The sequence below is a fragment of the Streptomyces anulatus genome (assembly GCF_014650675.1).
In the GTDB taxonomy this organism is placed as follows: Bacteria; Actinomycetota; Actinomycetes; order Streptomycetales; family Streptomycetaceae; genus Streptomyces; species Streptomyces anulatus.
Genome location: NZ_BMVK01000014.1, coordinates 1 through 56,427 on the forward strand (window position 1 = coordinate 1; position 56,427 = coordinate 56,427).

46 protein-coding genes and 2 pseudogenes (1 of these 48 only partly in view) are annotated in these 56,427 nt (G+C 71.2%); 19 read left to right on the forward strand and 29 right to left on the reverse strand.

Going from position 1 to position 56,427, the window contains the following annotated elements:
• Positions 1-318 precede the first annotated feature (318 nt).
• On the reverse strand, positions 319-1,326 hold the full coding sequence (locus IE272_RS28230) for a stage II sporulation protein M (protein WP_050358663.1): 1,008 nt from the start codon (positions 1,324-1,326) through the stop codon (positions 319-321).
• Positions 1,327-1,445: 119 nt separating this feature from the next.
• Between IE272_RS28230 and IE272_RS28235 the strand changes: the two genes are divergently transcribed.
• A complete protein-coding gene (locus IE272_RS28235) occupies positions 1,446-2,555 on the forward strand; it encodes an RDD family protein (RefSeq protein WP_190008678.1) in 1,110 nt (369 codons plus the stop codon).
• Here IE272_RS28235 and IE272_RS28240 read toward each other — a convergent pair.
• The 8 genes from IE272_RS28240 to IE272_RS28275 form a co-directional block, all read right to left on the reverse strand.
• Positions 2,552-3,220: a hypothetical protein gene (locus IE272_RS28240; protein ID WP_050358665.1), complete on the reverse strand. Its 669-nt coding sequence runs from the start codon at positions 3,218-3,220 to the stop codon at positions 2,552-2,554. The genes IE272_RS28235 and IE272_RS28240 overlap by 4 nt on opposite strands.
• A 168-nt stretch (positions 3,221-3,388) precedes the next feature.
• Positions 3,389-4,846 carry an adenosylhomocysteinase gene (ahcY, locus tag IE272_RS28245; protein ID WP_050358666.1) on the reverse strand — a complete coding sequence of 486 codons (1,458 nt, stop codon included), beginning with the start codon at positions 4,844-4,846 and terminating at the stop codon, positions 3,389-3,391.
• Positions 4,847-5,233: 387 nt separating this feature from the next.
• Positions 5,234-6,226 carry a cation diffusion facilitator family transporter gene (locus IE272_RS28250; RefSeq protein WP_050358667.1) on the reverse strand — a complete coding sequence of 331 codons (993 nt, stop codon included), beginning with the start codon at positions 6,224-6,226 and terminating at the stop codon, positions 5,234-5,236.
• A gap of 87 nt (positions 6,227-6,313) precedes the next feature.
• The gene (gene manA / locus IE272_RS28255) at positions 6,314-7,489 is read right to left on the reverse strand and encodes a mannose-6-phosphate isomerase, class I (RefSeq protein WP_190008680.1); all 1,176 of its coding nucleotides are present in this window, start codon (positions 7,487-7,489) and stop codon (positions 6,314-6,316) included.
• Positions 7,490-7,788: 299 nt separating this feature from the next.
• Positions 7,789-8,925 (reverse strand): SIS domain-containing protein, encoded by a 1,137-nt coding sequence (locus tag IE272_RS28260; protein WP_056699072.1) that lies wholly within the window; start codon positions 8,923-8,925, stop codon positions 7,789-7,791.
• A 184-nt stretch (positions 8,926-9,109) separates the two neighbouring features.
• Complete coding sequence (locus IE272_RS28265; protein WP_190008682.1) at positions 9,110-9,292, reverse strand: Trm112 family protein; 183 nt, start codon at positions 9,290-9,292, stop codon at positions 9,110-9,112.
• Between the two features lie 807 nt (positions 9,293-10,099).
• The gene (locus IE272_RS28270; protein WP_190008683.1) at positions 10,100-11,470 is read right to left on the reverse strand and encodes a phosphomannomutase/phosphoglucomutase; all 1,371 of its coding nucleotides are present in this window, start codon (positions 11,468-11,470) and stop codon (positions 10,100-10,102) included.
• 122 nt (positions 11,471-11,592) lie between these two features.
• Positions 11,593-11,970: a DUF3499 domain-containing protein gene (locus tag IE272_RS28275; RefSeq protein ID WP_015608934.1), complete on the reverse strand. Its 378-nt coding sequence runs from the start codon at positions 11,968-11,970 to the stop codon at positions 11,593-11,595.
• A gap of 541 nt (positions 11,971-12,511) precedes the next feature.
• Between IE272_RS28275 and IE272_RS28280 the strand changes: the two genes are divergently transcribed.
• Positions 12,512-12,940: a metallopeptidase family protein gene (locus IE272_RS28280; protein ID WP_032792958.1), complete on the forward strand. Its 429-nt coding sequence runs from the start codon at positions 12,512-12,514 to the stop codon at positions 12,938-12,940.
• A 22-nt stretch (positions 12,941-12,962) separates the two neighbouring features.
• Here the strand turns inward: IE272_RS28280 and IE272_RS28285 are convergent, their stop codons facing one another.
• The 3 genes from IE272_RS28285 to IE272_RS28295 form a co-directional block, all read right to left on the reverse strand.
• Positions 12,963-14,501 (reverse strand): DUF5719 family protein, encoded by a 1,539-nt coding sequence (locus IE272_RS28285; RefSeq protein ID WP_190008685.1) that lies wholly within the window; start codon positions 14,499-14,501, stop codon positions 12,963-12,965.
• Positions 14,498-18,397, reverse strand: a complete 3,900-nt coding sequence (locus tag IE272_RS28290; RefSeq protein ID WP_190008805.1) for a glycosyltransferase — start codon at positions 18,395-18,397, stop codon at positions 14,498-14,500. The genes IE272_RS28285 and IE272_RS28290 overlap by 4 nt, the downstream gene beginning before the upstream one ends.
• 507 nt (positions 18,398-18,904) lie before the next feature.
• Positions 18,905-19,168: a WhiB family transcriptional regulator gene (locus tag IE272_RS28295; protein WP_003968728.1), complete on the reverse strand. Its 264-nt coding sequence runs from the start codon at positions 19,166-19,168 to the stop codon at positions 18,905-18,907.
• 708 nt (positions 19,169-19,876) lie between these two features.
• Between IE272_RS28295 and IE272_RS28300 the strand changes: the two genes are divergently transcribed.
• The 3 genes from IE272_RS28300 to IE272_RS28310 are packed head-to-tail and all read left to right on the forward strand — an operon-like array spanning position 19,877 to position 22,735.
• Entirely contained in the window at positions 19,877-20,377 is a 501-nt protein-coding gene (locus IE272_RS28300) for a cysteine dioxygenase (RefSeq protein WP_190008687.1), read from the forward strand.
• A gap of 13 nt (positions 20,378-20,390) precedes the next feature.
• Positions 20,391-21,347 carry a 2-phospho-L-lactate transferase gene (gene cofD, locus IE272_RS28305; protein WP_050358998.1) on the forward strand — a complete coding sequence of 319 codons (957 nt, stop codon included), beginning with the start codon at positions 20,391-20,393 and terminating at the stop codon, positions 21,345-21,347.
• Complete coding sequence (locus tag IE272_RS28310; protein ID WP_373304202.1) at positions 21,344-22,735, forward strand: coenzyme F420-0:L-glutamate ligase; 1,392 nt, start codon at positions 21,344-21,346, stop codon at positions 22,733-22,735. Before cofD ends, IE272_RS28310 begins: the two co-directional genes overlap by 4 nt.
• A 392-nt stretch (positions 22,736-23,127) precedes the next feature.
• On the opposite strand, the gene IE272_RS28315 is transcribed toward IE272_RS28310, so the two are convergent.
• The 3 genes from IE272_RS28315 to IE272_RS28325 all read right to left on the reverse strand — a co-directional run bounded on the left by IE272_RS28315 (position 23,128) and on the right by IE272_RS28325 (position 26,974).
• Complete coding sequence (locus IE272_RS28315) at positions 23,128-24,207, reverse strand: DNA-3-methyladenine glycosylase family protein (protein ID WP_190008689.1); 1,080 nt, start codon at positions 24,205-24,207, stop codon at positions 23,128-23,130.
• 66 nt (positions 24,208-24,273) lie between these two features.
• The gene (gene manB, locus IE272_RS28320; protein ID WP_050358996.1) at positions 24,274-25,365 is read right to left on the reverse strand and encodes a mannose-1-phosphate guanylyltransferase; all 1,092 of its coding nucleotides are present in this window, start codon (positions 25,363-25,365) and stop codon (positions 24,274-24,276) included.
• A 79-nt stretch (positions 25,366-25,444) separates the two neighbouring features.
• A complete protein-coding gene (locus IE272_RS28325; protein WP_190008690.1) occupies positions 25,445-26,974 on the reverse strand; it encodes a peptidoglycan recognition protein family protein in 1,530 nt (509 codons plus the stop codon).
• Positions 26,975-27,111: 137 nt separating this feature from the next.
• On the opposite strand from IE272_RS28325, the gene IE272_RS28330 reads away from it, so the two are divergent.
• The 4 genes from IE272_RS28330 to IE272_RS28345 all read left to right on the forward strand — a co-directional run bounded on the left by IE272_RS28330 (position 27,112) and on the right by IE272_RS28345 (position 33,447).
• Positions 27,112-27,864, forward strand: a complete 753-nt coding sequence (locus IE272_RS28330) for a TIGR03089 family protein (RefSeq protein ID WP_057663317.1) — start codon at positions 27,112-27,114, stop codon at positions 27,862-27,864.
• 177 nt (positions 27,865-28,041) lie between these two features.
• Positions 28,042-29,682, forward strand: coding sequence for an LCP family protein (locus tag IE272_RS28335; protein ID WP_190008692.1), 1,641 nt, complete (start codon positions 28,042-28,044; stop codon positions 29,680-29,682).
• 224 nt (positions 29,683-29,906) lie between these two features.
• Positions 29,907-31,694 carry an LCP family protein gene (locus tag IE272_RS28340; protein WP_373304203.1) on the forward strand — a complete coding sequence of 596 codons (1,788 nt, stop codon included), beginning with the start codon at positions 29,907-29,909 and terminating at the stop codon, positions 31,692-31,694.
• Positions 31,695-31,731: 37 nt separating this feature from the next.
• Positions 31,732-33,447, forward strand: coding sequence for an LCP family protein (locus tag IE272_RS28345; protein WP_229897776.1), 1,716 nt, complete (start codon positions 31,732-31,734; stop codon positions 33,445-33,447).
• Between the two features lie 75 nt (positions 33,448-33,522).
• On the opposite strand, the gene IE272_RS28350 is transcribed toward IE272_RS28345, so the two are convergent.
• Positions 33,523-34,551 carry a glycosyltransferase family 2 protein gene (locus IE272_RS28350; RefSeq protein WP_190008695.1) on the reverse strand — a complete coding sequence of 343 codons (1,029 nt, stop codon included), beginning with the start codon at positions 34,549-34,551 and terminating at the stop codon, positions 33,523-33,525.
• Positions 34,552-34,770: 219 nt separating this feature from the next.
• Here IE272_RS28350 and IE272_RS28355 point away from each other — a divergent pair, with 219 nt between their 5' ends.
• Positions 34,771-36,276: an LCP family protein gene (locus IE272_RS28355; RefSeq protein WP_229897778.1), complete on the forward strand. Its 1,506-nt coding sequence runs from the start codon at positions 34,771-34,773 to the stop codon at positions 36,274-36,276.
• A 98-nt stretch (positions 36,277-36,374) separates the two neighbouring features.
• Here the strand turns inward: IE272_RS28355 and IE272_RS28360 are convergent, their stop codons facing one another.
• A complete protein-coding gene (locus IE272_RS28360) occupies positions 36,375-36,923 on the reverse strand; it encodes an acyl-CoA thioesterase (protein WP_018961270.1) in 549 nt (182 codons plus the stop codon).
• Between the two features lie 117 nt (positions 36,924-37,040).
• Here IE272_RS28360 and IE272_RS28365 point away from each other — a divergent pair, with 117 nt between their 5' ends.
• Complete coding sequence (locus IE272_RS28365; RefSeq protein ID WP_078961259.1) at positions 37,041-38,366, forward strand: LCP family protein; 1,326 nt, start codon at positions 37,041-37,043, stop codon at positions 38,364-38,366.
• A gap of 67 nt (positions 38,367-38,433) precedes the next feature.
• Here the strand turns inward: IE272_RS28365 and IE272_RS28370 are convergent, their stop codons facing one another.
• The 3 genes from IE272_RS28370 to IE272_RS28380 all read right to left on the reverse strand — a co-directional run bounded on the left by IE272_RS28370 (position 38,434) and on the right by IE272_RS28380 (position 40,706).
• A complete protein-coding gene (locus IE272_RS28370) occupies positions 38,434-39,480 on the reverse strand; it encodes a DUF5954 family protein (RefSeq protein ID WP_190008697.1) in 1,047 nt (348 codons plus the stop codon).
• Positions 39,481-39,630: 150 nt separating this feature from the next.
• Positions 39,631-39,849: a DUF397 domain-containing protein gene (locus IE272_RS28375; RefSeq protein WP_190008700.1), complete on the reverse strand. Its 219-nt coding sequence runs from the start codon at positions 39,847-39,849 to the stop codon at positions 39,631-39,633.
• Complete coding sequence (locus IE272_RS28380; protein WP_098891926.1) at positions 39,846-40,706, reverse strand: helix-turn-helix domain-containing protein; 861 nt, start codon at positions 40,704-40,706, stop codon at positions 39,846-39,848. The genes IE272_RS28375 and IE272_RS28380 overlap by 4 nt, the downstream gene beginning before the upstream one ends.
• Positions 40,707-41,086: 380 nt before the next feature.
• On the opposite strand from IE272_RS28380, the gene IE272_RS28385 reads away from it, so the two are divergent.
• Positions 41,087-42,022 (forward strand): hypothetical protein, encoded by a 936-nt coding sequence (locus IE272_RS28385; protein ID WP_190008702.1) that lies wholly within the window; start codon positions 41,087-41,089, stop codon positions 42,020-42,022.
• A gap of 22 nt (positions 42,023-42,044) precedes the next feature.
• Here the strand turns inward: IE272_RS28385 and IE272_RS28390 are convergent, their stop codons facing one another.
• Entirely contained in the window at positions 42,045-42,503 is a 459-nt protein-coding gene (locus IE272_RS28390; protein ID WP_190008704.1) for a VOC family protein, read from the reverse strand.
• Positions 42,504-42,834: 331 nt separating this feature from the next.
• On the opposite strand from IE272_RS28390, the gene IE272_RS28395 reads away from it, so the two are divergent.
• From IE272_RS28395 to IE272_RS28405, 3 genes and pseudogenes are all read left to right on the forward strand, one after another.
• Entirely contained in the window at positions 42,835-43,779 is a 945-nt protein-coding gene (locus IE272_RS28395) for an erythromycin esterase family protein (protein WP_190008706.1), read from the forward strand.
• A gap of 46 nt (positions 43,780-43,825) precedes the next feature.
• Positions 43,826-44,119, forward strand: a pseudogene (locus tag IE272_RS28400) (transposase); the annotation flags it as partial.
• 378 nt (positions 44,120-44,497) lie between these two features.
• A pseudogene (locus tag IE272_RS28405) lies at positions 44,498-45,279 on the forward strand (serine/threonine-protein kinase); the annotation flags it as partial.
• Between the two features lie 77 nt (positions 45,280-45,356).
• Here the strand turns inward: IE272_RS28405 and IE272_RS28410 are convergent.
• Positions 45,357-45,926, reverse strand: coding sequence for a TetR/AcrR family transcriptional regulator (locus IE272_RS28410; RefSeq protein WP_190008708.1), 570 nt, complete (start codon positions 45,924-45,926; stop codon positions 45,357-45,359).
• Positions 45,927-46,029: 103 nt separating this feature from the next.
• Here IE272_RS28410 and IE272_RS28415 point away from each other — a divergent pair, with 103 nt between their 5' ends.
• Positions 46,030-46,971 (forward strand): alpha/beta hydrolase family protein, encoded by a 942-nt coding sequence (locus tag IE272_RS28415; protein ID WP_190008710.1) that lies wholly within the window; start codon positions 46,030-46,032, stop codon positions 46,969-46,971.
• 54 nt (positions 46,972-47,025) lie between these two features.
• On the opposite strand, the gene IE272_RS28420 is transcribed toward IE272_RS28415, so the two are convergent.
• The 4 genes from IE272_RS28420 to IE272_RS28435 all read right to left on the reverse strand — a co-directional run bounded on the left by IE272_RS28420 (position 47,026) and on the right by IE272_RS28435 (position 51,061).
• Positions 47,026-47,625, reverse strand: a complete 600-nt coding sequence (locus IE272_RS28420; protein ID WP_190008712.1) for a hypothetical protein — start codon at positions 47,623-47,625, stop codon at positions 47,026-47,028.
• A 92-nt stretch (positions 47,626-47,717) separates the two neighbouring features.
• Positions 47,718-49,961: a DUF6571 family protein gene (locus IE272_RS28425; protein ID WP_050358981.1), complete on the reverse strand. Its 2,244-nt coding sequence runs from the start codon at positions 49,959-49,961 to the stop codon at positions 47,718-47,720.
• Positions 49,962-49,973: 12 nt separating this feature from the next.
• Positions 49,974-50,432 carry a hypothetical protein gene (locus IE272_RS28430; RefSeq protein ID WP_056703857.1) on the reverse strand — a complete coding sequence of 153 codons (459 nt, stop codon included), beginning with the start codon at positions 50,430-50,432 and terminating at the stop codon, positions 49,974-49,976.
• 158 nt (positions 50,433-50,590) lie between these two features.
• Positions 50,591-51,061: a hypothetical protein gene (locus tag IE272_RS28435; RefSeq protein ID WP_050358980.1), complete on the reverse strand. Its 471-nt coding sequence runs from the start codon at positions 51,059-51,061 to the stop codon at positions 50,591-50,593.
• Positions 51,062-51,220: 159 nt separating this feature from the next.
• Between IE272_RS28435 and IE272_RS28440 the strand changes: the two genes are divergently transcribed.
• Positions 51,221-51,793 (forward strand): dihydrofolate reductase family protein, encoded by a 573-nt coding sequence (locus tag IE272_RS28440; protein ID WP_050358979.1) that lies wholly within the window; start codon positions 51,221-51,223, stop codon positions 51,791-51,793.
• Between the two features lie 28 nt (positions 51,794-51,821).
• Here IE272_RS28440 and IE272_RS28445 read toward each other — a convergent pair whose 3' ends face one another.
• On the reverse strand, positions 51,822-52,346 hold the full coding sequence (locus IE272_RS28445) for an AAA family ATPase (protein WP_190008715.1): 525 nt from the start codon (positions 52,344-52,346) through the stop codon (positions 51,822-51,824).
• Positions 52,347-52,457: 111 nt separating this feature from the next.
• On the opposite strand from IE272_RS28445, the gene IE272_RS28450 reads away from it, so the two are divergent.
• The gene (locus IE272_RS28450; protein WP_050358977.1) at positions 52,458-53,036 is read left to right on the forward strand and encodes a maltokinase N-terminal cap-like domain-containing protein; all 579 of its coding nucleotides are present in this window, start codon (positions 52,458-52,460) and stop codon (positions 53,034-53,036) included.
• A gap of 57 nt (positions 53,037-53,093) precedes the next feature.
• Here IE272_RS28450 and IE272_RS28455 read toward each other — a convergent pair whose 3' ends face one another.
• Positions 53,094-54,251, reverse strand: coding sequence for an acyl-CoA dehydrogenase (locus IE272_RS28455; RefSeq protein ID WP_032791447.1), 1,158 nt, complete (start codon positions 54,249-54,251; stop codon positions 53,094-53,096).
• A gap of 207 nt (positions 54,252-54,458) precedes the next feature.
• Here IE272_RS28455 and IE272_RS28460 point away from each other — a divergent pair, with 207 nt between their 5' ends.
• Positions 54,459-55,802: a UDP-glucose dehydrogenase family protein gene (locus IE272_RS28460; RefSeq protein ID WP_190008717.1), complete on the forward strand. Its 1,344-nt coding sequence runs from the start codon at positions 54,459-54,461 to the stop codon at positions 55,800-55,802.
• Between the two features lie 57 nt (positions 55,803-55,859).
• Here IE272_RS28460 and IE272_RS28465 read toward each other — a convergent pair whose 3' ends face one another.
• Positions 55,860-56,427: the 3' portion of a dipeptidase gene (locus IE272_RS28465; protein ID WP_007450125.1), read on the reverse strand. It continues 626 nt past the right edge of the window; the window shows 568 of its 1,194 coding nt (coding positions 627-1,194); its start codon lies off the right edge, out of view; the stop codon is at positions 55,860-55,862.

The window sequence follows — 56,427 nt, forward strand, 5'->3', positions numbered from 1 at the left end:
CTCTTTTCCGTTCCGTTTCCGGTCCGAATTTGATTTCCGGTGGCCTGTGGAGTGGCCTCGCCTTTCGGCGGATCCGACTTTATCAGAAACTCACGGAGCTAAACGAACGACCCGATGAGATTCGAGAAAGGAGAATCATTTGGCCCGGCGGAGTTAACAAGCACTCCCGCACGAGCGAGATAGATACTACGCGCTCAACTCGAACCTGTCTAGTCCGAGGCAACCGTTCAATTCTACCTCCCCACATCTGCCGTGTCAACGGTTTTTGTGGGCGAGGAGGACACTAGCAGGTCAGTAGGGGTGAAAGCACATCGGTGGTCAGGCTGCGGTGGGAAGTTCGGCGCTGCGTTCGACCGCTGTGAGGTCGCCTGTGTCGCCGGCGCGGGCCGCACGGCCTCCCAGGATGTAGACGTATGCGAGAAAGGCCAGCTCAGCGGCTATGCCGATGGCGATCCGGGCCCAGGTCGGAAGACCGGACGGGGTCACGAAGCCCTCGATGAGACCGGAGACGAACAGGACCAGCGCCAGACCGATCGCCATGCCCAGGGCGGCGCGGCCCTGCTGAGCCAGGGCGGTCCGGCGTGACAGAGGGCCGGGGTCGATCACGGTCCAGCCGAGGCGCAGCCCCGTGCCGGCGGCGACGAACACCGCGGTCAGTTCGAGCAGGCCGTGGGGAAGCACCAGGCCGAGGAAGACGTCGAGACGGCCCGCGGAGGACATGAGGCCTATGCCGACGCCCAGGTTGAGCATGTTGAGGAAGAGGATCCAGATCACCGGTATGCAGAGGAACGCCCCCAGGACCAGGCACAGAGCCGCGGCCTGCGCATTGTTCGTCCATACCTGCGCCGCGAACGACGCCGCCGGATGGCTGGAGTAGTAGGTCTCGTACTCCCCGCCCGGCCGGGTCATCGCACGGAGGTCTTCCGGCGCGGCTATCGCGGCCTGTACCTCGGGGTGGGTCCCGATCCACCAGCCCAGCAGTGCCGCCAGTGCTGTCGAGAGCACCGCTGTGGGAATCCACCAGTGGCGCGAGCGATAGATCGCGGCGGGGAATCCCGCGGTGAGGAACCGGGCCGCGTCCCGCCAGGAGGCCTTGCGGGTGCCGGTCACCGTCGACCGGGCGCGGGCCACGAGCTGGGTGAGACGTCCGGTGAGGAGTGGGTCGGGGCTGCTCGACTGGACGAGAGAGAGATGGGTCGCCGTGCGTTGGTAGAGGACGACGAGTTCGTCCGCTTCCGCGCCTGTGAGGCGGCGGCCCCGGCGCAGGAGGTGTTCGAGGCGGTCCCACTCCGTGCGGTGGGCGGTGACGAAGACGTCGAGGTCCATGGGCGGCTGTTGCTCCAGGCAAGGGTGCGTACGGGTCCGTACTACTGCGGCGCGCTGGCGGTCAGCTTGGCAGACTGTGCCCGGCTGGGGCAGAGAAGGTCGGCGAAGGGTGGGGCCCGATGAGTGAGCTGGTGACCGGGGACGCGGTCGTTCTGGGGTTGAGGCCCGCGCGGCTGCCTAGCCGGGCGCTGGCCTCGGCGATCGACCTGGCGGTGACGTTCGTCGTCTTCATCCTCGTGTCGGTCGTACTGGGCATCGCTTCCGTCTCGTTGGACGAGGCAGCGGTCGCGGCGATCGGGGTGGCCTCCTTCCTGCTGGTCCTGATCGGTGGGCCGGTCGCGGTGGAGACGCTGAGTCATGGCCGCTCGCTGGGAAAGCTGGCCTGCGGGCTGCGGGTGGTGCGGGACGACGGTGGGCCGATCCGGTTCCGGCACGCGCTCGTGCGCGGGGCGATGGGGCTCGTCGAGATCCTCATGACCTTCGGTGCCCTGGCCTCGATCGCGTCCCTGGTGTCGGCGCGGGGGCGCCGGATCGGTGACGTGTTCGCCGGGACGCTGGTGATCCGGGAACGGGTCGCGGCCACGGGCCGGTCCGTCTCCGTGCCGCCTCCCCCGCCCTGGCTGGTCGGCCGGTTCGCGCAGCTGGATCTGTCGGCCGTGCCCGACGAACTCTGGCTCGCGATACGGCAGTACCTGACCCGGATGCAGCAGCTGGATCCCGGCGTGGGGCGTTCGATCGCGGAGCGGCTGGCCGGTGAACTGGTCGCACGGACGGGAGCCGCCACGCCGCAGGGCGTTCCGGCGGCCGCGTTCCTGGCCGCGGTGGTTCATGAGCGGCAGTCGCGGGATGCGCGGCGCGTTTTCGCCGGGCCCCGGGCCGAGGGGCCCGTACCGTCCGGGGGCGCCGCGCCTGGCGGGTCGGGCGGGCCTGGCGGGTCGGGCGGGCCTGGCGGGTCGGGCGGGCCTGGCGGGTCGGGCGGGCCTGGCGGGCGCTTCGGGGGTTCGGTGCCTGTCGTGGCCGGGGGGTACGTCGGGGCTCCTGGGGGCCCCGGAGCCGCTGGGGCCCCTGAGGCTGGTGGGTTCGGTGGGGCCGTTGAGTCCGGTGGTGTGGGTGGCTCTGTCGGTGGCGGGTCTGGTGGGGCCGGTTCCGGGGCGGGAGGCGGTGCCGCCGGTGTTCATGAGCCGCGGCGCGGGGGTGCGCCCTCGGCCGGGTTCGCTCCGCCCGGCTAGGCGGTGTCCGGCCCGGATCCGGGCGACAGGTCCTGGTCGGCCGGGGTGCCGGAGGCGCGGGGAGACGGAGGCGTCTCCAGGTGTTCGAGCTCGATGCCCGGTGCCGCGAGAACCACGTCACCGGCGATGTGGATGGTGTGCTGTTCCCCGGTGTCCAGGGCGCTGACCTGGTATTCGTCCACCGTCAGAGGGCCGTTGTCAGTGGCGTGCGCTTCACTGTTCACCAGAGCCCAGGACTGGTCGACGGTCCTGGGTGCGAGGACCGGGTCCGTGAAGGTGACCACGCGGACGCGGGTCGTGGGGGAAGCGGGGGTGAGGCGCAGGAGACGGGTCATGGCGATGAGGAACGCGGGGGACGTGCCGGCGAAGGCGTGGGCGCGGACGTTGCCTTCGGTGGCGTGGCTGCCGGTCGGGTCGGTCCGGACCCAGGTGACCCCTTCCAGGGCTGCTCCTCGCACCTGCCAGCTCGCGGCATGGAGTTCAAGGCGGATGGGCCGGCCCAGCTCGTCCAGGGCGAGGTCGACGGAGCCGAGGTGGTCTCCGGCGGGGGATGTGGTCTGGGAGACGTAGCGCCAGCCGGAGGGGCCGGGGGCGCAGTGGAAGTGTTCTTCGCCGAGGGGGGTGTGATCGTGAAGGTCGTGGAGCGAATACCTGCCGCGGGGCATGGGGTCCTTCGGGTTCCTCGGGCTGTGCGGGGGCGGTAACGGGAGCAGGCCCCCGGCACGGGGGTGCGGGGGCCTGCACTCGGATCTGCTGCTGAGGGTTCTGACGCCGCTCGGTGTTCGGGAGGTCTGCCTCCCGAACACCGAGGTGGATCAGTGACCTCGGACGGGTCAGTAGCGGTAGTGGTCGGGCTTGTACGGGCCCTCTACCTCGACACCGATGTACGCCGCCTGCTCGGGGCGCAGCGTCGTGAGCCTGACGCCCAGGGCGTCGAGGTGGAGTCGGGCGACCTTCTCGTCCAGGTGCTTGGGCAGCACGTACACGTCGGTCGGGTACTCCTCGGGCTTCGTGAACAGCTCGATCTGCGCGAGGGTCTGGTCCGCGAAGCTGTTGGACATCACGAAGGACGGGTGCCCGGTCGCGTTGCCCAGGTTGAGGAGGCGGCCCTCGGACAGGACGATGAGGACCTTGCCGTCGGAGAACGTCCAGGTGTGGACCTGGGGCTTGACCTCGTCCTTGACGATGCCGTCGATCTTCGCGAGGCCGGCCATGTCGATCTCGTTGTCGAAGTGGCCGATGTTCCCGACGATCGCCTGGTGCTTCATCCGGGCCATGTCCTTGGCCATGATGATGTCCTTGTTGCCCGTCGTGGTGACGAAGATGTCCGCCTGCTCCACGACGTCGTCCAGCGTGGCCACCTGGTAGCCGTCCATCGCCGCCTGCAGCGCGCAGATCGGGTCGATCTCCGTGATGATCACCCGGGCGCCCTGGCCGCGCAGGGACTCCGCGCAACCCTTGCCCACGTCGCCGTAGCCGAAGACGACGGCGGTCTTGCCGCCGATCAGGACGTCGGTGGCGCGGTTGATGCCGTCGATGAGGGAGTGGCGGCAGCCGTACTTGTTGTCGAACTTCGACTTGGTCACCGCGTCGTTCACGTTGATCGCGGGGAACAGGAGGGAACCGTCACGGTGCATCTCGTACAGGCGGTGCACACCCGTCGTCGTCTCCTCGGTGACACCGCGGATCTCGGACGCGAGCTGGGTCCACTTCTGCGGGGCCTCGCCGAGGGTGCGGTTCAGCAGGGTGAGGATGTGGGCGTACTCCTCGCTGTCCGCGGTCGACGGGTCCGGGGCGGCGCCGGCCTTCTCGAACTCGACGCCCTTGTGGACGAGGAGGGTGGCGTCGCCGCCGTCGTCCAGGATCATGTTCGGGCCGCCGGTGGGGGTGTTCGGCCAGGTCAGCGCCTGCTCCGTGCACCACCAGTACTCCTCCAGCGTCTCGCCCTTCCAGGCGAAGACCGGGACGCCCGCGGGGGCTTCCGGAGTGCCGTTCGGGCCGACCGCGATGGCCGCGGCGGCGTGGTCCTGGGTGGAGAAGATGTTGCAGGAGGCCCAGCGGACCTCGGCGCCCAGGGCGACGAGGGTCTCGATGAGCACGGCGGTCTGCACGGTCATGTGCAGCGAGCCGGTGATCCGGGCGCCGGCCAGCGGCTGAGCGGCGGCGAACTCCTTGCGGATCGACATCAGGCCGGGCATCTCGTGCTCGGCGAGCGTGATCTCCTTGCGCCCGAAGGGGGCGAGGGAGAGGTCGGCGACCTTGAAGTCCTGGCGGTTGGTGGCCGTCGTCATAACGGGCTGCTCCTCGTGATGGGTCGAGGGTGGGCTGTGTGGGCTGACTCCGCGGCACGGCGGGCATACGGATGCCCGGGTGTTCGCGGTGCAGTCCGTCGGAGGCCCTCTGTCCCTCGCCCGGCTCGCTCCCGCCAGCCGGTCGACCGCCATCAGCAGCGACGTCTGTTATCCGTATCCGAATCTACACCGAACGGCCCAGTGAGCCCCAGCCCGTTCGTGGAGAGGGGCGTGTGTGAGGGGTCACCGGGCCGATCGGGGCTGGTGTGCGGTGGGTCAGTGGCCAGAATTCTTCGAGGCCTGGTTCCCGCCCGGGCTCTCGCCCGTGTCGGTTCTTGTTTCGGTGCTCGTGCCAGCGCCCGTGCCAGTGCCCGTGCCAGCGCCCGTTTACGTGGCGGAGCCGGTTCCGCCGGTGGTGGTGTCCGGGGCTTCGGTCGTCTTGCCCGGGTTGGTTCCGGTCGCTGCGGCGTCCGCGTTGTAGATGTCCGGCTCCAGGTAGATGACCCGGGCGATCGGGCACGCTGCGCGGATGCGGTTCTCGGCGGCGTTGATGGCGTCGGCGACCTCGGCCGCGGTCTCGTCGTGCCGGACCGCGATCTTGGCGGCGACCAGCAGCTCCTCGGGGCCGAGGTGGAGGGTGCGCATGTGGATGATGCGGGTGACGGTCTCGCCGTCCACCACGGCCGCCTTGATGTTCTCGACGTCCTCGATGCCGGCGGACTCGCCGAGCAGGAGGGACTTCGTCTCGACGGCCAGGACGATCGCGATGAGGATCAGCAGGATGCCGATGCAGAGGGTGCCGATGCCGTCCCAGACGCCGTTGCCGGTGCCGAGGGCGAGGCCGACGCCCGCGAGCGCCAGGACCAGGCCGACGAGCGCGCCGAGGTCCTCCAGGAGAACGACCGGGAGTTCGGGCGCCTTGGACCGGCGGACGAATTCGGTCCAGGAGCGGTCGCCGCGCGTCTGGTTGGACTCACGGATCGCCGTACGGAAGGAGAAGATCTCGGCGATGATCGCGAAGACCAGGACCCCGACCGGCCAGTACCAGGCCTCGATCTCGTGCGGGTGCTTGATCTTCTCGTAGCCCTCGTAGACCGCGAACATGCCGCCGACCGAGAAGAGGACGATGGAGACGAGGAACGCGTAGATGTAGCGCTCGCGCCCGTAGCCGAAGGGGTGCTGAGGAGTGGCTTCGCGCTTCGCCTTCTTGCCGCCGAGCAGCAGGAGTCCCTGGTTGCCCGAGTCGGCGAGCGAGTGGACGCTCTCCGCGAGCATCGACGACGAACCACTGAAGAGGAACGCTACGAATTTGGCCACGGCGATCGAGAGGTTGGCGACGAGTGCCGCCACGATCGCCTTGGTTCCGCCTGACGCGCTCATGAGTGCGTGGTGTCCCTTCGTCGGTGCGCGGCATGTGCCGCCGCGGTGAGGCGGCACATTGTTGCAGCCGTCGGGACGGTCCGTGGGTCAGGCCGGCACGGTGGCCCGGAAGAGTGTTCCCGGTCCCGCCGCCGCGACGGTCTCGTCGGCCGGAACGTACGCGGACTCCCCCGGTCCGAGGGTGAGTTCGCCGACGGTGACCGATCCCGCGGTGCAGAGCAGGATCTGGGGCGTGGGGGCGGTCAGCTCGGTGAGGGCCGCCCCTGACGCGAGGGTGTAGCGGGACAGGGCGAACTCGTCCGCGGGGGTCTCGTAGAGCTCCTCGCCCGACGGGGCCGCCTCCGGGCGCAGCACGCCGGGCTCGGTGGCCTCGAACCGGACGATGCGCAGGAGTTCGGGGACGTCGATGTGCTTGGGGGTCAGGCCGCAGCGCAGCACGTTGTCCGAGTTGGCCATGATCTCGACGCCGAGGCCGTCGAGATAGGCGTGCGGGACGCCCGCACCGAGGAACAGGGCTTCTCCGGGCTGGAGTTGCACGTAGTTCAGCAGCATCGCGGCCAGTACCCCGGGGTCGCCGGGGAAGTGGTGGGCGATACGGGCGTACGGGGCGTGGGCGCCGCCGAGGCGCTCGGCTGCGGCCGCCGCCTCCGCCACGGTCTCCGCCATCTCCGCCGGTTCCGCGCCGAGGATCGCCGTGAGCACCTCGCGGAGGGCCGCCTCCTCGGGGTGGGCGCGGAGGAGGTCCACGTACGGCTTGAGGGAGTCGACTCCCAGCGCCTCCATCGCGTCCGCCGCCTCGGTGGGCCTGCGGAAGCCGCACAGTCCGTCGAAGGGGGTGAGGGCGCAGATGAGTTCGGGCTTGTGGTTCGCGTCCTTGTACGTGCGGTGCGGGGCGTCGATCGGGACGCCCCGGGCCTCCTCGTCGGCGTAGCCCTCGCCGGCCTGCTCCAGGTTCGGGTGGACCTGGACGGAGAGGGGCGCTCCGGCGGCGAGGAGCTTCAGGAGGAAGGGGAGGCGGGGGCCGAACCGGGCGACCGTCTGCGCGCCGAGCTCCCCCTCCGGGTCGGCGTCGATGGCCTCGGTGAGGGCCAGTTCCGCCTCACCGGAAGCGGTGGTACGGGTGATACGCGAGGGCGCTCCGGGGTGGGCTCCCATCCACATCTCGGCCTGCGGTTCGCCGGTGGGCGCGATGCCGAGCAGGGCGGGAATGGCCGTGGTGGACCCCCAGGCGTAGGGGCGCACGGTGTTGGACAGCCGGTCCATGGAGTCGTCCTCGGGTGGGGCGGATCGGGTGGGTGTGTGACCAGGGGTATCAGTGTTACGTGAGGTCCTGGCGTCGTGGGGGTGGCCGGGGGGTGACGCGGTCCCTGGGGGCGGTGTTGCCTGGGGTGTTGCCTGGCGGGTGCGTTGCTTGTGGGGTGTTGCCCGCGGGTGTGGTCCCTGTGGGGGTGTCGCCCTGTGGGTGCGGTCCTTGTGGGGTGCTGCCCTGTGGGTGCGGTCCCTGTGGGGGTGTTGCTGTTGCCCTGTGGGTGCGGTCCCTCTGGGGTGTTCCTGTGCTGTTGTCAGGGCTGGGGGGTCGAGGCCAGTGACAGGTAGACCGCTGCGAAGTCGGTGATCGCGAGCAGTTCGGCCACGGCCTCCAGTTCGCTGCCCTCCTCCGGCTCCAGCTCGCTCACGGGGGTGTCGTGGCCGAGCGCGAGCTCCCGGGCTGCCGGGTAGGCGCTGAGGCCTCCCGTCGGGCGGTCCCGGAGCAGGACGACCCGGGCCCTCAGCGTCTCGCCCTCGTCGACCCGGTCGCGGAAGAAGTCGTCGGGGTCCGCGCCTGCCGCGAAGTCCCCGGCGAGGAGCGTGCCGTGCGAGGGCAGCGCCTCGGGCAGTTCCGCGGCCAGGGCGGGGCGGCCGGCGAGTTCGGACAGGACGGCGGCGAAGCGGCGTCCCACCGGGCCCGCGGCGTCGCCCTCCGTCCACAGCAGCGGCAGGCTGTCGGCGAGCTCGGCGGCGAGCGTCTTGGCCGGGTTGCTGTACGTGGCGATGGCCGGACCGCAGCGTTCCGCGGTGCGGTCCAGACGGTCCGCCACCTTCTGCAGGTCCTCGGGAGGAGCGGTCACCAGGCCGACCCGGTCCAGGAGCGCCAGCAGGGGGGTGAGCAGGGCCCACAGCGTGCCGGGGCCGGCGGCCGAGGTCTCCGCGTCGTACTCGCCGTGCGGGGCGGCGGCCATCGGGACGACCAGGCCGTGCACACCGTTGACCGCCTCGCGCAGCGGTGAGCGGGTGGGGGCGACGGCGACGACGGTGCAGCCTCGGCGGTAGGCCTGCTCGGCGAGCAGGGCGAGGCCCGGTTCGGAACCGTCGGCGGTCGCGATGAGGAGCAGGTCCACGGATCCGGCCCAGCCGGGCAGGGCCCAGCGGAGGGCGCCGGGGGCGGCGGCGACGCCCGTGGGGTGGATACGGACGACGGGGGCGGCCGCGCCCGCCAGCGCGCCGATCAGGTCGGCGACCCCGGAGGCGGCGGTGCCGGGGCCCGCGACGAGGACGGCTCGTGGCCGGCCCTCCGGGTTCAGGCCGCCGATGCCTGCCTCGGCGGCGTGCCGGGCGGCGGTACGGACCCGGGCGCCTGCCTCGGCGGCGCCGCGCAGGAGATCGCGGCGGTCGGCTCGGGCCAGGGCTTCCGGGGCGTCGAGCAAGGACTCGTCGAGCATGGCGGTGGGCCTCCGATCACCGGGTGGGGTGCGGGCTGCGGATGCGGGTACGGACGCGGTGGCGTGGCCGCCGCCTGGACGGGCGCGGTGCCGAACGGTGTGGCCCCGCCTGTGGTCGGGCCCGGCTGTCGTGCGCTGCCACGGCCGTCCTGCCTCGTCCTGCCCGTACGCGTATCGCTCGCGGTCAGGCGGGGCGGCTCGCCTCGTCGACGAGAAGGACCGGGATGCCGTCCCGGACCGGGTAGGCCAGGCCGCAGTCGTTGCCCGTGCAGACCAGCTCGGGGCTGTCGGCCGCCGAACGGTCGTCGAGCGGGGAGTGGCAGGCCGGGCAGGCCAGGATCTCCAGGAGGCCGGCTTCGAGCGCCATGGGGTGAGTCCCTTCGAGCATGCGAGTTCCGATCCGCGTGGATCAGGCGTCGTCAGCCTACCGCTGGGGTGGAGGGGGCGCGGCCTGGCCGGGGGGATGAAACGGGGGATGGGGGTGGGGGGTCTGCCGTGCGGGTGGGGTGTGGCCCGGGTGCGTGTGGCCCGGGGTGGGGTGGGCGCCTGCGGCGGGCCCTCTCCCCGCCCCGCCCCTTCCCGTAACCGGGGCTCCGCCCCGGACCCCGCTCCTCAAACGCCGGAGGGGCTGAAAGAGCGGGGCCCGAGAGGGAGTGGGGGAGAGCGCACGCCGAGAGGCTGAAAGAGCCGGGGCCAAGAGGGAATGAGGTGGGGCGGGTGAGGTGAGGCGGGACGGGGCAAGGCGGGGCCGGGTTCGGCGGGATGTGGCAGGCGGGGCAGGCGAGGCCGGGCGGGGTGGGACGGGGCGGGGTGGGACAGGGCGGGACAGGGCAAGGCGGGGTGGGATGAGGCGGGGGGCCAGACCAGGTGGGCCGGGTGAGGCGGGGGGGCCGGGCGGGCACAGGGCCGGGCGGGATGGGTGAAGCGGGGCCGGGCAGGACGGAGTGGGGCCGGGCCAGGTAGAGCCGGGCCGCGCGGGGTGGGGCCGGGCAAGGCCGGACGGGACGGGGCAAGGCGGGGCCGGGTAGGGCCAGGCCAGGTGGGGCCGGGCCGGGCAAGGCCGGACGGGGCAAGGCCGGACGGAGCAAGGCCGAGCCGGGCAGGGGCGGGGCGGGGCCGGGTGCGGACTTCGGAGGTGCTGGGGTGGGGTGGGCCGGGGTGATCGTCGGCTGGTTCAGGCTTTGCGGATCAGGGTCAGGACCTCGTCGCGTACCGCCGCCATCGTCTTCTCGTCCCTCGCCTCGACGTTCAGGCGCAGCAGCGGTTCCGTGTTCGAGGCTCGGAGGTTGAACCACCAGTCAGCGGCCGTGACCGTGAGGCCGTCCAGGTCGTCGAAGGTGATGCCGTCGCGGGCGCCGTAGACCTTCCTGACCGTGGCCAGGCTGGCGGTCTGGTCGGCGACGGTGGAGTTGATCTCGCCGGAGCCGCTGTACCGGTCGTACTCCGCGACCAGCTCGGAGAGCGGCTTCTCCTGGCCGCCGAGTGCGGCGAGTACGTGGAGGGCGGCGAGCATGCCCGTGTCGGCGTTCCAGAAGTCGCGGAAGTAGTAGTGCGCCGAGTGCTCGCCGCCGAAGATCGCCCCGTGCTCCGCCATCTCCGTCTTGATGAAGGAGTGGCCGACGCGGGTGCGGACCGGGGTGCCGCCGTTCTCGCGGACCACCTCGGGGACGGACCAGGAGGTGATCAGGTTGTGGATGACGATGCCCTCGCCGCCGTTGCGGGCCAGCTCGCGGGCGGCGACCAGGGCCGTGATCGCGGAGGGGGAGACGCCCGCGCCCCGCTCGTCGACCACGAAGCAGCGGTCCGCGTCGCCGTCGAAGGCGAGGCCGAGGTCGGCGCCCTCGGCGAGGACGCGGGCCTGGAGGTCGACGATGTTCTTGGGGTCGAGGGGGTTCGCCTCGTGGTGGGGGAAGGTGCCGTCCAGCTCGAAGTACATCGGTACGAGGTCGAGCGGGAGGCCCTCGAAGACCGTGGGGACCGTGTGGCCGCCCATGCCGTTGCCCGCGTCCACCACGACCTTCAGGGGGCGGATCGCGGACAGGGCGACCAGGCCGAGGAGGTGGGACGCGTAGTCGGTGAGGGTGTCCCGCTCGGTGATCGTGCCGAAGGTGGTGGCGGCCGCCGGCCGGGGGGCGCCTTCCGACCACTGCTCGACCAGGGTGCGGATCTCGGCGAGGCCGGTGTCCTGGCCGACCGGGGCGGCGCCCGCCCGGCACATCTTGATGCCGTTGTACTGCGCCGGGTTGTGCGAGGCCGTGAACATCGCCCCGGGGAGGCAGAGGGCCCCCGACGCGTAGTACAGCTGGTCCGTCGAGCAGAGGCCGATGAGCGTGACGTCCGCGCCCCGGGCCGCCGCTCCCCGGGCGAACGCGCCGGCGAGTCCCGGCGACGTGGGGCGCATGTCATGGCCGATCACGATCGCTTCGGCGGCCGTGACCTGGACGAACGCGGCTCCGAAGAGTTCGGCCAGCGATTCGTCCCACTGGTCGGGCACCACTCCGCGCACGTCGTACGCCTTCACGAGCTGCGACAGATCAGCAACCACGGCCGGTCCTCCTGGGGTCTTTGCGGAGCGCCCAAACTACCCGGCCGGTCGGTACCTCAGGAGTCGGCCTCCACCGTCGGCCCTCGGCCCCGGTCCACAGGAGCGGGCTTCAGGCGGGCGTCTCAGGAGTCGGGAGAGCGCAGCACCCTCAGGTGCCCGCGGCGCGCGACCTCCACCGGGTCGGCGGAGCGCGGTCCCCGGCCCCCGCCGTCCGGGCCCCGGTCGTGCGGGCGTGCCGCTTCGCGGACCGCGTTGGCCAGTGCTTCCAGGTCGTCGCCGCTGGGGTGCGCCGGTGCGGAGCCGTCGGAGAGCCGCACCACTTCCCAGCCCCGTGGCGCGGTAAGCCGCTCACTGTGTTCGGCGCAGAGGTCGTAACAGTGGGGCTCGGCGTAGGTGGCGAGCGGGCCGAGGACCGCAGTCGAATCGGCATAGACGTACGTCAGTGTCGCGACGGCAGGGCGGCCGCACGCGGTGCGCGAACAGCGACGTACAGGGCTCACGATGTTGGACGGTACCGCACTCTTGAGCGGGCTGCGACGACTCCCCCTCGGGTCACCCCACCGTGTCGCCCTGTGACCTGCGGCACAGCGGCGTTCCGGGCGGCTACCCTGACCTGCGCCAGGGCGGTGCCCGGTTGTCGCACGGTTGTCGTGCCGGTCGCGGGCGGGGGTGGATCGCGGCGTCGGGCGCAGGGACAATGATCAGATCTCGGGCCTGAAAAGGGCTCAACCTTGGCCGAAATGTTCAACTGTGGACATCCGGATGCCGGACGGCGCCCTTCCCTGAGGCAGGCCTGCCCCCTTCCGCGAGAGCCGGTTGGCCGCTCGCCTCAGGGGCTGGTCGGCCGCTCTCCTCAGAGGCCCGTCAGCTGCTCTCCCCTAGAGCCCGTCGGCCGCTCTCCTCAGAGGCCCGTCGGCCGCTCTCCCCTAGAGCCCGTCGGCTGCTCTCCCCGAGAGCCCATCGGCTGCTTTTCCCAAAGGCCGGTCGGCCGCGTCGTCTCCACGATCGCCCCGGCCCCCGGAGCGTTACGCTGCGTCGGTGATGGACAGCTCCGTACCTCCCCACCCGTTCGAGCCGCGGCCCCGGCGCCGTGACCGTCATGGCCGCGGTATGCGCGGGCCGGTCGCACCACCGCAGGTGCCTCTGTCGGCCAGCCGGGGCGAGACCTTCCGTGATCTGGTCCAGGACTCGGTGGAACGGCTGGAGCGGCGCTGGCCCCAGCTGGCCGAGGTCGACTTCGTCGTCCTCGACGTGCCCGGCACCCCGGAGGAGATCGTTCCGCTCGGCAGCTCGGTGTCCGCGGAGAAGGGGCGGCCCGCGCAGATCGTCGTCTACCGGCGGCCCGTCGAGATCCGCACCAAGAGCCGCGACGAGCGCGCCCTGCTCGTGCACGAGGTCGTCGTCGAGCAGGTCGCCGAGCTGCTGGGGCTGGCGCCCGAGTCGGTCGACCCCCGGTACGGGCAGGACTAGGGCCGGCGGCGGGGCGCGCCCCTCAGTCGTCCAGGACCGAGAGGTCCTGCCGGGCCGTCGGGACCTCGACCGTGCCCCCGTCGTCGGGGAGCGTCTGCACGGTGAACATCTGGACGCCGTCCTCCGTGCGCGCCAGGGAGCGCGACGCGTGGACCGGGCCGCCCGACGTCGTCTCGACGGTCAGCGCGTAGGCACCCTTGAGCCCGTCCGGGGCCTTCGGGGTGACGGCGAGGGTCGTGCCGGCCTTGACCGTGTACGTCTCCACGGCCGGTTCGCCGCCGCCGCTGCCCGCCGACGCGGTGACCTTCACCTTGGCCGTGGCGCCCGGCGCGGTCAGTGACAGCGTCGAGCCCTTGGCCCGGTTGTCCGGGACGCTCGCCCGTGCGCCGACCGGTCCGGTGGCCGGGATGTAGGCGATCTCCTGCTTGTCGCCCTTGCCCCGGACCACGCGCAGCGCGGCCACGATCGGGGTCGCCCGGTCCTTCTGGACGGGGCTCAGGCGCAGGGAGCCCGGCTCGCCGCGGGTGACGTCCTTGAGGTCGACGGTCGCCGTCATCGAGGACTTGATGTGCAGGGTGGCGTTCCCGGCCGGGGAGAACGCCGCGTTCTTCCCCATGAGCTGGACCTTCACGTCCGCGTCGTCCTCGCCGGGAGCGAACGCCACCAGCTGTACGGAGGTGGCGTCGGCCGGGATGCCCGGCAGCACGAGCGTGCCGGTGGGGTCCTCGGACGCGGTGATCCAGTCGCTGCCCGCGGTGTCGTCGGCGCTGAGGACGACCGCGCCGACCCGGCCCGAGCGGGTGGTGACGTGGGCGGTCAGCTGGTCGACGGCCTCGGTGGTGAGGGTGGACAGCAGTACGGCGACGCTGGAGCGGGCCGGCACGGTGATGCCGTCGCCCACGTCGGACTTGAGCGCGCCCTCGGGGCCGTACAGCTCGATGTCGGCGACGGCGGCGGAGTCCTCGGGGTTGGTGAGGTGGAGGTAGTCCTGGCGGGACTTCGCGGTGCTTGCGCCCGGGAACCAGAAGTCCGTGTCGGGGGCGGTGCAGGTGACCCCGAGGAGTCCTCGGGAGCCGCCCGCCGTGACCTCGGTGATCTGCTGTGCGGCCCAGCCGGGGGCAAGGCGGCCGGTGGCCGTGCCGACGAGGGCCGGGGCGTCGGAGCCGTCCGCCTCGGCGACGACCGGCTTTCCGGGCTCCTTCACGGCGAGCACCGGCTTGTCGGCCTTCTCCTTCGCCTTCTTCGCCGCTTCCTCGGCCTTCTTGACCTTCTTCGGGTCGGTCTCGTCCTCGTCGTCCACGACCGGCAGGGCCGGCTTCAGCTCGGCGGTGCCCTTGGCGTCGCCGCCCTCGCCCGCCGGGGTGAACGCGGTGTACTGCGTCTCCGCGAGTTCGGAGTTGCTGGGCGCCGGGCAGACCAGGCTGGAGCGCTCGACCGGCAGCAGCGCGGCGGACTTCGGCCCGGTGCCGGCCGGGGCGCCGGGCGCGGTGACCGTCGCGAATCCGGTGATGGCGGCCAGGACGGCGGCGCCCGCGATCAGGGACAGGTGGGTGGACTTCACTCGGACTCGCCTCGCGATGCGTTACCGGTCTGCCACGGGGCCTGGCCCGGGGCCGGGGGGTCGGTCTGTTCGCCGTTCTCGGCGGGGTGCTGGTCGGGGGCGGTGTAGGGGGCGGTGTAGGGGGGCTGCTGGTACTGCCCGCCGACGTACTGGCCGTACTCGTCGTACGCGCCCTGGTCGTTGTACGTACCCTGCGCGCCGTACGTGCCCTGCTCGTTGTAGGTGCCCTGGTCGCTGTACTGCTGCGTGTAGGGGTCCTGGGCGTCGTATCCCTGGTAGCCGGCGCTCTGCTGTTGCTGTTGTTGCTGTTGTTGCTCCGGCTGCTGCTGGGCGTACGGGTCCGGCTGGTACGGCGTGTAGTAGTCGGCGCCCGGCTGCTGCTGCCCGTCCCACTGCGCGTACTCGCCGTACTGCTGCTGCGGGACCGCCGCATAGCCGCCGGTGGCTTCCTGCGGGTCGTGCGCCGGGGGGTTCGCGGCGTACGGGTCGGCGGACTGCTGCGCGGGGATGTACTCCCCCGGGTTCACGGCCGGGTCCGCGGCCGGGTCCGCGATCCGCGACGGATCGTGGTCGTCCGGGTGGGCGGCGTCCCCGGCCTCCTCGGCGGCGGCCGCCGCCTCGGCCTGGGCCGCGGCGCGCAGCCTGCGGGCGCGGCGGCCCTCTCCGTCGACCGGCTCGGCTGCGACGGCGAGCGCCTCCTCCTCGGGCAGGTCGTCGTCGATCTCCCGGCGGCGGCCCGGCAGCGCCATGACCACCAGGACCAGGAGGAGCCCGGCCTGCGCCCAGATCCACGCGGTGTGCGTGATCGGGGCGTCGTAGGTGAGGTCCAGACGGCCGCCCTCCGCGGGCAGTTCGAAGCCCTGGGCCCAGCCGTCGACCGTCTTGCGGGTCAGCGGCTTGCCGTCCAGGGTCGCCGTCCAGCCCGGGTCGGCGGCGTCCGCGATCCGCAGCACGCGGCCCTCTTCGCCGGACGGGATCTCGGTGTGGGCCTCGACGGCGGCCGAGCCGACCGGAACGTGCTCGCCCTCGCCGGAAGCCGGGGTGATCATGACGCGGGCGACCTGGCGGTCCACCCGCCACAGGGCGCTGCCGTCGAGCTGGCTGAGGCGGCTGAGGCCGGGCGTCGAGTCGAGGACCCGGCTCATCTGGCGCGGTGCTCCGTCCCGGACGAGGACGTAGCGGATCGCGAAGCCGCTGAGCTGGCCGCCCTGGTCGGCGCCGGAGCCGGCGACGAGGTTGGCGACGACCTTGTCGAGGTGGCTGTTGCTGCCGCCCGCCTCGGTGAGTTCGCCGTCGCCGAGGCGGGCGCCCGAGCCGCGGACCAGGCTGTACGCCACGGAGTCGGGAGAGCTGCCGCCGAGGGCGAGGGTGCGGGGCTGGTCGCGGGTGGTGCTCTCCTCCGCCACGAAGGCGGGCACCTGGACGGGGTCGCGTCGCTCCAGGGGCCCGTCCGCGCCGCCGATCATCCAGCCGAACGCGGCCAGGACCGGGGCCGCTCCGGCGGCCAGCGCGATCAGTGCGGCGACGGGCTGGCGCCAGCCGAAGCTCTGCTCGGCGACCCGGATGCGGGCCCCGTCCGCGCCCACCAGGGCGGCGGCGATCAGGGCGGCGCCGTAGACGAGGGTGGCGGGTCCGGCCCAGGTGGACCCGTTGGCGACGGCGGCGAAGAGGAAGCCGACGAGCGCGACGGCCCAGGCGGTGCGGACGGCGAACTGCCGATCCTCGCGCAGCAGGGCGGCGAGCGCGGCCAGCACGATGCCGAGGAGCAGGATGCCGCCCGCCGCGCCGGGGCCGCCGGGGCTGATGCCGAGCAGGTCGAGGCCCGATGCCGTTCCCGTACCGATGTCCAGGCCCGCTTCGGTCAGGAGCGCGGACGGGTTCGTCAGGAGGGTGAGGGACCAGGGGGCGAGGACCAGGACCGGGGTGCCGACGGCGGCGACGAAGCGGAGTCCGTACGCCGTGATGTCGCCGCGTCGCAGCACGAGCACGCCGATGCCGAGGACCACGGCGAGCGGCCAGACGATCGGGGTGAACGCCATCATGACGGTCAGCAGCAGCGTGTACGCCCAGGTGGCGCGCCAACTGCCGCGCTCCCCCGCCGCGCTGTCCACGCGCAGCCCGTGGGCGGCGACGCCCGCGCGGGCGGCCAGCGGGAGCAGGACGAGAAGGACGGCGGTGCCCAGGCGGCCGGTGGCGAGAGCGCCGGTCGCGGCGGGCAGGAAGGCGTACGCGACGCTCGCCCAGGCCCGCAGGAGCCGGGAGGGGAGCAGCGGGCGGGAGGCGAAGTAGGCGGTGAGCCCGGCCAGCGGGATCGAGCAGACCAGCAGCACGCTGACGGCGAGGCCCGTCGAGCCGAGGAACAGGGCCGACAGGGCGGCGAGCAGGGCGAGGTAGGGCGGGGCGGTCTGGGTGCCGCCGGTGCCGACGGTGTGCCAGGCGTCCGCGTACTGCCCCCAGAGCGCGCCGACCTCGGCCGGGGCGGGCAGCAGGGCGCCGCCCGCCAGTGCGCCGCCGCTGAGGAGGTTGCGGCCGGCGATGAGGGAGACGATCAGGAGCAGTGCGAAGAGGATGGGCCCCGGTTTGCGGCCGATGCGCTTGAGGCGGGCGAACTGGTCGATCTCCAGGAAGTCGGCGTCGTCGCCGCCGGGGCCGGATTCGACGGCCCCGTGCCGTGAACCGCCCGAGTCGGCGTCCGTACGGCCTCCGAAGTTGCCCGCGACCTGGTCGACCGTGGCCCGGACGGTCGCGCCCGGCGGCGGGAACAGGGCGCGCAGCTCGGCGGCGTCGACGACGCCCTTGCCCCGGTTGCGGCGGGCGGCGAGGATGCGGCCGGGGCGCAGCAGGGTGCCGAGGAGGCCGGTGACCTCGTCGAGGGCCTGGCCGGGCACCTTGCCGACGAGGTAGGCGAGGGTACGGAGCAGGGTGCCGACGACGAGCCGGAGCAGGACCCAGGGCAGGGCCTTGCCCCGTGCGTTGACGAGCATCGTGTAGACCGCGCCCGCCTTGTCGACGCGGTGCGGGCTGGCGACCGAGCGGCCGGCGCAGTCGATGGGGCGGCGTTCGCGGGCGGAGGCCTCGGCGTGCCGCAGGACGGCGTCCGGGGCGACGAGGACCCGGTGGCCCGCCAGGTGGGCGCGCCAGCACAGGTCCACGTCGTCGCGCATCAGCGGGAGCCTGCGGTCGAAGCCGCCGAGCTCCTCGTAGACGTCGCGGCGAATGAGCATGCCGGCGGAGGAGACGGACAGGACGGTACGGACCTGGTCGTGCTGGCCCTGGTCCTGCTCGCGGCGGTCCAGGCCCGTCCAGCGGCGTCCGCTGTTGGCGATGGAGACGCCGACTTCGAGGAGCTGCTTGCGGTCGTACCAGCCGCGCAGTTTGGGTCCGACGATCGTGGCGTGCTTGTCGGTGTCGACGACGCGCAGCATCTCGGCGAGCGCGTCCGGCTCGGGGGCGCAGTCGTCGTGCAGCAGCCAGAGCCACTGGACCGGTTCGCCGTGCGGCAGTTCGGGAAGGTCGTAGTTCTCGTCGACCCAGGTCCGGCCGGCCGGGTCCCAGCCGCTGGGGCGCTTGAGGTACGGCAGGTCGTCCGGGGTCAGGACTCCGGCCGTGCGGGCCGCCTCGTCGACGGCGGTGCCGAAGCTCGTACGGCGTGCGAGGTGCAGGACGCGTTCGTCGCCGAGCGCCTCGGTGACCAGCCGGGCCGAGTCGTCGGCGCTGCCGGTGTCGGCGGCGACGACGTTCTGTACGGGGCGTTCCTGCCCGAGCAGCCCGGCCAGCACGTCGGGCAGCCAGCGGGCGCCGTCGTGGGAGACGAGCACGGCGGTGACGACGTGCCGGGGGAACTCTGGGGCGGCGGCGGCCGCATTCGGCGCCGCCGAGTGGCTGTGCACGGACATCGAGGTACGGGCCCTCCGGCCGGGTCCGGGGGCGTCCCCGGGGGCTGCATCGGTGTACACGCGCGCGCCGTCGGGGCGTTGGCGCGTCTCGGACGGGGCCCCACACTAACGGTACGGACAGGTGGCGGGGGTCCGAGCGGGTGAAGGGGCCGGGCGCGGACATGCCTACGGCCCGTCGGCCGAGCCCCGGGGAAGGGGTCGGTGGACGGGCCGTCGGGGGTGGAGATGCGGGGATGCGGGTCGCTCTGCGGCTCGCGGGTGGGTGCGGCGGGTGATGGTCCGGGATGCGCCGGGCTTGTTGGGGCTTGTTGGGGATGTTTCGGAGTGCGCCGGAGGCCTGGTGGGGGGGTGGGCGGTACGGGATGCGCCGGGGTCCCGTCGGGGCAAGCTCGGGGCCGGGTCCGGTACGGGGTGGTTCGGGGGTGCGCCCGGGTGCTGCCCGGGTCCGGTCGGGGGCGGTGGTCGGTGCCCGACGCGTCCGACGACGGGGCCGGCCGGGGGCGGACGTCAGATGGCGGCCTTCTTGAGGCGCCGTCGCTCCCGCTCGGAGAGCCCGCCCCAGATGCCGAAGCGTTCGTCGTTGGAAAGGGCGTACTCAAGGCATTCCGAACGCACCTCACAGGCGAGGCAGACCTTCTTGGCCTCGCGGGTGGATCCGCCCTTTTCGGGAAAGAAGGACTCGGGATCGGTCTGGGCGCACAGTGCGCGCTCCTGCCAGCCGAGTTCCTCGTCCGCGTCCTCGACCAGCAGTTGCTGGAACAGCTCGGTCATGTGCGCCCCTCGTCTGTCTCTTGCGTCCCGTGATGCAGCCGTTTGCGGCTGAACGACACGAGTGAAATTACAAGTGTGTAGCTCCGGGCCAGTCAAGCGAGGATCTGCTATTGGCCCAGGGATTCACTCTGCGGAACCAAGCGTATGCAGAAAGTGTTCAAATCAGCAAAAACCTGACATATGCCACAGGCTCCACAACCCAGCACCCTCTCTCGTGAGAGACGAGCGAAGGCGCCCTTGTGTTGCGATTCGATCACTGAAGCGATCAAGATCACAGTCAGGTCACGGAGCGTCAGCCGCGTTTGAGGGCGCGGATGATGCGCCACATGTCCCTGCTCAAGGGCGCATAAACCTTTCTCCGAACTCATCAACCGGAAGGGGTGAAACATTGCCCCCATTTCGGGCATTGGGTTGACAGCGGACGTCCGAGCCGGTCTCCTTGGTGCCATGCCAGCGACCACAGCCATGCAGGTCACCCACGTCCGTGGGTTCCGTAGTGCTGTCCAGGCCCGCTGTTGCTGTTCCAGCTGTCACAGCTGTTGATGCCGTAGCGCTCCAGCTCTGATCCAGCCTCTCCGGTCGAGCGTCTTTCTTCGTCTTCCCCCGCTCTCCCCCGCACCTCGCGTTTTCCGCGGCTCGTTCCGAGCTGCCGACGCTCACCGCGACTCCCCGCACGTGCACCCCCCATGCCGAGGAACCACCGCAGCCATGAACAGCGACAGCGACCTTCAGATCGCCGGCGACATCCTTGAGGTCCAGCACCTCCTGCAGCCCGCCCGCGAGCACCCCTCCACCGTCTCCGAATTCGTCGGCCTCGCGCGTTCCATCGCGGCCGACCGCGCACAGTGGGCCGGAATCATCCAGTACGACTCCGCCTCCCGCTGGTACCACCGCCTGCACCAGGGCCCCGGCTACGAGGTGTGGCTGCTCAGCTGGGTGCCCGGGCAGGGCAGCGGGCGTCACGACCACGGCCTCTCCGCCGGCGTACTGACGGTCCTGGAAGGCGAGTTGACCGAGCACACCGAGCGCGGGACGCGGGCTCTCGGCGCGGGCGCGCAGCGCGCCTTCGCCCCGGGGTACGTCCATGAAGTGGTCAACGACTCGCTCGAACCGGCCGTGAGTCTGCACATCTACTACCCGGGCCTGACCGAGATGCCGATGCACGCCACGCAAAGCGCCCCGACGGCCGTGGACGCCGTACCCGCCTGACAAACTGCTCTGCATGCGCATTGTTGTTCTGGCCGGTGGCATCGGCGGTGCCCGCTTCCTTCGCGGCCTCAAGCAGGCCGCGCCCGACGCGGACATCACGGTGATCGGCAACACGGGTGATGACATCCATCTGTTCGGGCTGAAGGTCTGTCCCGACCTCGACACCGTGATGTACACCCTCGGCGGTGGCATCAACGAGGAGCAGGGCTGGGGGCGGACCGACGAGACCTTCCAGGTCAAGGAGGAGCTCGCGGCGTACGGAGTGGGCCCCGAGTGGTTCGGGCTCGGCGACCGCGACTTCGCGACCCATATCGTCCGTACGCAGATGCTGGGCGCGGGTTATCCGCTGAGCGCGGTCACCGAGGCGCTCTGCGCCCGGTGGCAGCCGGGCGTACGGCTGCTCCCCATGTCCGACGACCGGGTCGAGACGCATGTCGCCGTCGAGATGGACGGCGAGAGCAAGGCGATCCACTTCCAGGAGTACTGGGTGAAGCTGCGCGCCTCCGTCGTGGCGCAGGCGATCGTGCCGGTCGGCGCGGAGCAGGCCAAGCCGGCTCCGGGGGTGCTGGAGGCCATCGGTTCGGCCGATGTCATCGTCTTCCCGCCGTCGAACCCGGTGGTGTCCGTCGGCACGATCCTCGCCGTGCCCGGGATCCGGGAGGCCATCGCCGAGGCCGGGGTGCCGGTCGTCGGCCTCTCCCCCATCGTCGGGGACGCGCCCGTGCGCGGGATGGCGGACAAGGTGCTCGCCGCGGTGGGCGTCGAGTCGACCGCCGCCGCGGTGGCCCAGCACTACGGTTCGGGGCTGCTGGACGGCTGGCTGGTGGACACGGTGGACGCGGGTGCGGTCGGCGAGGTCGAGGCGGCGGGGATCCGCTGCCGGGCGGTGCCGCTGATGATGACGGACGTGGACGCGACCGCCGAGATGGCTCGGCAGGCGTTGGATCTGGCCGAGGAGGTCCGGGCGTGAGCGGCTCTGCCGGGGTCGGTGACGGTGGTCCTGGGGCTGGTGACGGTGGTCCTGGGGCTTCCGATGGCGCTGCGGCTTCCGGGGGTGCGCCCTCGTTTCAGGTCTGGGCGTTGGGCGGGATTCCCGAGGTGCGGGCCGGTGACGATCTCGCCAAGCTGATCGCCGCGGCCGAGCCCGGTCTGGTCGACGGGGACATCCTGCTCGTCACCTCGAAGATCGTTTCCAAGGCCGAGGGCCGTGTCCTCCGGGCCGCCGACCGCGAGGCCGCCATAGACGCCGAGACCGTGCGGGTCGTGGCCCGGCGCGGGACGCTGCGGATCGTGGAGAACCGGCAGGGGCTGGTCCTGGCCGCCGCCGGGGTCGACGCGTCGAACACGCCGGCCGGGACCGTACTGCTGCTGCCGGAGGATTCCGACGCCTCCGCCCGGGCCATCCGGGACGGGTTGCGGGACACCCTCGGCGTGGAGGTCGGCGTCGTCGTCACGGACACCTTCGGGCGGCCCTGGCGCAACGGGCTGACCGACGTCGCGATCGGGGCGGCGGGGGTGCGGGTGCTGGACGATCTGCGGGGCGGGACGGACGCGTACGGCAATCCGCTCAGCGCCACGGTCGTGGCCACGGCCGACGAGCTGGCCGCGGCCGGGGACCTGGTCAAGGGCAAGGCGGAGGGGCTACCGGTCGCCGTGGTGCGGGGGCTGCGGCACGTGGTGTCCCCCGGCGACGAGGACTCCGCCGGCGCTCGTGCGCTCGTACGGGGTGCGGCCGACGACATGTTCCGGCTCGGGACGTCGGAGGCGGTCCGTGAAGCGGTGACGCTGCGGCGTACGGTGCGCGAGTTCACCGACGAGCCGGTGGATCCGGGGGCCGTGCGGCGGGCGGTTGCCGCGGCGGTGACCGCGCCGGCTCCTCATCACACGACGCCGTGGCGGTTCGTGCTGCTGGAGTCCGCCGAGTCGCGGACCCGGTTGCTCGACGCGATGCGGGACGCGTGGATCGAGGATCTGCGGCGCGACGGCAGGAGCGAGGAGTCGATCGCCAAGCGGGTGCGGCGCGGCGATGTCCTGCGCAACGCGCCGTATCTGGTGGTGCCGTGCCTGGTGATGGATGGCTCCCATACGTACGGGGACGAGCGGCGGGACACGGCGGAGCGCGAGATGTTCGTGGTCGCGGCGGGGGCCGGTGTGCAGAACTTCCTGGTGGCGCTGGCGGGTGAGCGGCTGGGGTCGGCGTGGGTGTCCTCGACGATGTTCTGCCGGTCCGTGGTGCGGGAGGTGTTGTCGCTGCCGTCGTCCTGGGATCCGTTGGGGGCGGTGGCTGTGGGGCATGCGGCGGGGGTGCCTCGGGAGCGGGGCGTTCGGGATGCGGAGGCGTTTCTCACCGTGCGGTGAGGTGGGGGGCGGGGAGGCGTGGGTGCCGCTGCGCGGGGCCTTTCCCCTACCCGCCCCTTCCCGAAACAGGGGCTCCGCCCCGGGCCCCTTTGTCCTCAAGCGCCGGACGGGCTGGGTTCGGGGCTCTGCCCCGGGCCCCGCTCCTCAAGCGCCGGAGGGGCTGGAAGCAACTCCGGAGGGGCTGGAAGCAGCCCTGGAGGTGTTGGAAGCAAACGCCGGAGGAGCCGGGAAGCAGTGCCGGAGGAGCCGGAAGCAGCCCCGGAGGGGCTGGAAGCAAACGCCGGAGGAGCCGGAAGCAGCGCCAGAGGTGCTGGAAGTAAACGCCGGAGGGGCTGAAAAGGCCCAGGAGAACGCGACGCCTGAGGGGCCGGGAACGCCGGGCCTCGGAACGGCTACAGGTGGGTGATGTCGCCCGGGGTCATCCTCGGGGACCGGCGTTTCGGGGTGTGGCCCGAGAGCAGGATCAGGCGGGTCGCTCGGTGGCGTTGGCCTTCGTACGGGGTCAGCAGGGTCAGCATCTCCTCGTCGTCCGCGTCTCGGTGGTCCGCCAGGGCGTGGCCCACGATGCCCGGGAGGTGCAGGTCGCCGACCGTGACCGCGTCCGGTGCTCCGTTGGAGCGCTGAAGGGTCTCGGCCGCGGTCCAGGGGCCGATGCCGGGGATCAGTTCCAGGCGGGTCAGGGCCTCGGGGAGGTTCATCGTCGCCGCCTCCTCCAGCCGGCGGGCCACTCGTACCGCGCGCAGGATGGTCGACGATCGCTTGGCGTCGACGTTCGCCCTGTGCCACTCCCAGGACGGGATCATCGCCCAGCCCCGCGGGTCCGGCATGACGTGCAGGCCCAGCTCCGCGGTGGGGCCCGGGGCGGGGGTCCCGAAGCGGCGGACCAGGTGGCGCCAGGCGCGGTACGCCTCGTCCGTGGTGACCTTCTGCTCCAGGATCGAGGGGATCAGCGATTCCATGACCAGGCCCGTGCGGAGGAGTCGCAGGCCCGGGCGGCGGTGGCGGGTCAGGGCGAGCAGACGGTGGCGGGGGACGAAGGCGTCCGGGTCGTCGTCCGCGCCCAGGAGTGCGGGGAGCCCCGCCAGCAGCCAGTCCGCGCCGGGGCCCCAGGCCGTCGCCGCGATCCGGTCGCCGCGCGCCGCGACGCGCAGGGTGCCGGGGCCCTCGGGCGTACGGGTGGCCCGCCAGAACGTACCGTCCGCGACCATCCGGAATGTGGGGTCCGCCGGGCCCCGGCGCAGGGGGCCGAGGACGAGGCGGAGGTCCAGCGGGCCGGGCGGGGTCAACTCCCGGGTCAGCGGCGGGCCGTCGTGCGAGGGCTCAGCCGCCCGGACCGCCGGAGCGCCGTGCGAGGGCTCAGCCGCCCGGACCGCCGGGCCGTCGTGCGAGGGCGCGGCCGTCCGGAGCGCCGGGGCGGCCGCCTGGTGCGGCAGCGCCGCTCGCGCCGAGCGGGGGGCGAATCGTCCTGCCACGGGTGGGCCTCGGAGTTCTGGGGGAGAGAGGTCGGTCCCTTCGAGGGTACGGGTGCGGGTGCGGGGCTACTGGTCCGAGGAGAAGCGGACCGAGGCGTCCGGCAGGACCGCGCCGCACCAGATCCTGATCCCGTCGCGCAGTTCGTTGTCCGCGCCCACCTGCGCCCCGTCGCCGATCACCGCGCCCGTCAGCACCGTACGGTCGCCGATCCTGGCGCCGGCCCCGACCAGGGAGTCCGTGATGACCGCGCCCGCTTCGACGACCGCGTCGGCCAGGATCGTCGAGCCGTCTATTCTCGCGCCCGCGCCGATCACCGCGCCGGCGCCGACCACCGTGCCGCCGGTGAGCTTGGCGTCCGGGGCCACGGAGGCGGTCGGCAGGACCAGGCGGTCGCCGCAGCGGCCGGGGACCGCCGGGGACGGGGCGCGGCCGAGGACCAGGTCGGCGGAGCCGCGGACGAAGGCGCCCGGGGTTCCGAGGTCCAGCCAGTACGTGGAGTCGACCATGCCCTGGAGGTGGGCGCCGGAGGCGAGCAGTCCGGGGAAGGTCTCGCGTTCGACGGAGACCGGGCGGCCGGACGGGATGGAGTCGATGACCGAGCGCCGGAAGATGTACGCCCCGGCGTTGATCTGGTCGGTGACGATCTCTTCCGGCGTCTGCGGCTTCTCCAGGAACGCCGTGACCCGGCCCGTCGCGTCCGTCGGCACGAGGCCGAAGGCGCGCGGGTCCTCGACCCGGGTCAGGTGGAGGGAGACATCCGCCCCGGAGACGGTGTGCGAGGTGACCAGGGCCCGGATGTCGAGCCCGGTCAGGATGTCGCCGTTGAAGATCAGGACCGGTTCGTCCGGCCCCGAGGACAGCTTCGGCGCGACGTTGCGGATGGCTCCGCCGGTGCCGAGCGGCTCCTGCTCGGTGACGTACTCGATGTGCAGGCCGAGCGAGGAACCGTCGCCGAAGTACGGCTCGAAGACCTCCGCCAGGTAGGACGTGGCGAGCACGATGTGCTCGACCCCGGCCGCCCTGGCCCGCGCCAGCTGGTGGGTGAGGAAGGGGACCCCCGCCGCCGGAACCATCGGCTTCGGGGTGTGCACCGTGAGCGGGCGCAGTCGGGTGCCTTTGCCGCCGACCAGGAGAATCGCTTCTTTTGCCTCTGTCACAGCACCGTCTCTGCTTCCTGCTGGGGCCTGGCCGGGATATGGCTGGCCAGTCTAAGCAGACCGGTCGGTAACGCCCCGGTCAGCGGCCCTGCAGTTTGGCGGAGCTGGTCCGGGCCGTGCCGAGCTTCTTGTAGAGACGCGCTCCGGGACATTCGGTTGCGAAGCCGTCCCGATGGCCCGAGATGACGTTCATTTTGACCTTTTTGCCCTTGCTGTACTTGCCGCTGCCGCCGGAGACGAGGGTGACCTTGCCCTTGGGGTTGGCTCCGAACAGCCCGAGCTTCCAGGCGGTGAGCTTGGAGACGGCGGTCACCGCGGCGGCGGGCGGGTTGGTGGAGGAGTACGTGCCGAGCACCGCGACCCCCATGGTGTTGGTGTTGAAGCCCAGCGTGTGCGCCCCGAGGACCGCCTTCGCGACGCCGCCGGCCCGGCCCTCGTAGATGTTTCCGCACTTGTCGACGGCGAAGTTGTAGCCGAAGTCGCGCCAGCCGCTGCTCTTGACGTGGTAGCGGTAGATGCTGCGGAGCACCGAAGGGGCCTGCTTGCAGGTGTAGTTGTTCCCGGTCGCGCTGTGGTGGACGAAGGCCGCCTTGACGGACTTGGTGTACGCGAAGTTGCGCTCGCGGAGCTTCTCGTCCGCGCCCCAGCCCTTGCGGGTGACGATCTTCGGCCGGGGTCCGATGTACGGCTTCGCCCCGGCCGCGACGATCGCCGCCTCCTCCTCCGTCTCCGCCTTGGTCAGCGCGGGGATGACGGTCGCGCCGAGCGGCGCGAGGTCCGCGTTGACGGCCGAGGTGGCGGCGGATTCGGCGGTGAGCACCTCCGGCACGGCCGTCGTCGTCGCCGGCGGAACCGGGTTGCCGGCGAACGCCGCCGGGGTGACGGTCCGGCCGGCGGGGGCGGGTTCGGGCGCGGGGTCCGCGCCGGGGTCGACGAGTTCGAGGCGCAGCCCTTCGGGGAGCGGTACGGCGGCCGGGTGCTGCGGATCGGCCGCCTCCGGGCGGACGCGTACCTCCACTCCGTCCGAGTCGCCGACCCAGAGCGGGGCGGTCGCTCCGCGCACGGCGCCGGAGGCCCGCTCGGCGCTGCCCAGGTCGGCGGCGTGTTCGGCGTTGTGGGTCTCGACGTCCTGCCAGTCCGACCAGCTCGTGCCGCCGGTCGCCCGGGTGCGGACCTGGACCGTGCCGTGGAGTTCGGCTTCGGCGTCGTCCCAGACGACGCCCACGAGGGAGAACGGCCGGGCCGTCCGCCGGTCCAGTCCCTGGCCGGACGCCGCGGGGCCCACGGCCCGGTCGGACGGTGCGGCGAGGGGTTCCAGGGGCAGGGACTGCGTCGAGCCCGCGAGCGCGGCCGCGCGGGTCTCGCCGGTGCGCGGAGGGGCGGCTTCGGGGGCTTCGGGGACTTCGAGGGTGCCCCCTTCGTTCGCTTCGTCGGGGGCGGCTTCGGTCCGGGCCGACGGCGGGCCGGATCCGGGCGACTCGGGGGACAGGGAAGGAGGCCGGGCCGAGGCGGAGTGCGCGGCCGGGGCGGACAGGGCGGGGGCGGCGAGCGGCAGGGTGAGGGCCGCCGCGCAGGTGACGCCGACTGAGGTGACCAATAGTGCACGCATACGCACGATCCTGGCCATACAGTCAGGAGTCCGGCTACCCGGACATCGACCCCGGCGTGACGCACCGTCGGCCGAACCGGTGTACGTGACACCCGTTCAGCCCGCCCCGCACAGCGCCCCCGCGTACGCTTGCGCGGATGAACTCCAGCGACCGCACCCCTGCCGACCTGCTGCGATCCGCACTCGCCGCGGACCCGGCCCGCCCCCTGGTCACCTTCTACGACGACGCCACCGGAGAACGCGTCGAACTGTCGGTGGCCACCTTCGCCAATTGGGTGGCCAAGACCGCCAATCTGCTCCAGGGCGATCTCGCCGCGGAGCCGGGCGACCGGCTCGCCCTGCTGCTCCCCGCGCACTGGCAGTCCGCGGTCTGGCTGCTCGCCTGCTCCTCCGTCGGGGTCGTCGCCGACGTCCAGGGCGACCCGGCCGCCGCCGACCTCGTCGTGACCGGCCCGGACACCCTGGAGCGGGCGCGGGCCTGCCGGGGCGAGCGCGTCGCCCTCGCCCTGCGGCCGCTGGGCGGCCGGTTCCCGCAGGCGCCCGAGGGGTTCGCGGACTACGCGGTGGAGGTGCCGAGCCAGGGCGACCGCTTCGCGCCCTTCGCCCCGGTGGACCCCGAGGCGCCCGCGCTGGCCGTCGGCGGGATCGGGCTGACGGGTGCGCAGCTCGTTGCCCGGGCCCGCGAGGACGCCGACGCTCTCGGTCTCGTACCGGGGTCCCGGCTGCTGACCGGGCGGACGTACGACACCTGGGAAGGGCTGAGCGCCGGACTCTTCGCGCCACTGGCGGCCGGTGGGTCCGTGGTGCTCTGCCGCCACCTCGGGCAGCTCGACGCGGAGGGGCTGGCCAAGCGGACCGAGAGCGAGCGGGTCACCAACACCGCGGTATGACAAGCGCTCTGAGGTGCACTCGTCCGGCCCACAGCGGGCCGAGTCCTCGGTAATCGGCTCCGGAGCGGGTAGATGATCGGGCGGTACAGACCACTCTCCTGGCCGTGCACAACCAAGCGTGAGTTTCAGCCGTCTACTCCTGCGACCGGCGGCCCCTCGCGCCGCCGAACGTGAAGGATGGACGCAGACGTGACCGACAGTGCTGGCCCGCCGTCCGACCCGGACCACCCGGCCGGGGACAAGCCGCAGGGCAGGTCGCAGGAAGAGTCCGGACCCGAGGGCGTGACCCCCGAGGACGGGGTCTCGCAGGACGGTTCGCCGCAGGGCGACGCCCGGCGGGAGGGGACCCCGGCGGCCGAGGACGCCCAGGAGCCTCCGGAGTCCGCGGAGTCCGCAGAGTCCGCAGAGTCCGCGAAGACCTCGGAGTCTGCGGAGACCCCGCAGGCCTCGGACGAACCGGCGGCCCCGGACGAACCGGCAGCCTCGAAGACCCCGCAGGCCTCGGACGAACCGGCTGCCTCGGACGACCCGGCGGCCGGGAAGGAGTCCCCGGCCGCCGCGGAGCCCGGGATCACGCCCGACCCCGGCCCCGACCCTGAGCCCGACCCCGCAAAGGCCGGGAGCGATGCGAGCACCGGCGTGCAGACCTGGGCCGACCGACCCAAGGACGGCGTCGTCGCCGCGCGCAAGAGCCACTGGCTGCGCTGGACCGCGCTCGCCGCCTCGTTCCTCGTGCTCGTCGCGGCGGGGGCGGGCTGGTGGCTCTACAAGAAGCTCGACGGGAACATCACCACCGACACGAGCGCCGCCGCCGAGCTCAAGGCGTACGAGAAGGAACGGCCGACCCCGGTCGTCATGGACGCCCAGAACATCCTGCTCATCGGGTCCGACAGCCGGGCCGGGGACAACAGCGAGTACGGCCGGGACGACGGCGGCAGCCAGCGCTCCGACACCACGATCCTGCTGCACCTCGCGGCGGACCGGAAGAGCGCGACGGCCGTCTCCCTCCCCCGCGACCTGATGGTGGAGATCCCCAGCTGCCGCACCGAGGACGACAAGGAGACGCGGGAGCAGTTCACCCAGTTCAACACCGCGTTCGAGCTCGGCGGCACCGCCTGCACGATCCGCACCGTGGAGCGGATGACCGGCATCCGCATCGATCACCACATGGTCGTCGACTTCAACGGGTTCAAGGACATGGTCGACGCCGTGGACGGGGTCGAGATCTGCCTCAAGGAGCCGATCGACGACAAGGACGCGCACCTGGAGCTCCCGGCCGGCCGGCAGACGCTGAACGGCGAGGAGGCCCTCGGCTACGTACGGGCGCGCAAGACCCTCGGCAACGGCAGTGACACCGAACGCATGGAGCGCCAGCAGCAGTTCCTGGGCGCTCTCGTCAACAAGATGCAGAGCAACGGCGTCCTCCTCAACCCGACGCGGCTCTACCCGGTGCTGGACGCGGCCACCAAGTCGCTGACCACCGACCCGGGGCTGGACTCGCTGCGCGACCTGTACGACCTGGTGCGCGGGATGCGCAACGTGCCGACCGAGCAGGTGCAGTTCCTGACCGTGCCCCGGCAGCCGTACCGCAACAACATCAATCGGGACGAACTCGTCGAACCGGACGCGGGTGACCTGTTCAAGCAACTCCGCGAGGACCGGCCCGTCGCCGTGGTCCCGGCCGACGAACTGAAGGAAGCACAGCAGGACCAGGAAAGGAAGCAGGACGGCAAGCCGGACGACACAGGGTCCGAAAGCCCGACGCCCACACCCACCTATTCAGGGTCGAGCGCGGCGGACGACCTGTGCAAGCAGTAAAGCAATTGCCAAGACACAGAACACAATCGACGCCTAATGGGAAGAATGCCCGGTTGTAAGGGGCGTGGAATGTGTCACGCACGTCGCTCGACGCGGAATCGGCCGGATAGTGTGACGCGATCCGGTGCTTCCGGCCGTCAGGTCGTGCACTGCTGGAGCGAAGGAACGAGCGCCTTGCCGGGGGAGGGCGCCTCGCGTGGCACCGACGGAGGACGCAGGCAACCGTGGACGCGCACAGTCGTGGACGGGCGGACGATATCGACCCCGCCGACCAGTGGGTACTCAACCCGAACACCGGCAATTACGAATTGCGACTGGATCACTCCGCTGGGGAGTCGAGCAGCCCTTCACGTACGGCCACGGCCGAAGGAACCGGTCGCCGCGGCGGCTCCCGGACCGGTTCGTCCCGCGAGGGTTCGGGGCGCCGCGGCTCCGGTTCGCGTGAGCGTGAGCGCGAGGAAGCTCCGGACGGGCCGCGCCAGGTGCCCGGTCAGCGCAGCCGCCGCAGCTCCCAGGGAGGACGCGGGGCCGCTGAACCGCCCTCGGCCGGCCGCCGGAAGCGCAAGCCCCAGAAGTCGCGCAAGAAGAAGGCGCTGCTGTGGACGGGCGGGGTCATGGCGTTCGTCGTGGTCGCCGGCTCGGCCGGAGCGTACGCGCTGTACCAGAAGCTCAACGGAAACATCGACGCCATCGACGTGGGCGACGCCGGCAGCAAGAACGTCGTCACGGACGGCCCGATGAACATCCTGATCATCGGCACCGACAAGCGCACCGGCAAGGGCAACGAGGGGTACGGCGACAAGGGCAGCGAGGGCCACGCCGACACCACCATCCTGTTCCACGTCTCCGAGGACCGGACCAACGCGACGGCGATGAGCATCCCGCGCGACCTGAAGACCGAGATCCCCGAGTGCGAGACGAAGAACGAGGACGGCACCACCACGGTCGTCCCCGGCACCCCGAACGAACGCTTCAACACCAGCCTCGGCCAGAACGGCCGTGATCCGGGCTGCACCATGAGGACGGTCGAGAACATCACCGGCCTCAAGCCCGACCACTTCATGATGGTCGACTTCAACGCGGTCAAGTCCCTGACGTCGGCGGTCGGCGGTGTCAAGGTCTGCATGGCGAAGCCGATCGACGACCCGAAGTCGCATCTGAAGCTGCCGCAGGGCGAGTCGAAGGTGCAGGGCGAGCAGGCGCTGGCCCTGCTGCGCACCCGGGACAGCTTCGGCAACCGGAGCGACCTCGACCGGATCAAGGTGCAGCAGCAGTTCCTCGGCTCCATGATCCGGGAGATGAAGTCGAGCGACACCCTGACCAACCCGAAGAAGCTGTACAAGCTGGCCGATGCCGCCACCGACGCGCTGACCGTCGACAAGGCCATCGGCGACGCCAGGAAGTTGGTGACGCTGGCCGAGGAGATCGGCAAGGTCGACACCAAGAACATCAGCTTCCTCACGATGCCGGTCATCGACAACCCGGCCGAACCGAAGCCCATCACCGTGGTCGTGGACCCGGTCAAGGGCGAGCAGCTCTTCGCGATGATGCGCTCCGACACCTCGCTGACCGAGGTGAAGCAGAAGGAGAAGGCCGCCAAGGGCAAGCAGGCGGCCCTGCTCAAGGGCCCGAAGGCCGAGGCCGCCGACGTACGCGTGGACGTCCTCAACGGCGGTGAGATCCCCGGCGCGGCGGGCGCGACCGTCAACTGGCTCCAGAACGAGCAGGGGGTGCCGAAGTCCACCAACAAGGCCAACGCACCCGAGAAGATCAAGAAGACGACACTGGAGTACGCGCCCAACCAGGCCGATCAGGCCCGGGCGCTCGCCGAGATGATGGGGCTGCCCGCAACGGCCATGAAGAAGGGCACCGCCGACGCCGAGGGGCTTGAGGCGATGGTGCTCACGCTGGGGGCGGACTTCAAGGGCGCGGGCCAGCTCATCACCGGACCGGCGAAGCCTCCCAAGGACATCGAGAAGGCAAGCGCCGACAAGGCGGTATGCGCCCAGTGACACCGGGTCACCGCGCCACAGCGGAAATCTGAACAGCATGGGGGGTCCGGTGGGACGGAGCAGCACGCCCGGGGAGAGGACGCGGTCACGCGTCCGCGGCGCCGATCAACTCGGCCGGGACGAGAGCCCGCACGAGGGCGGTGGGCCGGGAGACGACGGTGACGGGCCGGGGGGCCGTGAGGCGTCGGGGGGCGGCCGTCGTGCCGCGAAGGACCGGCGCGGCCACACGGCCGGCGCCCGGGGGCGCAGCAGTCGCCGTGCGCCCAAGAGCGCCAAGCGGCGCGTGCTGCGCTGGAGCGCCTCCGTGCTCGCCGTGCTGATACTCGGCACCGGCGGCGCCGGTTACCTCTACTACGAGCACCTCAACGGCAACATCAAGAAAGAGGATCTGACCCTCGGCGACAAGCAGATGGCCGATCACAAGGCCAACGCCGCCGGGCAGACCCCGCTCAACATCCTGCTCATCGGTTCCGACGCCCGGGACTCCAAGGCCAATCAGAAGCTGGGCGGGGCGAAGGACACCTTCGGCGCCCGTCCGCTGGCCGATGTGCAGATGCTGCTCCACATCTCCGCGGACCGCAGCAACCTCTCCGTGATCAGCATGCCGCGCGACACCATGCTGAAGATGCCCAAGTGCACGGCCCCGGACGGCGAGGTCTTCCCCGCCAGCACGGTGGACGTGCAGACCAACGAGAGCCTGGGCCGCGGTGGTCCGGGGTGCACGGTGGCCACCTGGTACGAGCTGACCGGCATCAGGATCGACCACTTCATGATGATCGACTTCGCCGGTGTGGTCTCGATGGCCGACGCGATCGGCGGCGTCCCGGTCTGCGTCGACGCCAACATCAACTCCCGCGGCCGGGACGGCAAGGGCTCCGGGCTGAAGCTGGAGAAGGGCACCACCTACGTCAAGGGCGTGCAGGCCCTCCAGTGGCTCCGTACCCGGTACGGCTTCGAGGACAACACCGACCTGGGGCGGGCCAAGGCTCAGCACCAGTACATGAACGCGATGGTCCGTCAGCTGCGCAAGGGCACCAAGCTCTCCGACCCGGCGAAGCTGATGAACCTCGCCGAGGCGGCCACCGATGCGCTGACGGTCGACAAGGGCCTCGACACGGTCAAGAAGCTCTACGACCTGGCCGAGGAGTTCAAGAAGGTCCCCACGAAGCGCATCACGATGTCGACCATGCCCAATGTGTACGGCACCGGCACGAACAACGGCCGCGTCTACCCGAAGGCGGGCGACGCGGAGCAGCTGTTCCGGATGGTCCGCGACGACATCCCGCTGGACGGCAAGGCCTCCAAGCGGAAGAAGCCGGAGGCCACGAAGGACCCGTCGGCGCCGGTCGGCGAGATCGCGGTCGCCGTGCGGAACGGGACCGCGACGGACGCGCTCGGTCCGGCCTCGGGGCGCGCGAGTGACGTGGCGGACCAGCTGAAGGACGCGGGCTTCGCGAAGACCACCGTCGACCCGGGCGACGTGACCGGGGCCGCGCGGACGGCGATCCTGTATCCGAGCGCGGATCTGGAGGGCGACGCGCAGGCGGTCGCCAAGGCGCTCGGGGTTCCGTTGTCGCAGGTGAAGAAGTCCACCGACGTCTCGGGGATCTCGCTCGCCGTGGGCGCGGACTGGCGCGAGGACGGGACCTACCCGGTGTCCAAGGGCAAGGAGAAGACCCCGGAGTCGGCGGGCGCCCTCAACGGCGACGACGAGAAGGCCTGCATGAAGGTGAACCCGAACTACACCTGGTGACGCCGTGGGCGGACCGTACGCGGCAGAAGGGCCCCACCGCTCGGCGGTGGGGCCCTTCTCCGTACGGCTGCCGGGTCAGACGGTCTCGCTGCTGCCGGTCATCGCCGGGCGGCGGCTCGCGATGACCCGCTTGGCCAGGGACCGGGGGCTGGTGAGGAAGCCGAAGCCCCAGCACATGTGCATCGTCGCCAGCGCGACCGGGATCCGGACCCGGGCCTTCAGCGAGAGCCCCTTGCCCGCGGGCAGCGAGCCGGCGACGATCGCGGCCACGTAACCGCCGGGGACGACCAGGGCCCACGGGGTGACGGCCGCGCCCAGGACCAGGCCCGCCGCGATGGCGACGACGGCGGTCGGCGGGGCCAGGTAGCGGAGGTTGATCGAGCCGGAGTGGTAGCGGGCGACGACGTGGCGCCAGCGGCCGTAGTCCTTGTACTGCTTGGCGAGCGCCTTCACGCTGGGGCGCGGGCGGTACTGGACCTTCAGTTCGGGCGAGAACCAGATCAGCCCGCCGGCCTCGCGGATGCGGAAGTTCAGCTCCCAGTCCTGGGCGCGGATGAACTCGACGTTGTAACCGTCGGCCCGCTCCAGGGCCTCGCGGCGGAAGACGCCCAGGTAGACGGTCTCGGCCGGGCCCGCCTGGCCGCCCGTGTGGAAGGCGGCGTTGCCGACGCCGATCTTCGAGGTCATCGCGGCGGCGACCGCGTCCTCCCAGGCGTTCTCGCCCTCGGCGTGCATGATGCCGCCGACGTTCTGCGCGCCGGTCTCCTCCAGGAGGCGGACGGCGGTCGCGATGTAGTTCGGCGAGAGCATGCCGTGGCCGTCGACCCGTACGACGACGGGGTGGCGGGAGGCCTTGATCGCCGCGTTGAGGGCGGCGGGGGTGCGGCCGGTGGGGTTGGGCACGGTGTGGACCCGGGGGTCCTCGGCGACCAGCTCGGCAGCGATCTCGTCCGTCCGGTCGGCGGAGGGGCCGAGCGCGATCACGACCTCCATCTCGCCGGGGTACTCCTGCTCCAGGATGTGCCGGACCGAGTTCCTGAGATGGCGTTCCTCGTTGAGCACCGGCATGATCACGGAGACGGCGGGGCACTGCGCGGCAGACATGTGGTCCTCGGGTGGTCCTCGGGGGCGCCGGGGGTGCCGCGCCGCGGGAGGCGGGCGCCCCGGGAGGTGGCGTTATTCGGCCGCCACGTTACCGCGAATGGGGGACAGCGGTGCGCGCCGCCGGGTCGCGGGCCGGGGAGGAGATCGTATGGGCCTACCGTGCGATGGTCCCCTTGCACCGCAGAGGTGTCTCCCTTGCACCCCGGAGGTGTCTCCCCCGTGCCCGCACCGCAGCGACCGCAGCGCCCGCCGCATCCCCGCACCACTCCCCCGCGACGCCGCCCGCCCCGGGGCACCCGGCCGGTCCGCCCCCGCAAGCAGGACGAGCGGCCGCGCTGGGGCATGCGGGTGGCCACGGGCCTGTCGGTGCTGGTGCTGGGGGCGGGCGGGATCGGTCACGCCGTGGTGAGCAGCCTGGAGGGCGGGATCGGCCGGGTCGATCCGTTCAAGGACATGAAGAACCGCCCCCAGGGGGGCCACGGCACGAATCTGCTGCTCGTCGGCACCGACGGCCGGGACACGATCACCAAGGCCGAGAAGAAGAAGTACCGGCTCGGCGGCGCGCCCTGCCACTGCACCGACACGATCATGCTGGTCCATCTGTCGGCCGACCGGCAGCGGGCGAGCGTGGTCAGCCTCCCCCGGGACAGTTACGCCGAGATGCCCGCCCACACCGACCGCACCACGGGCAAGCACCACGAGAGCCACCCGGTGAAGCTGAACGCCGCGTACGCGGAGGGCGGGCCCACGCTGACCGTGCGGACCGTCGAGAACATGACCAAGGTCAAGATCGACCATTATCTGGAGGTCGACTTCACCAGCTTCATGAAGACGGTCGACGCGGTGGGAGGGGTGAAGATCTGCACGGCACGGCCGATGAAGGACTCGTACACCGGCCTGAACCTCCCCGCGGGCTCGCATGAGCTGGACGGCGGCCAGGCGCTCCAGTACGTCCGCTCGCGCCATGTGGACGTCGGCTCCGACCTGGGCCGGATGCAGCGCCAGCAGAAGTTCATGGCGGCGCTGATCAAGCAGGCGACGAGCAGCGGGGTGCTGTTGAACCCGGTGAAGTTCCAGCAGGTCTCCGCCTCGGCGCTCGGCTCGGTCCGGGCCGACGAGGGCTTCGGCACGGAGCAGATGCTGGCGCTCGGCAAGGCGATGAAGGACTTCGGGCCGGCCTCGTCGGAGTTCGCCTCCGTACCGGTCGGCAACCCCAGCTTCCCGGTCAAGGGCATCGGCTCGACGGTGCAGTGGGACGCCGCGAAGGCGAAGAAGCTGTTCCAGGCCCTGCGCGAGGACAAGCCGCTGGCCCCGTCGAAGCCGAAGCCCGCGGCCGGTCCGAAGCAGCCTGCGGCCACGCTCGTGGACGTGGCTCCGAAGGAGGTCCGGGTGCAGGTCTACAACGGGACCCCGAAGGACGGCCTCGGCCGGACGGTGGACGCGGCGCTGCGGGCCACCGGCTTCACCACCACCGAGGCCCCGCTCAACGGGGAGGTGCGGGAGCTGAAGCGGACGCTCGTGGAGTACGACCCGCGCTGGGACCGGTCCGCGAAGTCCCTGGCCACGGCCCTGCCCGGGAGCGAGCTGAAGGCGGTGAAGGGCCAGGGCCCGCAGATGAGGGTGACCGTGGGCGCGGACTTCACGAAGGTGCAGCGGGTGAGGGCGGAGAGCCGGCAGTCGGGCGAGTTCTCCACGGTGCGCGGCGACGAGGTGGTGTGCCCGTGACCGGGTGACCGCAGGGCGTGCGACAAGCGGCCCGCGGTGCCCGTGGCGCCTTTCGGGAGACGGGTGCCCGTGGAGTCCTTCGAGGGACTCCCGCGGCCTCAGTCGTCGATGCCGTCGGCGGCGCGCTTCTCGCGCAGTTCCTTGATCGCGCGGCGTCGGGCGAGCCGGTGGGTGCGCCGGATCTGCGCCTCCTGGTAGCGCCGGTTGTCGCGCTCGGTCTCGGGGATCACCGGCGGTACGCGGCGCGGCTTGCCGTCCCCGTCGACGGCGGCGAACACCAGATAGGCGCTGCCGACCTGCTGGGCGGGGGTCGACTCGTTCCAGCGTTCGGCCATCACCCGGACGCCGACCTCCATCGAGGAGCGGCCGGTCCAGTTGACCTGTGCGCGTACGTGAACGAGGTCACCGACCCTGACCGGCTCCAGGAAGACCATCTCGTCCATCGAGGCGGTCACCGCGGGCCCGCCGGAGTGCCGGCCGGCCACCGCGCCGGCGGCGTCGTCGACCAGTTTCATGATCACGCCACCGTGCACCGTCCCGAGAAGGTTGGTGTCGCTGCCGGTCATGATGTGGCTGAGGGTGGTCCGGGACGCCGCGGTCGGCTTGCCCGGAATCTCGCCCTCCGGGCGGGTGGCCTGATCTGTCATACAGTCCACCTTATGCGGGGGGACGCGTCGCGCAGAATGCATCAGGTTCGCAACAGCCGTGGCCCAAATCCCCATACACCCTGTAAAGGCTGTAGGGCGGCGCGGCACACTAAGCGAATGAACGATTGGCCCGATCGACGGACCGGCGACCGCAGCGAGCGCTACGGGCGGGGCAGCGACAGCGCCCGGCCCGAGAGCGCACGGGCGATGCCTCACATCCAGCGCCGCCCGACCCCGCCGCAGAGGCCGCAGGCTCCGCCGCAGAGGCCGCAGGTGCCGCAGCAGGGTCAGGGATACGACGACCGCTACCAGGACGGCGGCTACGCCAACAGCCCCGACCCCGGGTACGACAGCGGCTACAACACGGGCCAGGTCTACGGCTCGGGCGGCGGCGGGTCGGACGGCCGGGGCGGCGGTGGCCGTCGCGGCGGCGGTGACGGGGGTTACGTCCAGGGCCGCCCGGCCCCGGACTGGCGTCGCCGGATCAAGCTCGGCGCGCTGACCCTGGTGGTCGTGGTGCTCGCGGTCTCGATCTCGACGTACTTCTGGGCCGACTCGAAGCTGAAGCGCGAGGTCGACCTCTCCAAGGTCATCGAGCGGCCGGAGTCCGGCGACGGCACGAACTACCTGATCGTCGGGTCGGACAGCCGCGAGGGCATGTCGGCAGAGGAGAAGAAGCGGCTGCGCACCGGTTCCGCCGAGGGCAAGCGGACCGACTCGATGATGATCCTGCACGACGGCTCCAACGGTCCGACGCTGATCTCGCTGCCGCGCGACTCCAACGTCGAGATCCCGTCCTTCGTGGGGTCCGAGTCCGGGAAGAAGTTCCAGGGCACCGGCCGGCAGGTGAAGCTGAACGCCGCCTACGCCGAGGACGGCCCCGAACTCCTCGTCCGTACGGTCGAGTTCAACACCGGGCTGCACATCGACCACTACGTCGAGATCGGCTTCGGCGGCTTCGCGAAGATCGTGGACGCGATCGGCGGGGTCGAGCTGGACATCCCGAAGGGCTTCAAGGACAAGAAGTCCGGGGCCGACTTCCAGGCCGGAAAGCAGACGCTGAACGGCGAGCAGTCCCTGGCCTTCGTCCGGACCCGCTACGCGCTGCCGGGCAGCGACCTGGACCGTACGAAGAACCAGCAGAAGTTCCTCGCGGCGCTGGCGAGCCAGACGGCGACCCCGGGCACGATCATCAACCCGTTCAAGCTGTACCCGACGATGGGCGCCGGCCTGGACACGCTGATCGTGGACAAGGACATGTCGCTCTGGGCGCTGGGCAACATGTTCTTCGCGATGAAGGGCGTCACGGGCGGCGACGGCACGTCGATGAACATGCCGATCTCGGGCAGCGTCGGCGGCAATCTGGTCTGGGACAAGGCCAAGGTGAAGCAGCTGGTGGAGCAGCTGAACAACGACGAGAAGGTCACGGTCAAGGGCAACTGAAGCCGTAGACAGAGCTGTTGAAGGGCGCCGGGCTGTTGCCCGGCGCCCTTTTCGTCGCCCGGGGTCGCTAGGTGCCGTAGGTGATGTTCCCCTCCGCGTCCATGACGGGATGGATCCGGGAGGGGCCGTAGTCGTCCACGTCGGACGGGCGAGACTTCTCCGGCCCGTCCGGCCCGATCCGCATCACCCGCTCGACCCGGATCACCTCGAACCGGCGGCCCCGCAGCACGAGTTCGTCGGGCCTCAGGCGCGCGGTGAACTTCTTCGCGGCCCGCGCGTGGAGAGCCGCCTCCTTCTCGTCCACCTTCATCCAGGCGGGCAGCTCCGGCATGCCGGGCAGGTCCGGCAGCTGGGGCACGGGGCGCGTGAGGTGGTGGACGAGCGCGCGGCGGGCCCCCTGCGGGGTCGAGTACTGTCCGGTCACCATCGACCAGGTCGCCTCCTTCCGCTCCACCACCCGGAACGTCGTCGGGAGGAGCACGACCCCGGGGTGGGTGGTCAACGCCCGCCGGGAGTCCGCCCGTACGCCCTCGGGGAAGCGGGCGGCGGTGTAGGCGAGCTGCAGCAGCCCTGCCCGGCCGATCCCCTCGCTGAGCCCGACGGCGGCGGCGTGGTCGACCACGAAGCCCTCGGTCCGGGAGGGGTCGGGCGCGTCCAGGTCCCAGCTGTCGTCGTCCGGGTCCGTGGCCCGGGGCGGCTCCAGCCGGCCGCCGCCGATCCGGGCGAACTCGTCGGCGCGCACGATCCGGTAGCGCACGCCGCACGCCGACACCTCGTCGACCGCCTCGGTCTCCAGCCGCGCCACGGCGTCCAGCAGCGACCGCCGGGCCGCCGGGTCGTCGGTGTCGTCCCTCGCCATGAACCACAGGTGCGAATTCAGCTCGTCCCGGGCCATCTGCGGGAACCCCGAATCCAGTTCGCCCAGCAGTCGCCAGCGCGGCCGGTCGCCGCGCCGCTGCTCGGCGAGCCCGAACAGAGGCCCCCGGACCACGATGTTCGGGTACTTGCGGACCGAGGCGAACGCGTCCGCCTCGGTGACCTCGGAGACCGGGTCGTCATGACGGGTGACGTTGATCGTGAGATGGTCCGGCGATTCCTCCGGGTGAGCGTCCATGCACTCAGTGTGCCGAAGGGGGGTGTCGGTGTCAGGATTTCCGCCGCAAAGGGCTTCTGCCGCGCGGAGTTGGTGTAGAGGCCGACGAGCGCGCTCCGCCGCCTGTCGAGGCCGGAGCGCGCTCGGGTCGGGCGGGGTGGCGCGTGCGCTTCAGTTGCCGGAGCCGGAGCCGGAGGCGTACGGGACGAAGTCGGCCCAGGCGGCGGGGGTGAAGCCGAGCTGCGGCCCGGCGAGGTCCTTGGAGTCACGGACGTGCACGGTGGTGCGGGCGGCGGCGACCTCGACGCACGAGGGCCCGTCGTTGCTGCTGAAGCTGCTCTTGAACCACTTGAGAGCGGAGACGTCTCCACCCGATGTCTTGCGCGTCATGTCTCTCCCAGCACTTTCTCGATAAAGGTCCGCGATTCCCGTGGAGTAAGGCCCTGGGCCCGGACGAGACCAAGCCGTTGCTCCAGGATCCGGATCTCCTTGGGGTCGAAGGTCAGGCGGCTGAACAACTGGCTCTCCCATTGTCCCACCGCTGTTCCGTCCTTGAACTTGAGAAGCTGGAGCTGGCCGCCCATTCCGGCATGGTCCTCCCGGTCGGTCGGCATCACCTGGATCTCGACGTTCCGCAACTGCGCCAGCTCCAGCAGGTGTTCGAGCTGGCGTCGTAGCACGGCACGACCGCCGAGCGGCCGCCGGATCGTCACCTCCTCCTGGACGAAGGTGAGCATGGTCAGCGGCTTCCGCCGGAAGATCTCCTGCCGCGCCATCCGTGCCGCGACGTACCGCTCGACCTCGTCAGGACCGAACGCCGGCCGCCGCATCTCGTAGAGCGCACGGGCATATTCGGCGGTCTGGAGCAGCCCGTGCACGTTGTGGTTCTCGTACGCGCCCAGCTCGACCGCTTGCCGTTCGAGCTTGGCCTGATCCTTCACCTTCTTCGGGTACCGGGCCTCCGCCACGTCCTGCTTCATCGCGGAGATCTTGCCGCGCGCCCCTACGGCCCGGTCCGTCGCGTCCAGGAACTCCGGCTTGGGGATGCGCCGCCCGCCCTCGACCTTGTAGACGAGGTCCTCGCCGTATCCGATGGCCGCGCCCAGTTCGGCGGCGCGCATCCCTGCCGCCTCCCGCCAGAGTTTGATCTGCCGCCCCACAGCGGCCATGACCGCGCTCGAATCGTCCGCCGGATCGATGTCGACGTCCAGATCGGGCTCGGGCTCGGGTGCGTCTTCGTCAGCCATGGTGCGCAGCGTAGGGACGGCGGGCCGGGCCGAGTGACGGATCCCCGGAAATCCACCCGAAATCGCTGCTCACACCGGGTCGTGACGCGCCACGATCCGGTGGAGAACAACCGGGTCGTGGCTCACCGCGACTTGGTGGTCCACGACATCAACTACTAAAGAACCAAAAGAAATTACCCAACCCCACCCCACCCGATCCCGGTGGTCAACTGCGGGATGGACTGGTCACTCACACGGGTGAGATGCGCCAACTGGGCTGGATTTCGGGCGGGTTGCCCGGCATATGCTCACGCTGACCACAACACCAGACATGAGACGGCCCCCGCCGGGACGGCAATCCCGAGCGAGGACCTGACCACCAAGGAAGAGAACGCTTCCCCATGGCTACCCAGCACGATATCGCCCTCACCCACGCCCTGACCGGGATTCCCGGGCCTCTCCCGCCCTCCGGCGTCATCCACGTCGCGATCCCGCACGCGAGCCGCTTCACGATCGTCGGCAACCACCTCGCGCAGCACGACGGGCTCTCCCTCACCGCGATCGGGATCGGCGTGCACATCCAGTCGCTGCCCGCCGGGTCCCAGGTCGGCATCAAGGCGCTCACGGCCCGCTTCGCCGAGGGCGAGACCGCTATCGCCGCCGCCCTGCGCGAGCTGGAGACCCACGGCTACCTGCACCGGACCCGCGCGAGGCTGGCGAACGGCCGGATGGTCACCCGCACGGTGTTCTGCAACCAGCCGGGTGCGTTGCTGCGGGGCGGGACGGTGGTGCCGGTAGCGGTGGCGCCGAAGCCGGTGATGAAGCCTGCGGTGCCCGTACCCCCGCCTGCGCCCGAGCCCACCCCCGTACCGGAAGCAGCCCATCCACCGGTCCGCGTACCGTCGCGCATCGCGCCCAAGCCGCCGCGTCGGCCGCTCCCGCAGCCCCGCGAGTTCACCCCGGAACTGCACCGGGCCGCCTCCGCGCTCCTCGCCGATCTTCGGCGTCACGCGCCGGAGCTGGTGCTCTCCGAGGACGACGTCGAGGAGCTGGCTCCCGGTGCGGCTGCCTGGCTGGAGCGCGGCGCACACCCCGACGCCATCCGCCATGCTCTGACGACCGAGCTCCCGCAGCCTCCGAAGTACCCGGCGAAGATCGTCAGGCACCGTCTCGCCGTGCTCCTGCCACCACCGCTCCCCGGCGCCCGGGAACTGGCCCCGGCCCGCCGGGCGCCCGTCACCCCCTTCCAGACCTGCGAGGGCTGCGACCGCGCGTTCCGCTCCCCGGACCCGGGGCACTGCCGCGACTGCCGGGGCCAGTACTGGGAGGCGGCGTAGGGCCTGTCCGGCGGATCATCGTTCAGAGGAAGAGTTCCCGGGCTCGACGGGCCACCTCGTCCGGCGTGAGGTCCTCCAGATGTGTGAGGAAGACCCAGATGTGGCCGTAGGGGTCCTTCAACATGGTCGTTCGGTCGCCATGGAACTGGTCGGCCGGCGGCCGCAGGAGTTCCGCACCGGCCGCGGTGGCCTGCCGCGCCAGAGCATCGACGTCATCGACGAAGACGTGCAGGCCCACGGTGGTACCACCGACAGCCGTCGGTGCGCTGAAGAATGGTCCCTCTGCGTCGCCCAGCATGATGGTGGAGCCCTGAATCTTGACCTCGGCGTGCACGATGCGTCCGTCGGGGCCGTCGAGGCGGAACAGCTCTTCGGCACCGAAGGCTCGGGTGTAGAAGTTGATCGCGTTCGCGGCCCCGTCGACCATGATGTGGGCGACGACAGCGTTGCGGTAGTTCTCGGGAATGGCGGTCTCGGTCATGGGAACTGCCTCCTTGGGCGGCTGCTGCCGATGGCCTTGAAGGTAGAAGCTGAACCGCACCTGAGGTCAAGCGTGGATCAACTGGCGACCGAGCAGAGTGCTGTGCGAAGCCATAGCTTGATCGCTGCGACAGTGACCGCGCCTACCTCGCTCACGGAGCCGTCACGGTGGTCGCGATACGCCGTTGGTCCCGCACCTGAGCCACTACAGGCCGCTCCAGTGATGAGCGTCAACTCGACGTCACAGGCTCTTGACCTCAACCAAGCTAGAGGTCGGACGATCTCCTGGAGTGGTCCGCAAGAAGCGGAGCTCGGGGATGAAGGGCAGGCCAATGAAGGCAGCGACCGAATGGATCAAGAAGAACTCCCATGCGCTCGTGAACAGGAAGCCTGACGAGCCACTGGACGATCTGCGGCCGCTCGCCCCACTGGTGCGGGACGCCAAGATCGTGGCGCTTGGAGCAGCTGCCCGACAGACACGCGAATTGTCGGACGTGGCGCATCGCATCGTGCGCCTGCTGGTGGAAGAAGAGGGGTTCCGCACCCTTGCGTTGGAGGGCGACGATCCTGGCCGCCTCGGCCTGGACGTCTATGTCGCCACCGGCGATGGAGACCCCCGTGCACTGCTGGGAAAGGCACGGTCGTTCTGGCAGACCGCCGAGATCCTCGATCTCGTCCACTGGATGCGGTCCTACAACAAGCGCCACCCGGGCGACCCGGTACGTTTCGCCCAGTTCCCTGCTGAACCGGTGCGGCACACCACACGGCTCGATGGTCTGGCCGAACTGGAACGCACGCTCGCCGACGGTGTGAGCCGGTGGCAGCGGCTCACCGGCGACAAGGTCGTCTACTGGGGCGGTATGGCCCACACCGCCGTGGGCGCCCCTCGTACCGTGTCCCCTTCCGAGCCCCTGGAGTCGCACCGGAATATGGGCGGATACCTGCGTGCACGACTGGGGCTGGACTACCGGTCCGTGGGCCTGACCATGGCGCATGGTTCGATCGGCCAGCCCCTGACCGCTCCACGCCCGGACTTCGTCGACAGCCTGCTGCATGCGGCCGCCGGGAACAGGGCGGGATACTTCCTGGATCTGGGCACATCGCAACCCGAGCCGATCCGCCGCCTCCTGAACGCCCCGACGCGCACGCGGTTGATCGGCCCGCTCTACGACCCCCGGGATGACGCGGCCTACCACATGTCGGGCGGGTCACTCGCGAGCTGGTTCGACGTCGTCGTCCACACGCAAGAGGTGACACCGTACCGGCCCTTGCCCTGAAGGCTGCCCGGCGGAGCATTCCGCAGACGCCGGCTCCGGCACGCAGATATGCACTGATCCGCCGGACAGGACCGGGCGTGATCATCGCCAGGTCATCGACGGGGTTCTGTACCGGGTTCGGACCGGGGTGCAGTGGCGTGATCTTCCGGAGCGGTACGGGCCGCGGAAGACGGTGCATGAGCGGCATCGCCGCTGGTCGGCGGACGGAACCTGGGCGTTGTTGTTGCGGCGGGTGCAGGCTGAGGCGGATGCGGCCGATGACATCGACTGGGACGTGTCGGTGGACTCCACCTCCGTCCGGGCCCACCAGCATGCGGCCGGCGCGAGGAAGGCTCCGCCGGCGGCCGTCAGAGGGGGCTTCGCACAGGTGGTCGTCCTGACGGCTGGCCAGCGTGCCGACTGCACGCAGTTCGAGGCCGAGTCGGTGGTGGGGCCCGGCGATCGCGACTGCGGGTCCCGGTCCAGCCTGTGATCGCCAGGACAGTGCCTGGCGTCTCCTGCACGCGCGTGGCCAGGGCCTGCTGTCATGAGGCTCACGTGCGACGAAAGCCCGTGGCGGTGGCCCGCCTGGTAGCACCCCGGATACCCCCCTGGCCCTGCCCCACCGTGTCCCGCAGCGCACGAGCAGATTCGCGAAGTTCATGCATCAGCATCAGCCTCAGCACCGCACCCTGATCACCCATGTCGCACGGCAGGCCATGACCGACGGCCCCGTCAAGTGACGGACGCACGCGTTGTCGACGGACGCTTCGAGCTGCTGGAACGGCTCGGCGGTGGCGGTACGGGCACCGTGTGGCGCGCCCGTGACCTGGTGCTCCACCGCGACGTGGCCCTCAAAGAGGTGCGGCCGCAGGGGGCGGACGAGGACGCGGAGGGCTTCCGTGCCCTGCGTGCCCGGGTGCTGCGCGAGGCCCGTGGCCTGGCCCGGGTCGATCACCCGAACGTCGTCACCATCCACCACATCGTCGACAGCGGCCCCGACACGTACCCCTGGCTGGTCATGGAGCTGATCACCGGCGGCTCGCTCCAGGACCGCCTCGGCCGAGGCCGGATGCCCCCCCCGGCGACGCGGCCGGGCTCGGCCGCGAGCTGCTCGCCGCCCTCGTCGCCGCGCACGCGCACGGCATCGAGCACCATGACGTGAAGCCCGCGAACGTCTTGCTGCGCTCCGACGGCCGCCCGGTCCTCACCGGCTTCGGCTTCGCCGCGCTCCAGGACTCCACGCGGATCACGGCCACAGGATCGATCATCAGCTCGCCCGACTACATGTCGCCCGAGCGGGTCCACGGGGAGTCGAGCGGACCGCCCGCCGACCTGTGGTCGCTCGGCATGCTCCTGTACGTCGCCGTGGAGGGCCGGCACCCGCTGCGCAGGGACAGCACGCCGGCGACGCTCGCGGCCGTGCTCCATGAGGACGTGCCCAGGCCCCGGCACGCGGGCGCGTTGGCCGACGTACTGATGTCGCTGCTGGTGCACGATCCGGAGGCGCGGCTCGATGCGCGCATCAGACTTCTAAAGCACCCCTACAGGGGCTCGCACCGACCGTCACGCCGTGGGCGCGCGGCCGGGCCCTGTCGCTATGCCTGGCGGCGGCATCCGGCGAGGAGGGTCGCGACCATGCGTCCGGCGTCGGCCCGGTCGTAGTCGGGGCCGGTGATGCTGAGGTTCCCGATGGCGCGCATGAGCGTGTAGGCGGTGATGTCCGGGCCGATCTCGTCGGCGGCGACGCAGGCGTCGAGCAGGGTCGCGCAGGCCGGGACCAGGGTGTCGAGCATGAGGGCGTGGAGGTTCTCCAGCCCCGGGTCACCGGACCCCAGGGCGGCGCCGAGGCCGTGCTTCGTCACCAGGAACTCCACGAACGCGTCCGCCCAGCGGGTCAGGGCGGTGAACGGGGAGTCCGATTCCTCCAGGAGCCGGGGCGCGAGTGCGACGCAGGTATCGATCTGGTGCCGGTAGACGGCGGTGACGAGGTCCGCCCGGGTCGGGAAGTTGCGGTAGATCGTGCCGACGCCGACACCGGCGCGTTCGGCGATGTCGCGGATGGGGGCCTGGACGCCCTGCTCCACGAAGACCGCCGACGCGGCCGCCAGCACACCGCTGCGGGTGCGCTGTGCCTGCGCTTGGCGTACTCCGACCGACTCCGGCACGAGGCTCTCCCTTTACTCGCGGAACAATGTTCCGCTAAGTTGGCGGAACGGCGCTCCGCCAAAGTATGGCAGAGCAGTCCCGTAGAGAAAGCGCAGGTCCCCCATGTCTTCCAGCCGCATCGGTCTCGACCTCGACCTCGGCCTCGACCTCGGCCAGCGGATCGTCGCCGTCAAGCCCATCACCGTTCCCGCGCCCGGCCGCAGCGTCGGCCTCCAGGTGAAGGTCACCGCCCCGCTGTCGGGCCGGAACCTTCCCGTCATCGTGTTCTCTCACGGCAACGCATGGTCCCTGGACGGATACGAACCCCTCGTCGACCGGTGGGCAGCCGCCGGATTCGTCGTCGTACAGCCCACCCACCTGGACTCCCGCCGCAACGGCATCGGGTGGGACGACCCGCGCTTCGCCACCATCTGGCGCGTCCGGATCGCCGACCTCCACACGGTCATCGACGGCCTCGGCGACATCCTTGTCCAGGCCGGCGGCCTGGAGGCCCGCGTCGACCGCGAGCGCATCGCGGTCGTCGGCCACTCCTGGGGCGCGCAGACCGCCGGCGCGATCCTCGGCGCGCGCGTGCTGGACGCCGACGGCGTTCCCGGAGAGGACTTCTCCCACTCCGCCGTCTCGGCCGGCGCGCTGATCGCCGCGACCGGAACCGGCGACACCCTCACCCCGTTCGCCGCCGAGCACCTTCCGTTCATGAGGCCTGACTACTCCACCATGACCACCCCGGCCCTGGTCGTGGCGGGCGGCAGGGACCGGTCCCAGCTCTCCACCCTGGGACCGGAGTGGTTCACCGACGCCTACCACCTCAGCCCGTCCCCGAAGAGCCTGCTCGCCATAGCCGAGGGCGAGCACACCCTGGGCGGACTCGCCGGCGAGACGGTCGCCGAGACCACCGACGAGGACCCCGCCCGCGTCGCCCTCGTCGCGGACGCGATCTCCGCCTACCTCCACGACGCCCTCAAGCTCGACGACGCCGCGTGGACCGCCCTCAGCGACACCGCCGAGACCGGCGACGGCACGTGGAGCATCGTCGGCAAGTGATCGCCGCCTGACCGACGCCGTTCCGACGGCGGTCAGGCGGCGATCAGGCAGCGGTCAGGTGGCGCAGTCGTACCGCTCGGCGAGCCTGGTGGCCACTTCCCGCATCACGGTCACGTTGTTGCGCAGCGCGGTGTCCGGGTCGACGCGGTCCTTCTCCGCCTTCTGCCAGGCCACGCTCTCCTCGTCCTGCGAGGGCACATCGAGCGACACCGTGATGTACGGGGCGGTCGAGCCCATGCGGGCGGCGCATCCGGCGGGGAGAGTGACCTGGGCCCGCTCCGGGAGCGCCCAGCCGGTGAACCCGGTGCCCAGGGGGACGGCGTCCTTCTTGTCGCCCGGGGCGGTCCTGGTGTCCTCGATGATCAGCTTGTAGACGCCTCGGGTGTCGTCGTCGTCCGGGTCGGCGCGCAGCACGTGGCAGGCCTTGAACACCGCGTAGTCGGTGCTCTTGCCCTTGCTCTCCCACTCCTCCGTGCTGACCTCGCCCCCCTTGCCGTCGTCGATCAGCCCCGCCGTCTCCCGGCTGAGCGCACCGTGACACAGGGACTGCGGCAACGGCGGCTCCTCCTTGGTGTCGGGCCAGAGGCTCGCCGTCACCACAGCCACCCCGGCGACGCCGAGCACGACGGTCAGCGGCAGCCACTTCTTGTCCATCGGTTACCGCCCCATCCACTTGTCGGCCGCCCGGACGACCGCCGCCGCGACGACGAGCACGGCGGGCAGGACCGGGTACTTCTTGTTCACGGCTACGGCTGCCCCATCTTCTTCTGGGCGTCCTCGATGCCGTACTGGTACCAGTTCTCGGCAGCCGCCTGGAGATGGTCCTCGTACTCGCCGGGGCTCGCGTCCAGCTCCTCCTCCGTGAGGCCCTTGTCCATCGCCGTCCTGCGCATCATGGCGTCCATCTGGTTCTCGCCGTTCTCGAAGTGGTCGACCATGTTCCTGCGGGTCTCCGCGTCGACCTTCGAGTTGAGATCGTTCATGTACGCGGCCGTGCCGACGTCGACCGAACGCTGGAGCACGTCGCCGGCGATGGGGATGGCCGTCAGGGGCGCGCCGATGACGTGGTAGTTCATCATCTTGTTCCAGCCGTTGGCATCCTTCTCCGCCTGGCCGAGGTCGTAGATGACGTCGCCGCGCACACCGTCGAGGTGGCCGAGCACCGAGGCGGACTGCTTGACCCAGGCGCGCAGTTCCTCGTCCTCCTTGCGGTACGAGTCCGCCGGGAAGCTGTTCATCCCCTCGGCGATCACCACACTCTGGGAGTGGTGGATGACACCGAACGCCTTGGGGTCCTCGGCGGCGCCGCGCATGATGCGCAGGAGGTCGCCCCGCTCGACCTCCAGGTTGTTGAAGTCGGTGGGCCCGTCCATCTTCTTGCCGAGGATCTGGTGGACGTCCGAGGCGTAGTCCCCGATCATGTTGCCCACGCTGGAACGCATGGACACCGGCACGGAGCTCTGGTTCTCCGCCGCGTCGTCGCCGCTGTACTCCTTGAGGACCCGTTCGAAGATCGCGGTCTCCGCCGCGTCGTGGTGCGCGGGGACGGCGTGCAGCGGGCTGCCCGGCTCACGGCCGGTGGCGGCGGCCTCCAGAGCGGCGCCGAACTGGGCGCGGGCCGAGGTCTGCTGCGTCTCGTCGGGCATCTTGTCCTGGACGGAGCCGCCCGGCCAGTCGCGGTCCTCCATGAAGTACTTGAGGTTGTCGGTGGTGTTCGGGTCGAAGTAGTGGGTCGAGGCAGACGGGTTGCGGCTCATGGCGTTCAGCAGGCCCCCCATCGGGTCCGCCTGCGTGCCCTGCCAGTTCTTCATGACGCCGTCGTAGGCGTCGTCGTTGTCCGTCTCCCAGTCGCGGATGGTGTCGCCGACCTCGGTCAGGAAGGCCTCGCTGTAGACCGGGTCGCCCTTGTCCTTGTCGTACGGGGAGGCGTTCTTGTCCTCCGGGTCGTACGCCTTGTCGCCGACGTCGGCGGCCATCAGGTCCGTGAGGTTCTTCAGGGTCGCGGCGCCGCCCCCGATGGCCCCGGGGTGCTGGCGGGGCAGGCCGTTGCCGTCACGGGCCGTGGTGATGAGCTTGTCGGTCCAGGCCGACGTGACCCCGCCGGCGGTGCCGATCGACGATTCGGGACCGGTGGCGGTGGCCAGGGAGCCGGACAGCGCCCGGTAGAGACGGGCGTCGGAGCCGGAGAGCTGGCCGTCGCGGCCACCCGACTCCAGGCTGCTCGCGAGCAGCAGCACGGCCTCCTGCTGGTCCCGGCCCCGATAGCTGATGTTCGTCATCAGCTGCTCGGCGAAGGCCGGCGAGTCCTTGCCCTCCTCGGCGAGCTTGATGAGCCGCTCGCGCTCGTCGTCGTCGAGGTGCTCCCAGCGGGCGTAGAGCTTGGCGGCCTCGCGGCCGTTCTCCGCCTGCTGCTTCTCCTCGGCCCGCAGCCTCTTCGCGTCGGCGATCCCGCCGATGTCGGTGCTGCCGAAGTCGTTGGGGTGGTTGCGGATCAGTGCGCGCAGACCCCAGGCGCAGAGCTCGTCGGCTTCGTTCGCACGCTTCAGGATGCCTTCGAGCTTGCCGCGCAGCGCCTCGAACTGGGCCTCGGTGGCGACGGGTTCGGTGCTGTCCTTGGAGCGGCGGTCGGGGTGCACCCGATGGCTGAGAACGCCGTTGGGGTAGATGACGATGCCCGGCGGGGGGTTCTCGTACGCGTGCTTGAGGTCGTCCTGGGCCGACTTGAAAAGGCCGTGGGCGTCCTTGAGTAGGTCACGTACGGACTCCGCCTCGGTGACGGCGTCACTGAACTCCTTGGCGGTCTTGGTGACGAACTCCTTGGTGACGGTGGCGTTCTCACCCTTCCAGGTGGACTTGTCCGCCTTGGCCTTCATCGCGTTGGCGTCGCTCTGGAGAGGGGAGGTCAGCTTGCCGATCATCGCGGTCCACTGGGTCACCGCGGTGTCGAGCGGGCCGAGCCGGGCGGTGAGGAGCTGCTCGAAGGTGGGCACGGTGGCGACTCCTTACCGGAAGTACTTGTTGATCTGGGAAGCGGGAACGGCCCCGTCCTTGTCGGGGGCCACGGGACCGATGATCCGCAACTGGGTCTCGATCCACTCGTCGTCCTTCTTTCTGGACGCCTTCGTGTAGTCGAGGTGGTTGGAGATGTGGGCGCATGCCTGCAGGAGGGTCTTCACCTGCTTGTCCCAGGTCTCGATGACTTCCGTGAACGCCGCTCCGGTGTCGAACCCGTCGCCCTTGAGGCTCGTGCCGGCGGTCTCGCTCGCCGCCTTCGCGTGCTTGCCGGTCGGTTCGAGGCCGTTGAACAACTTGAAGGCGGCGCTGCCGATGCCCCCCAACTCGTCGTCGTTGACCACGTAGTCGGCCGACCCCTTCGGACCGGAACCGCCGGAGCCGCCGACCTGATTCAGCCTCATCGCGGCGGCGGCCTTCAGCGCGCCCCATTCCTCTTCGAACGACATGATCCACACCCCGTGTACTGACTAGAAGTCGCTTCGAGCGCGCCACGATACCTGTGTGATCAAATCATTTGTTCAGCAATGGATCACCGGCCGCCCTGGAGGCACCCCGGCGGAATGAGGGGCCCCCGCACCCACATCCCGTGGCACCGGGGAGACGGTCATGACACGGCTCCCTTCGGTTCGAGTTCGGCGAAGTCCTCGTGGAGGGCGTCGAGATGGCGGCCGGTCGGTGCGCCGGCCGGGGTCAGCTCCGCCAGCCGCCAGCCGGGCAACTGCGCCTCGACCTCGGCCGGGAGCGACCCGTCCGCCGGGTCCGCCAGGGCGTACAGCACCCCGAACGCGGTCTCCCTGGCGATCTCGCGGGCCAGTGCGCCGAGGTCCTCGGGGGTGAGCCCGGCCGCGAGGGCCCGGTCGACGGCGTCGGCCGCCGCCCCGTCGGTGCGGTAGGCGTCGACCCACTGCGGGGCGGCCGTGCCCCAGGCGTCGACGTCCTGCCACACCGTCCGCAGGAGGCGGTAGCGGGCGAGCTGCGGCAGCCCTTCCTCGGCCTCGGACTCGGCCCAGTCGCGGGCGTCGGCGTCCGCCCCGAGGGCGCTGAAAAGGGCGGTCAGCCTGTCGAGTTCGGTCATGGGGAGGGAGGCTACCGGCCGTGGGAGGGGTGGGGGCCGGACGGATGGGCGCGCGGGGACCGATGAGTTTCCACGGGCCACCCGGTCAGAACATCCGTAAGAGTGAGAGGCGACACCGGGCACCGACCGGGGCCCGCCACGACACAGCCAGGAGACCTGATGCGCACCCTGATCAGCACCGCCTTCGTTTCGCTCGACGGCGTCATGGAGGCCCCGGGCGGCGAGCCCGGGTACCGGAACTCGGGGTGGACGTTCAAGGACGTGGAGTTCCTGCCGGAGGCGTACGCCCTCAAGGGCCAGGAGCAGGAGGAGGCCACGGCCCTGCTGCTGGGCCGGGCGAGCTACGAGGCGTTCAGCCCGGTGTGGCCGGGCATGGCGGAGTTCGCCGAGTACAAGGTGATGCCGAAGTACGTCGTCTCCACCAAGCTGACCGAGGGCGACCTCGTGTCCGACTGGGGCGAGACCACGATCCTGCGGTCGCTCGACGAGGTCGCCGCCCTGAAGGAGACCGAGGGCGGCCCGATCATCGTCCACGGCAGCACCGAGCTGAACCGGAACCTCGCGGACGCCGACCTGATCGACCGGTACCACCTGCTCGTCTTCCCGCTCCTGCTCGGCGCGGGCAAGCGACTGTTCAGCGACACGGACAAGGACGCCCAGAAGCTGAAGCTGGTCGAGCACGAGGCGTACGCCAACGGCATCCAGAAGAACGTCTTCGAGGTCGTCCGCTGACGCGCCCGGACCGGCGCCCCGCGGACCGTCAGCCGGTGGGCAGCCCTCGCAGGACGGCCTCCGCGACCCGGGAGGGCAGGACGTCCGTCGTGTCGATCTCCCGGGCCTCCCGGCGGAGCCAGGGCAGGGCCCGCTCGTAGTCGGTCAGATGGTCCAGGCGCCACTGCCGGGCGCCGGCGCTCTCGGGTTTGCCGTCGGTCTCGATCCGTTCGACGAGCGTGTCCCGGTCCGTGTGCAGCAGGACGTGGTGCACGGGGATACCGGCCCGCGTCAGACCGTCGTGGATCTCCTGCCAGTACGACTCGACCAGAACCGTCTGCGTGACCACCAGCGTTCCGCCCACGTGGTCGAGCACCTGCCGCGCGGTCTCCACCACCAGGCCCCGCCACGGCGGGAAGTCCTGGAAGTCCCTGTCCGGAACCCCGAGCACGTGCCAGAGCATCTCGCCGACCTTCTCCGTGTCGAACAGCCGGGAGTCCGGAAGGAGCGAGGTCACCTCCTTCGCGGTGGTGGTCTTGCCCGCGCCGAAGGTTCCGTTCAGCCAGATAATCATCGCTCCACCCTAGGCTCAGCCGGACTTCCCGGGCCCGGAGCGGCCGTTCCCCGTAGGTTCGGACACACCCGTCGTGAGGACGGGCCCGGACCTACGCACCAGGGAGCTCGTATGGCATCCATCCACCGCACCACCATGACGCCCACCAAGCTGGAGCTTCTCACCGGCTGGCTGCCCGGGCAGAGCTGGTACGTGGGCTCCGGGGAGACGCCGGACCTGGTCAAGGCCGGCGGGTTCCGTCTGGACGATCCGGAGGGGGAGGTCGGGATCGAGTTCATGGTCGTGGCGGACACGGCCGGGCAGGAGCCGGTGGCGTACCTGGTGCCGCTGGGCTACCGCGGCGCGGCGCTGGAAGGCGTCCCCGGCGAGGCGCTGATCGGCACCTCCGAGCACGGGGTGCTCGGCACCCGGTGGATCTACGACGGCGCCCACGACCCGGTGGTGCTGGCGCAGTTGCGCGCACTCCTGGGCGGCGGGGCGAAGCCGCAGCAGCAGAACGTGAGCGACACCCCCGACCCGACGGTCGTCGTGCACGGCACCGTCACCGACCAGGGGGCCGACGTCCGGATCAACCGCGTCCTGCGGCCGGCGGAAGCCGAGCAGGGGTCGTCGGGACGTCTCGTCGCCGGATGGACCTGGCCGGACGGAACGGCCGTACGGGGAGAGATGGCAGCCGTCACTCCCCGGTAGAACAAAGCCCATGCGAACGGCCCCCGGCGAAGCGCCGGGGGCCGTCGGCAGAACGCGTTACGGCAGGTTGCGCGCCATCACGATGCGCTGGACCTGGTTGGTGCCCTCGTAGATCTGGGTGATCTTGGCGTCGCGCATCATGCGCTCGACCGGGTAGTCCCGCGTGTAGCCGTAGCCGCCGAGCAGCTGAACGGCGTCCGTGGTGACCTCCATGGCGACGTCGGAGGCGAAGCACTTGGCCGCGGCGCCGAAGAACGTGAGGTCGCCGTCGACGCGCTGGGACTTGGCGGCGGCCGCGTAGGTGAGCTGGCGGGCCGCCTCCAGCTTCATCGCCATGTCGGCGAGCATGAACTGGATGCCCTGGAAGTCCGCGATCGGCTTGCCGAACTGCTTGCGCTCCTGGACGTACCCCTTGGCGTAGTCCAGCGCGCCCTGGGCGACGCCGAGTGCCTGGGCCGCGATGGTGATGCGGGTGTGGTCCAGGGTCTTCATCGCGGTGGCGAAGCCGGTGCCCTCCTCGCCGATCATCCGGTCGGCGGGGATGCGCACGTTGTCGAGGTAGACCTCGCGGGTCGGGGAGCCCTTGATGCCGAGCTTCTTCTCCGGGGCGCCGAAGGAGACGCCCTCGTCGGACTTCTCGACGACGAACGCGGAGATGCCCTTGGAGCGCTTGGTCGGGTCGGTGACGGCCATGACCGTGTAGTACTCGGAGACGCCCGCGTTGGTGATCCAGCGCTTGACGCCGTTGAGGACCCAGAAGTCGCCGTCGCGCACGGCCTTCGTCTTCATGCCCGCCGCGTCGGAGCCGGCGTCCGGCTCGGAGAGGGCGTACGAGAACATCGCGTCGCCCTTGGCGAGCGGGCCCAGGTACTTGCGCTTCAGCTCCTCGGAGCCGGAGAGGATCACCGGGAGCGAGCCGAGCTTGTTGACGGCCGGGATCAGGGAGGAGGAGGCACAGGCGCGGGCCACCTCCTCGATCACGATGACCGTGGCGAGCGCGTCGGCGCCGGCGCCGCCGTACTCCTCCGGGACGTGGACGGCGTGCAGGTCCGAGGCGACCAGGGCGTCCAGCGCCTCCTGCGGGAAGCGGCTCTCCTCGTCGACCGCGGCGGCGAAGGGGGCGATCTTCGTCTCGGCGAGGGCGCGGATGGTCTCGCGGAGCATGTCGTGCTCCTCGGCCGGACGGTACAGGTCGAAATCGGTCGAACCCGCCAAGACGCTCACTCCCCAGATGCTAACTACCGTTAAGTAACTCAATTTTAGTGCGCCGACCGCCTGGCGGCATACGTGCCGCGTACGTGAGCTTCCCGACAGGGGTGGGACATATGCGGTACAGCGGACGGATGGAGCGGTGAATTCCGGCCTTCCGGTCCCCGACTATGCTCGGTCCGCACGTCCGTCCGTATCTTCCAGGAGCACTCCATGGCCCTCAGGATCACTGTGATCGGCACCGGCTATCTCGGCGCCACCCATGCCGCGGCCATGGCCGAGCTGGGCTTCGAGGTCCTGGGGCTGGACGTCGTGCCGGAGAAGATCGAGCTGCTGTCGACCGGGCGCGTGCCGATGTACGAGCCGGGTCTGGAGGAGATGCTCCAGCGGCACGTCGCCGGGATCGAGGGATCCACCGGCCGGCTGCGCTTCACCACCTCCTGGGAGGAGGTCGGCGAGTTCGGCGACGTCCACTTCGTCTGTGTGAACACCCCGCAGAAGCACGGCGAGTACGCCTGCGACATGAGCTATGTCGACAGCGCCTTCGATTCGCTGGCCCCGCACCTGAACCGGCCCGTCCTGGTCGTCGGCAAGTCGACCGTCCCGGTGGGCTCCGCCGCCCGCCTCGCGGCCCGCCTCGCCGAGCTGGCTCCGGCCGGCGCCGGCGCCGAGCTGGCCTGGAACCCGGAGTTCCTCCGCGAGGGCTTCGCCGTGCAGGACACCCTGCACCCCGACCGGATCGTCGTCGGGGTCGCGAGCGAGGGGGCCGAGAAGCTCCTGCGCGAGGTGTACGCCGGGCCGGTCGCGGAGGGCTCGCCGTTCGTGGTGACCGACTTCCCGACCGCCGAGCTGGTGAAGACCTCCGCCAACTCCTTCCTGGCCACCAAGATCTCCTTCATCAACGCGATGGCCGAGGTGTGCGAGGCCGCCGACGGGGACGTCGTGAAGCTCGCGGAGGCCATCGGGCACGACGAACGCATCGGGAAGAAGTTCCTGCGGGCCGGGATCGGCTTCGGCGGCGGCTGCCTGCCCAAGGACATCCGCGCCTTCATGGCGCGCGCCGGCGAGCTGGGCGCGGACCAGGCGCTCACCTTCCTGCGCGAGGTCGACTCCATCAACATGCGCCGCCGCGGCCACATGGTGGAGCTGGCCCGGGAGGCCGTGGGCGGCGACTCGTTCCTCGGCAAGCGGGTGGCGGTGCTGGGCGCCGCGTTCAAGCCCGACTCCGACGACGTACGCGACTCCCCCGCGCTCAACGTCGCCGGGCAGATCCACCTCCAGGGCGGCCAGGTGACCGTGTTCGACCCGAAGGGGATGGACAACGCCCGGCGGCTGTTCCCGACGCTCGGCTACGCGGACTCCGCGCTGGAGGCGGTGCGCGGGGCGGACGTGGTGCTGCACCTGACGGAGTGGCGCGAGTTCCGCGAGCTGGACCCGGCGGAGCTGGGCGAGGTGGCCGCCCGCCGGATCATCCTGGACGGCCGGAACGCCCTGGACAGCACGGTCTGGCGCGAGGCCGGCTGGACCTACCGGGCGATGGGCCGCCCCAAGGCCTGAGGCGGCAAGACCCGGGGGCTCTCGGTCCGAGGGCCCCCGGGCCCGGTCCGCCGCAGGTCAGCCGAGCGGGCCGTCCAGCTCCGTGATCGTCGCGTGGGACGGGCCGCGCCCGCTCTGCTCGTCGCGGGCGACGGCTTCCGCGTCGCGCAGCACACGTACGGAGTTCTGCCAGGTCAGCTTGGCGAGGTCGCCCTCGGACCAGCCGCGCCGCAGCAGTTCCGCGATGAGGTTCGGGTAGCCGGAGACGTCCTCCAGGCCGCGCGGGGTGAACGCCGTGCCGTCGTAGTCGCCGCCGATGCCGATGTGGTCGACGCCCGCGACCGCGCGCATGTGGTCGAGGTGGTCCGCGATGGTCGAGGCGGTGGCCTCGGGGCGCGGGTTGGCCGCCTCGAAGTCCTCGTGGATGCGCATGGCGGTCGGCGTGGTGTCGAGGTGGTGCAGGCCGTGCTCGCGCATGTTGCGGTCGGCGGCCAGGGTCCAGGCGACCGCCTCGGGCAGCACGAACTTCGGGACGAAGGTCGCCATCGCGACGCCGCCGTTGGCCGGGAGGGCCGCGAGCACGTCGTCGGGGATGTTGCGCGGGTGGTCGCAGACGGCGCGGGCCGAGGAGTGCGAGAAGATCACC

Excerpts from the sequence above, each read along its gene's own strand:
- IE272_RS28230 (WP_050358663.1), bottom strand. The coding sequence starts at position 1,326 with ATGGACCTCGACGTCTTCGTCACCGCCCACCGCACGGAGTGGGACCGC.
- IE272_RS28235 (WP_190008678.1), top strand. The coding sequence starts at position 1,446 with ATGAGTGAGCTGGTGACCGGGGACGCGGTCGTTCTGGGGTTGAGGCCC.
- IE272_RS28240 (WP_050358665.1), bottom strand. The coding sequence starts at position 3,220 with ATGCCCCGCGGCAGGTATTCGCTCCACGACCTTCACGATCACACCCCC.
- ahcY (WP_050358666.1), bottom strand. The coding sequence starts at position 4,846 with ATGACGACGGCCACCAACCGCCAGGACTTCAAGGTCGCCGACCTCTCC.
- IE272_RS28250 (WP_050358667.1), bottom strand. The coding sequence starts at position 6,226 with ATGAGCGCGTCAGGCGGAACCAAGGCGATCGTGGCGGCACTCGTCGCC.
- manA (WP_190008680.1), bottom strand. The coding sequence starts at position 7,489 with ATGGACCGGCTGTCCAACACCGTGCGCCCCTACGCCTGGGGGTCCACC.
- IE272_RS28260 (WP_056699072.1), bottom strand. The coding sequence starts at position 8,925 with ATGCTCGACGAGTCCTTGCTCGACGCCCCGGAAGCCCTGGCCCGAGCC.
- IE272_RS28265 (WP_190008682.1), bottom strand. The coding sequence starts at position 9,292 with ATGGCGCTCGAAGCCGGCCTCCTGGAGATCCTGGCCTGCCCGGCCTGC.
- IE272_RS28280 (WP_032792958.1), top strand. The coding sequence starts at position 12,512 with ATGGACAGCTCCGTACCTCCCCACCCGTTCGAGCCGCGGCCCCGGCGC.
- IE272_RS28290 (WP_190008805.1), bottom strand. The coding sequence starts at position 18,397 with ATGTCCGTGCACAGCCACTCGGCGGCGCCGAATGCGGCCGCCGCCGCC.
- IE272_RS28295 (WP_003968728.1), bottom strand. The coding sequence starts at position 19,168 with ATGACCGAGCTGTTCCAGCAACTGCTGGTCGAGGACGCGGACGAGGAA.
- IE272_RS28300 (WP_190008687.1), top strand. The coding sequence starts at position 19,877 with ATGAACAGCGACAGCGACCTTCAGATCGCCGGCGACATCCTTGAGGTC.
- cofD (WP_050358998.1), top strand. The coding sequence starts at position 20,391 with ATGCGCATTGTTGTTCTGGCCGGTGGCATCGGCGGTGCCCGCTTCCTT.
- IE272_RS28325 (WP_190008690.1), bottom strand. The coding sequence starts at position 26,974 with ATGCGTGCACTATTGGTCACCTCAGTCGGCGTCACCTGCGCGGCGGCC.
- IE272_RS28330 (WP_057663317.1), top strand. The coding sequence starts at position 27,112 with ATGAACTCCAGCGACCGCACCCCTGCCGACCTGCTGCGATCCGCACTC.
- IE272_RS28335 (WP_190008692.1), top strand. The coding sequence starts at position 28,042 with ATGGACGCAGACGTGACCGACAGTGCTGGCCCGCCGTCCGACCCGGAC.
- IE272_RS28345 (WP_229897776.1), top strand. The coding sequence starts at position 31,732 with ATGGGGGGTCCGGTGGGACGGAGCAGCACGCCCGGGGAGAGGACGCGG.
- IE272_RS28350 (WP_190008695.1), bottom strand. The coding sequence starts at position 34,551 with ATGTCTGCCGCGCAGTGCCCCGCCGTCTCCGTGATCATGCCGGTGCTC.
- IE272_RS28360 (WP_018961270.1), bottom strand. The coding sequence starts at position 36,923 with ATGACAGATCAGGCCACCCGCCCGGAGGGCGAGATTCCGGGCAAGCCG.
- IE272_RS28365 (WP_078961259.1), top strand. The coding sequence starts at position 37,041 with ATGAACGATTGGCCCGATCGACGGACCGGCGACCGCAGCGAGCGCTAC.
- IE272_RS28370 (WP_190008697.1), bottom strand. The coding sequence starts at position 39,480 with ATGGACGCTCACCCGGAGGAATCGCCGGACCATCTCACGATCAACGTC.
- IE272_RS28375 (WP_190008700.1), bottom strand. The coding sequence starts at position 39,849 with ATGACGCGCAAGACATCGGGTGGAGACGTCTCCGCTCTCAAGTGGTTC.
- IE272_RS28380 (WP_098891926.1), bottom strand. The coding sequence starts at position 40,706 with ATGGCTGACGAAGACGCACCCGAGCCCGAGCCCGATCTGGACGTCGAC.
- IE272_RS28385 (WP_190008702.1), top strand. The coding sequence starts at position 41,087 with ATGGCTACCCAGCACGATATCGCCCTCACCCACGCCCTGACCGGGATT.
- IE272_RS28390 (WP_190008704.1), bottom strand. The coding sequence starts at position 42,503 with ATGACCGAGACCGCCATTCCCGAGAACTACCGCAACGCTGTCGTCGCC.
- IE272_RS28395 (WP_190008706.1), top strand. The coding sequence starts at position 42,835 with ATGAAGGCAGCGACCGAATGGATCAAGAAGAACTCCCATGCGCTCGTG.
- IE272_RS28415 (WP_190008710.1), top strand. The coding sequence starts at position 46,030 with ATGTCTTCCAGCCGCATCGGTCTCGACCTCGACCTCGGCCTCGACCTC.
- IE272_RS28420 (WP_190008712.1), bottom strand. The coding sequence starts at position 47,625 with ATGGACAAGAAGTGGCTGCCGCTGACCGTCGTGCTCGGCGTCGCCGGG.
- IE272_RS28430 (WP_056703857.1), bottom strand. The coding sequence starts at position 50,432 with ATGTCGTTCGAAGAGGAATGGGGCGCGCTGAAGGCCGCCGCCGCGATG.
- IE272_RS28435 (WP_050358980.1), bottom strand. The coding sequence starts at position 51,061 with ATGACCGAACTCGACAGGCTGACCGCCCTTTTCAGCGCCCTCGGGGCG.
- IE272_RS28440 (WP_050358979.1), top strand. The coding sequence starts at position 51,221 with ATGCGCACCCTGATCAGCACCGCCTTCGTTTCGCTCGACGGCGTCATG.
- IE272_RS28445 (WP_190008715.1), bottom strand. The coding sequence starts at position 52,346 with ATGATTATCTGGCTGAACGGAACCTTCGGCGCGGGCAAGACCACCACC.
- IE272_RS28450 (WP_050358977.1), top strand. The coding sequence starts at position 52,458 with ATGGCATCCATCCACCGCACCACCATGACGCCCACCAAGCTGGAGCTT.
- IE272_RS28460 (WP_190008717.1), top strand. The coding sequence starts at position 54,459 with ATGGCCCTCAGGATCACTGTGATCGGCACCGGCTATCTCGGCGCCACC.